Annotated in this window: 41 protein-coding genes and 5 pseudogenes (1 of these 46 cut by a window edge); 22 read left to right on the top strand and 24 right to left on the bottom strand. The window is 73.3% G+C overall.

Features of this window, described 5'->3' with window-relative positions; all coding sequences use genetic code 11:
- Positions 1–121 carry the final stretch of a glutamate decarboxylase gene (locus ACFVYI_RS21425; protein WP_387887868.1) on the top strand. It extends 1,244 nt beyond the left edge of the window, so the window shows 121 of its 1,365 coding nt (coding positions 1,245–1,365); its start codon lies off the left edge, out of view; the stop codon is at positions 119–121.
- Positions 122–457: 336 nt separating this feature from the next.
- Here the strand turns inward: ACFVYI_RS21425 and ACFVYI_RS21420 are convergent, their stop codons facing one another.
- Both ACFVYI_RS21420 and ACFVYI_RS21415 read right to left on the bottom strand, forming a co-directional pair.
- The gene (locus tag ACFVYI_RS21420) at positions 458–811 is read right to left on the bottom strand and encodes a DUF1275 family protein (protein ID WP_387887866.1); all 354 of its coding nucleotides are present in this window, start codon (positions 809–811) and stop codon (positions 458–460) included.
- Between the two features lie 34 nt (positions 812–845).
- Positions 846–1,163: pseudogene (locus ACFVYI_RS21415) on the bottom strand (DUF1275 family protein); the annotation flags it as partial.
- A 1,024-nt stretch (positions 1,164–2,187) separates the two neighbouring features.
- On the opposite strand from ACFVYI_RS21415, the gene ACFVYI_RS21410 reads away from it, so the two are divergent.
- Entirely contained in the window at positions 2,188–3,108 is a 921-nt protein-coding gene (locus tag ACFVYI_RS21410; RefSeq protein ID WP_387887863.1) for an aldose 1-epimerase family protein, read from the top strand.
- 45 nt (positions 3,109–3,153) lie between these two features.
- Positions 3,154–4,932, top strand: coding sequence for a cation:proton antiporter (locus tag ACFVYI_RS21405; protein ID WP_387887861.1), 1,779 nt, complete (start codon positions 3,154–3,156; stop codon positions 4,930–4,932).
- 183 nt (positions 4,933–5,115) lie between these two features.
- Here ACFVYI_RS21405 and ACFVYI_RS21400 read toward each other — a convergent pair whose 3' ends face one another.
- Both ACFVYI_RS21400 and ACFVYI_RS21395 read right to left on the bottom strand, forming a co-directional pair.
- Positions 5,116–6,147: a hypothetical protein gene (locus tag ACFVYI_RS21400; protein WP_387887858.1), complete on the bottom strand. Its 1,032-nt coding sequence runs from the start codon at positions 6,145–6,147 to the stop codon at positions 5,116–5,118.
- A 383-nt stretch (positions 6,148–6,530) separates the two neighbouring features.
- Positions 6,531–6,704 (bottom strand): annotated as a pseudogene (locus ACFVYI_RS21395) (glycoside hydrolase family 15 protein); the annotation flags it as partial.
- 289 nt (positions 6,705–6,993) lie between these two features.
- Here ACFVYI_RS21395 and ACFVYI_RS21390 point away from each other — a divergent pair.
- Positions 6,994–8,337, top strand: coding sequence for a chloride channel protein (locus tag ACFVYI_RS21390; RefSeq protein WP_387887855.1), 1,344 nt, complete (start codon positions 6,994–6,996; stop codon positions 8,335–8,337).
- Between the two features lie 257 nt (positions 8,338–8,594).
- Here the strand turns inward: ACFVYI_RS21390 and ACFVYI_RS21385 are convergent, their stop codons facing one another.
- Positions 8,595–9,557, bottom strand: coding sequence for a formylglycine-generating enzyme family protein (locus ACFVYI_RS21385; RefSeq protein WP_387887853.1), 963 nt, complete (start codon positions 9,555–9,557; stop codon positions 8,595–8,597).
- Between the two features lie 367 nt (positions 9,558–9,924).
- Between ACFVYI_RS21385 and ACFVYI_RS21380 the strand changes: the two genes are divergently transcribed.
- A complete protein-coding gene (locus ACFVYI_RS21380; RefSeq protein WP_387887850.1) occupies positions 9,925–12,285 on the top strand; it encodes an arylsulfatase in 2,361 nt (786 codons plus the stop codon).
- 305 nt (positions 12,286–12,590) lie between these two features.
- On the top strand, positions 12,591–14,111 hold the full coding sequence (locus ACFVYI_RS21375) for an MFS transporter (RefSeq protein ID WP_387887847.1): 1,521 nt from the start codon (positions 12,591–12,593) through the stop codon (positions 14,109–14,111).
- A 545-nt stretch (positions 14,112–14,656) separates the two neighbouring features.
- Here the strand turns inward: ACFVYI_RS21375 and ACFVYI_RS21370 are convergent.
- Positions 14,657–15,100, bottom strand: coding sequence for a DUF2690 domain-containing protein (locus tag ACFVYI_RS21370; protein WP_387887845.1), 444 nt, complete (start codon positions 15,098–15,100; stop codon positions 14,657–14,659).
- A 334-nt stretch (positions 15,101–15,434) separates the two neighbouring features.
- Between ACFVYI_RS21370 and ACFVYI_RS21365 the strand changes: the two are divergent.
- Positions 15,435–16,442, top strand: a pseudogene (locus ACFVYI_RS21365) (S8 family serine peptidase); the annotation flags it as partial.
- A gap of 134 nt (positions 16,443–16,576) precedes the next feature.
- Here ACFVYI_RS21365 and ACFVYI_RS21360 read toward each other — a convergent pair.
- Positions 16,577–16,999, bottom strand: coding sequence for an arsenate reductase ArsC (locus tag ACFVYI_RS21360; RefSeq protein ID WP_387887842.1), 423 nt, complete (start codon positions 16,997–16,999; stop codon positions 16,577–16,579).
- A gap of 209 nt (positions 17,000–17,208) precedes the next feature.
- On the opposite strand from ACFVYI_RS21360, the gene ACFVYI_RS21355 reads away from it, so the two are divergent.
- Together ACFVYI_RS21355 and ACFVYI_RS21350 are read left to right on the top strand one after the other, a co-directional pair.
- Positions 17,209–17,520 carry an ArsR/SmtB family transcription factor gene (locus ACFVYI_RS21355; RefSeq protein ID WP_387887839.1) on the top strand — a complete coding sequence of 104 codons (312 nt, stop codon included), beginning with the start codon at positions 17,209–17,211 and terminating at the stop codon, positions 17,518–17,520.
- 72 nt (positions 17,521–17,592) lie between these two features.
- The gene (locus ACFVYI_RS21350; RefSeq protein WP_387887945.1) at positions 17,593–18,369 is read left to right on the top strand and encodes an aquaporin; all 777 of its coding nucleotides are present in this window, start codon (positions 17,593–17,595) and stop codon (positions 18,367–18,369) included.
- Between the two features lie 69 nt (positions 18,370–18,438).
- Here the strand turns inward: ACFVYI_RS21350 and ACFVYI_RS21345 are convergent.
- Positions 18,439–18,913: pseudogene (locus tag ACFVYI_RS21345) on the bottom strand (GNAT family N-acetyltransferase).
- 53 nt (positions 18,914–18,966) lie between these two features.
- Positions 18,967–19,320 carry an ArsR/SmtB family transcription factor gene (locus tag ACFVYI_RS21340; RefSeq protein ID WP_387887836.1) on the bottom strand — a complete coding sequence of 118 codons (354 nt, stop codon included), beginning with the start codon at positions 19,318–19,320 and terminating at the stop codon, positions 18,967–18,969.
- 123 nt (positions 19,321–19,443) lie between these two features.
- On the opposite strand from ACFVYI_RS21340, the gene ACFVYI_RS21335 reads away from it, so the two are divergent.
- Both ACFVYI_RS21335 and ACFVYI_RS21330 read left to right on the top strand, forming a co-directional pair.
- Positions 19,444–20,826, top strand: a complete 1,383-nt coding sequence (locus ACFVYI_RS21335) for an FAD-dependent oxidoreductase (protein WP_387887833.1) — start codon at positions 19,444–19,446, stop codon at positions 20,824–20,826.
- Positions 20,827–21,032: 206 nt separating this feature from the next.
- On the top strand, positions 21,033–21,299 hold the full coding sequence (locus ACFVYI_RS21330) for a metal-sensitive transcriptional regulator (RefSeq protein WP_387887831.1): 267 nt from the start codon (positions 21,033–21,035) through the stop codon (positions 21,297–21,299).
- 20 nt (positions 21,300–21,319) lie between these two features.
- On the opposite strand, the gene ACFVYI_RS21325 is transcribed toward ACFVYI_RS21330, so the two are convergent.
- Positions 21,320–21,442, bottom strand: a complete 123-nt coding sequence (locus ACFVYI_RS21325; protein ID WP_387887828.1) for a hypothetical protein — start codon at positions 21,440–21,442, stop codon at positions 21,320–21,322.
- Between the two features lie 88 nt (positions 21,443–21,530).
- Between ACFVYI_RS21325 and ACFVYI_RS21320 the strand changes: the two genes are divergently transcribed.
- The 4 genes from ACFVYI_RS21320 to ACFVYI_RS21305 all read left to right on the top strand — a co-directional run bounded on the left by ACFVYI_RS21320 (position 21,531) and on the right by ACFVYI_RS21305 (position 24,080).
- The gene (locus tag ACFVYI_RS21320) at positions 21,531–21,920 is read left to right on the top strand and encodes a DUF302 domain-containing protein (RefSeq protein WP_387887942.1); all 390 of its coding nucleotides are present in this window, start codon (positions 21,531–21,533) and stop codon (positions 21,918–21,920) included.
- A 98-nt stretch (positions 21,921–22,018) separates the two neighbouring features.
- Complete coding sequence (locus tag ACFVYI_RS21315) at positions 22,019–22,384, top strand: hypothetical protein (protein WP_387887826.1); 366 nt, start codon at positions 22,019–22,021, stop codon at positions 22,382–22,384.
- Positions 22,385–22,782: 398 nt separating this feature from the next.
- On the top strand, positions 22,783–23,457 hold the full coding sequence (locus ACFVYI_RS21310) for a pyridoxamine 5'-phosphate oxidase family protein (RefSeq protein ID WP_387887823.1): 675 nt from the start codon (positions 22,783–22,785) through the stop codon (positions 23,455–23,457).
- A 116-nt stretch (positions 23,458–23,573) separates the two neighbouring features.
- Positions 23,574–24,080 (top strand): DinB family protein, encoded by a 507-nt coding sequence (locus tag ACFVYI_RS21305; protein ID WP_387887821.1) that lies wholly within the window; start codon positions 23,574–23,576, stop codon positions 24,078–24,080.
- Between the two features lie 23 nt (positions 24,081–24,103).
- Here the strand turns inward: ACFVYI_RS21305 and ACFVYI_RS21300 are convergent, their stop codons facing one another.
- On the bottom strand, positions 24,104–25,393 hold the full coding sequence (locus tag ACFVYI_RS21300; RefSeq protein ID WP_387887818.1) for an MFS transporter: 1,290 nt from the start codon (positions 25,391–25,393) through the stop codon (positions 24,104–24,106).
- A gap of 132 nt (positions 25,394–25,525) precedes the next feature.
- Here ACFVYI_RS21300 and ACFVYI_RS21295 point away from each other — a divergent pair, with 132 nt between their 5' ends.
- From ACFVYI_RS21295 to ACFVYI_RS21280, 4 genes are all read left to right on the top strand, one after another.
- Positions 25,526–26,221 (top strand): alpha/beta hydrolase, encoded by a 696-nt coding sequence (locus tag ACFVYI_RS21295; protein ID WP_387887815.1) that lies wholly within the window; start codon positions 25,526–25,528, stop codon positions 26,219–26,221.
- Positions 26,222–26,402: 181 nt separating this feature from the next.
- The gene (locus ACFVYI_RS21290; protein WP_387887813.1) at positions 26,403–26,741 is read left to right on the top strand and encodes a carboxymuconolactone decarboxylase; all 339 of its coding nucleotides are present in this window, start codon (positions 26,403–26,405) and stop codon (positions 26,739–26,741) included.
- A gap of 463 nt (positions 26,742–27,204) precedes the next feature.
- Positions 27,205–27,714 carry a DUF1269 domain-containing protein gene (locus tag ACFVYI_RS21285; RefSeq protein WP_387887811.1) on the top strand — a complete coding sequence of 170 codons (510 nt, stop codon included), beginning with the start codon at positions 27,205–27,207 and terminating at the stop codon, positions 27,712–27,714.
- A 153-nt stretch (positions 27,715–27,867) separates the two neighbouring features.
- Complete coding sequence (locus ACFVYI_RS21280; protein ID WP_387887808.1) at positions 27,868–28,566, top strand: hypothetical protein; 699 nt, start codon at positions 27,868–27,870, stop codon at positions 28,564–28,566.
- A gap of 18 nt (positions 28,567–28,584) precedes the next feature.
- On the opposite strand, the gene ACFVYI_RS21275 is transcribed toward ACFVYI_RS21280, so the two are convergent.
- Positions 28,585–29,142 (bottom strand): potassium channel family protein, encoded by a 558-nt coding sequence (locus ACFVYI_RS21275; protein WP_387887806.1) that lies wholly within the window; start codon positions 29,140–29,142, stop codon positions 28,585–28,587.
- Between the two features lie 185 nt (positions 29,143–29,327).
- The gene (locus ACFVYI_RS21270) at positions 29,328–30,380 is read right to left on the bottom strand and encodes a hypothetical protein (protein ID WP_387887803.1); all 1,053 of its coding nucleotides are present in this window, start codon (positions 30,378–30,380) and stop codon (positions 29,328–29,330) included.
- A 283-nt stretch (positions 30,381–30,663) separates the two neighbouring features.
- Here ACFVYI_RS21270 and ACFVYI_RS21265 point away from each other — a divergent pair, with 283 nt between their 5' ends.
- Positions 30,664–33,429: an AAA family ATPase gene (locus ACFVYI_RS21265; protein WP_387887800.1), complete on the top strand. Its 2,766-nt coding sequence runs from the start codon at positions 30,664–30,666 to the stop codon at positions 33,427–33,429.
- Here ACFVYI_RS21265 and ACFVYI_RS21260 read toward each other — a convergent pair.
- A complete protein-coding gene (locus tag ACFVYI_RS21260; protein ID WP_387887797.1) occupies positions 33,424–34,395 on the bottom strand; it encodes a GNAT family N-acetyltransferase in 972 nt (323 codons plus the stop codon). The genes ACFVYI_RS21265 and ACFVYI_RS21260 overlap by 6 nt on opposite strands.
- Positions 34,396–34,403: 8 nt before the next feature.
- Complete coding sequence (locus ACFVYI_RS21255; RefSeq protein ID WP_387887795.1) at positions 34,404–34,979, bottom strand: dihydrofolate reductase family protein; 576 nt, start codon at positions 34,977–34,979, stop codon at positions 34,404–34,406.
- Between the two features lie 300 nt (positions 34,980–35,279).
- On the opposite strand from ACFVYI_RS21255, the gene ACFVYI_RS21250 reads away from it, so the two are divergent.
- A complete protein-coding gene (locus ACFVYI_RS21250; RefSeq protein WP_387887792.1) occupies positions 35,280–36,242 on the top strand; it encodes a DUF4232 domain-containing protein in 963 nt (320 codons plus the stop codon).
- A 230-nt stretch (positions 36,243–36,472) separates the two neighbouring features.
- Here ACFVYI_RS21250 and ACFVYI_RS21245 read toward each other — a convergent pair whose 3' ends face one another.
- Positions 36,473–37,372 carry a hypothetical protein gene (locus ACFVYI_RS21245; protein ID WP_387887789.1) on the bottom strand — a complete coding sequence of 300 codons (900 nt, stop codon included), beginning with the start codon at positions 37,370–37,372 and terminating at the stop codon, positions 36,473–36,475.
- A gap of 229 nt (positions 37,373–37,601) precedes the next feature.
- Here ACFVYI_RS21245 and ACFVYI_RS21240 point away from each other — a divergent pair, with 229 nt between their 5' ends.
- Complete coding sequence (locus ACFVYI_RS21240; RefSeq protein WP_387887786.1) at positions 37,602–38,060, top strand: hypothetical protein; 459 nt, start codon at positions 37,602–37,604, stop codon at positions 38,058–38,060.
- Between the two features lie 131 nt (positions 38,061–38,191).
- Here the strand turns inward: ACFVYI_RS21240 and ACFVYI_RS21235 are convergent, their stop codons facing one another.
- From ACFVYI_RS21235 to ACFVYI_RS21200, 8 genes and pseudogenes are all read right to left on the bottom strand, one after another.
- A complete protein-coding gene (locus ACFVYI_RS21235) occupies positions 38,192–39,958 on the bottom strand; it encodes an FAD-dependent monooxygenase (protein ID WP_387887783.1) in 1,767 nt (588 codons plus the stop codon).
- Between the two features lie 2 nt (positions 39,959–39,960).
- Positions 39,961–40,734 (bottom strand): bifunctional 2-polyprenyl-6-hydroxyphenol methylase/3-demethylubiquinol 3-O-methyltransferase UbiG, encoded by a 774-nt coding sequence (gene ubiG / locus ACFVYI_RS21230; RefSeq protein ID WP_387887780.1) that lies wholly within the window; start codon positions 40,732–40,734, stop codon positions 39,961–39,963.
- 10 nt (positions 40,735–40,744) lie between these two features.
- Complete coding sequence (gene asnB / locus ACFVYI_RS21225) at positions 40,745–42,586, bottom strand: asparagine synthase (glutamine-hydrolyzing) (RefSeq protein WP_387887779.1); 1,842 nt, start codon at positions 42,584–42,586, stop codon at positions 40,745–40,747.
- 67 nt (positions 42,587–42,653) lie between these two features.
- Positions 42,654–43,166: an SRPBCC family protein gene (locus ACFVYI_RS21220; protein WP_387887776.1), complete on the bottom strand. Its 513-nt coding sequence runs from the start codon at positions 43,164–43,166 to the stop codon at positions 42,654–42,656.
- Positions 43,167–43,241: 75 nt separating this feature from the next.
- On the bottom strand, positions 43,242–43,928 hold the full coding sequence (locus tag ACFVYI_RS21215; RefSeq protein WP_387887774.1) for a class I SAM-dependent methyltransferase: 687 nt from the start codon (positions 43,926–43,928) through the stop codon (positions 43,242–43,244).
- A 106-nt stretch (positions 43,929–44,034) separates the two neighbouring features.
- Positions 44,035–51,078, bottom strand: a pseudogene (locus ACFVYI_RS21210) (type I polyketide synthase); the annotation flags it as partial.
- A gap of 95 nt (positions 51,079–51,173) precedes the next feature.
- On the bottom strand, positions 51,174–56,831 hold the full coding sequence (locus ACFVYI_RS21205) for an SDR family NAD(P)-dependent oxidoreductase (protein ID WP_387887771.1): 5,658 nt from the start codon (positions 56,829–56,831) through the stop codon (positions 51,174–51,176).
- A 26-nt stretch (positions 56,832–56,857) separates the two neighbouring features.
- Positions 56,858–57,367 (bottom strand): acyl carrier protein (locus ACFVYI_RS21200; protein ID WP_387887768.1); only part of this gene is annotated, 510 nt, incomplete at its 5' end.

Below are 57,367 nucleotides of genomic sequence, written 5' to 3'. Positions count from 1 at the left end.
GAGCCGTGAGCAGATCGACCGCCTCGGCCAGGACATCGCCGACGCGTGTCGCACTTTGGACACCAAGGGGGCGACCCACGAGACCGAGCGGGCCCAGATCAAGCGCGGCACCGGCTACTAACGTCCCGAGGACCTCGAACCGTGCACGCGGAAAGTGCCTTCCTGCTGCGGTGACAGAAGCCCTGGGCAAGCTTCATCATTCCCAGTTCAGGAGGCACTTTCGTGTTTCCGTTCAAGATCTGCACAAGGCGGCAAACGAAATGCGCACGCCAGTGGCGCGACGATCACTACCAGGGGCCGCAACACTACGGAGCAGTGTGTACCGGGCGTCACACGACGACCTGTGCCCCCGGACACCCGCCTGTGCCGGTACGACACGTCCAGACCGGCGCGGACGAGACGCGTCTCAGGAGCTACTGACAATGGCATGCGCACGGAGAATCGTGCCTGCGAGCGACTACTTGTGGGGTTGTTGCCAATCGGCTGTCCTCCTTGAAATCACTGCGGCCCCCACCGCGGCGATCGACAGCAGAGCGGCGGCAAGGAACAGCGGTGCTCGCAGGTCGCCGACCCGAAGGAGAAGGCCACCGCAAAACGCGCCGAACACCACGCTCAGTACCGAGGCCAACCCACTGCCCCCACCGAGCCCCTCACCACCAGCCAGTTTCGACTCGGCGGCGGTAGGCGTGAAGCTGAGCGTCGCCGCGATCGTCTTCATGCCCTTCAAGTTGACACGCCGGGTGAGAGCCGCTTGGAATCCCATCCCGCACGCCAGGACGGCGATCGCGGCCAAGCGACGGACCGACGGCACGGAACCCTCTTGCACCCCCCCACAGCAGGGCGACCGTGACAACGATCAATGCCGCCACGACTGTCGAGCTACCGCACAACAACAACCCTCGGTGGCGCGTCAGTGTTCGCACAGCCCTTCCACCCGTGAGACACCCCACGAGGAATGCCCCGATCGCTATAGCGGGCGGGGTGGCCGCCGGTCCCACTCCTGAGAGTCCGAAGCCGACGAAAATGAGATTACCGGCCATGTTAGCAACGAAGATCTTGCCGAGCGCGAGGTAGCTGACTGAATCCACCAGCCCCGTCGCAGTTGTCAACAACAAAAAGAGGGCCGGAAGGGGGCCTTCGGAGCCATGGAAGAAGTTCCGCATAGGGCCATTTCCATCAGGATCATCCCTGTTAACGCCTCCCATCAGCTACGCTCACCTATGAATACACAGCGTACGGTCACGGCCCGACATTACTGGCCACTTAGGGCGACCACATATCCGCGCCTTGTTTCTCACGGGCGTGAGACATGCGCAGGAACTCGCCGAAATGAAATCCGAGATCGTCCCTTATGAACGCCACCAGGATTATCGATGGGCTCCGCGAAGCCTGTCCCGGCGTCCGCAGCCAACCGACAGCCGTGGCGTCGGCGGCGGCAACAGACAAGGTGGCGACAGCTGTCGTGCCCATGGGGACACCGTCGCCCAGCACCCCATCTCATAGTGCGGACGCACCCAGCGCACCTCGGCGTAGACGAGGACGACGTACCAGCACACGGACAGCGCAAGCATGGCCAGCATGAGCGGACGCAGAACGTCATGCAGAACGGTGCCACGCCAGGCGGGCACGGCCAGCAACTTCGCCCCGGCGAGCGCAGAGATCGCCAGCGTCCCGCCTGCCACCCACTGGTCACCCGTGCCGGATCGCACCTGACCGAGGTCGAAGCGGCGGAAGGCGTCCGCGTAGAGCGCCAGCCCAAGCACGAAGCAGCCCAGCGTCGGCCAGGCTAGCCACCCGGCCGGAGGCACGCGGCTCCCTGGTCCAACTCCTGCTCAACATCGTGCTGCTGATCGTGGTGGGCGTGCTGATGCTCAGATTCCAACGGGCCGTCTGGCGGCGCATCGGCCGACGCAGCAGGCGCTCGGCCGCAGGTGAAGCCGCCATCCCGCCCGGGGGCCAGCACAAGCGCCCCGTGCGACCGGAGAGAGGCCGGCGAACGGGCGTTCCGACGGGCTGCTGCAGATCGCCCCAGTGGGCGAACGAGCCGGGCGATTCCGCCCGCAGGAACGTGTCGCGCTTGACCGGGCCAGTGCGGCACCGCACGCTCCAGACGAGAGGGCCGGCCGACACCGCAGGCCACCACGACGCCCGCGTCCGAGGATGCCGGCCGGGCTGAGGAGCTCAGGCGTGCAGAAGAGCCGCACCGGACGGCAAGTGACCCTCCGCCACGGCGCGCACAGTGCCGTCATCGTCGAACTGGGCGCCGCGCTGCGGTCGTACCGGGTCGGTGAACGCGCCGTGCTCGACGGATTCGCCGAGCAGGACCGGATCACCGGCGGGCGCGGCCAGATCCTGGTCCCGTGGCCCAACCGGATCCGCGATGGCCGGTACCCCTGGGACGGACAGGACCTGCAGCTGCCGCTCACCGAGCCGGCCGGCGGCAACGCCATCCACGGATTGCTCCGGTGGGCCGCGTGGCGGGTCGTGGAGGCGAGCGACCGCCGGGCCGTCCTGGACGTTCCGCTGTGGCCGCAGCCGGGTTACCCGTTCCACCTCCACGTCAGTGCCGAGTACGTCCTGGGCGAGGACGGGCTCGAGGTCGCCGTCACCGCGCGCAACCTCGACGTGAGCGCCGCACCCTACGGCTTCGGCCAGCATCCCTACGTCACCGCGGGCACCGCGGTCGTCGACCAAGCGGTGCTGACCGTCCCCGCACGGACATGGCTGCGCACCGACGAGCGTGGCCTGCCGGTGGCCGCCGAGCCGGTCGCCGGGACGCCGTACGACTTGCGAACACCACAGACTGTCGGAGCGCTCCAACTCGACACCCCGTTCGGCGACCTCGACCGTGACGCGGACGGGCGGGCGGTGGTCCGCCTGGCCCACCCGTCGGGTGCGTCCGGTACGGACGTGTGGCTCGGTGAAGGCGCCGACTACGTGCAGCTCTACACCGGCGACACTCTCCCGCCGGGGGAGCGCCGTCGCGCGGTCGCCATCGAGCCGATGACCTGCCCGCCGGACGCCTTCCGCAGCGGCACCGGCCTCGTCAGCCTCGGCCCCGGCGAGCGGCACACCGTCCGCTGGGGGATCACGCCGTGGGGAGAGTGACGGCGCCATCATGGCCCCCGACCTGATCCCCGGAACGGGCCATCCGTGACGACGAACCAGGTGCTCATCGGCGTGGGCCTGATCATGGTCCTCGCCGTCGGATCGCAGATCCTGGCGAGGCGCCTGCGCATCCCCGCCCTCATCGTCCTTCTCCCGGTCGGCTTCGCCGCCGGCGCGCTGATCGACGACGTCAACCCCGAGCAGCTGCTGGGGCCGGCGTTCTCACCGCTGGTGTCGCTGGCCGTCGCCGTGATCCTCTACGACGCGGGCCTCGGGCTGGACCTGGCGAGGCTGAAGGGGCACACCCGCCGTGTCGTCGTCCGGCTGATCTGGATCGGCGTCCTGATCACCTGGCTGCTCGGCACGCTCCTCGCCGTACCGCTGCTGGGCATGTCCCGGCAGGCGGCCGTCATGATCGGTGCGATCCTCGTGGTCTCCGGTCCGACGGTCGTCGGACCGCTGCTCGGCTTCGTACGGCCCAAGGACCGGCTCCAGCGCATCCTGACCTGGGAAGGCTCCCTCATCGACCCGGTCGGCGGCATCCTGGGAGCACTGGTCTTCCACTTCGTCGTGGCGACCACTGACCACCACTTCGGCAGCGCGGCGGCGGGCTTCCTGGCCAGTCTGGGTATCGGAGCGGCCGGAGGGGTGGTCGGGGCAGCTCTGCTGTGGGCGCTGTTCCGGGTGCTGCGGCTCGGCGAGGTCCTCGGCACCACGGCACAGCTCGCCGCAGTGATCGGTGTGGCGGCGCTCTGCGATGTCCTGCGCGACGACACGGGACTCATCGCCGCCGTGGTGATGGGCCTGGCCGTAGCAAACCTGCCCGGCTTCGACGTCCCGGCGCGTCGGCCGTTCTTCGAGACCTTGGTCAGCCTGATCATCGGCCTGCTCTTCATCTCGATCTCGGCTACCGTCACCCCGCAGTCGCTGCGCCATGTGGGGCTGCCCGCACTCGGGCTCGCCGCCATTCTGGTGCTTGCCGTCAGGCCGCTGGTCGCGGCGGCCTCCACCCTTGGCACCGACCTGACGCATGGCGAGCGGGGCTTCATCGGCTGGATGGCGCCGCGCGGCATCGTCGCGGCCGCTACCGCATCGACGTTCTCGGCCGGCCTGGTGGCCAAGGGGATCGGCGGCGCGTCGAAGATCCTCCCCGCCACTTTCGTGGTCATCGTCGCGACCGTGACGCTCTACGGCCTGACCGCCGCGCCCGTGGCCCGGCGCCTGGGCGTCGTGCGCCCGTCCCGCTCGCGTCCGCTGCTGGTCGGCGGCGACCCCTGGGTGGTCCACCTGGGTGTGGCCCTGCGGTCGGCGCGGCTGGAGGTGCTGATGTGGGCAGGGGAGAAGGAGCAGCGCGAACGCATCACGCAGGCCGGGATCGAGCTGGCGCCCGGTGAGCTGCTGGCCGCCGCTACCGGTGGTGGCGCCGAACTGGAGGGCATCACGGCGGTGTACTTCCTCACCGCCGAGGACGACTTCAACGTCCTGGCGGCGACGATTCTGCGCGGCAGTGTGGAAGGGACGGTCCACCGACTCAACGCACCGCCCGAGAGCCATGGCGTGGTGGCGCCGTTCATCGGGGGCGAGATCCTGTTCGGGGCGGATATGACCTGGCCGACCTTCTCCCGCAGGTACGAGCAAGGGGCGGCCGTCCTGGCGCAGCCGGCCGGTGATGCCCTGCCGCCCGGCTACCGTCAGCTGTTCCTGGTACGGCGGGACGGCCGCCTCGATCCGGTCACGGAAGGCAACACACCGCTGGCCCGGCCGGGGGACACGGTCGTCCTGCTGGCCCCGGGCGGGCGGCATACCGCGCGTCCATCGGAGTAGGCAGGCCCGACGTCTGAACCTGTCCGGACAGCCGGGCCAACGACGACTCACATGAACCGACTGGATCAACCAGCTGGAGCGCCGACTCGGCTTCCTCACCGACCAGATGTTCCGCCCCGGCCTCCGCCGACGAGCTCCTCGACTCCCTCGCCCGGTTCTGCCGACGGATCTCCGGCCAGGACACTACTGGCCCTGCGCCGTCACCTTGGCCACCTCGTGGGTCTGGGGGGTCCCGCCCTGGTCCTTGAGCTTCGCTGCCACGGCCTCGGTCTCGTCGTCCCAGGTGAGTACGCCCACCGCGGCGTGGCCCGCGTCGAGCTCGCGGCCGATGCGCGCCACGTCCTCGTCGGTCATCTTGAGGCCCTTGTGGAAGAACTCGCCGATGATCCCGCCGGCGGCCCCTCCTCCGAGGACACCTCCGAGCAGGGACACCCCGCCGGTGGGGATCGCCGCGATCAGGCCCAGGGCGACGCCGGCCCCCATGCCGCGCTTGCCGGCCTTCCTCCCCAGCTTGTGCTGCTTGACCTTGCCGTCCTTGTCCTTGACGAGCACGCCGATCGCATCGAGCTTCATGTACTCGGTGGCCTTCTCCCAGCCCTTGAGGGCCTTCGCGGCCTGGTCGGCGGCATCCTCACTGTCGAAGAACGCGAGGACGAGCTGCTGCTTGTCCCCCGCGGAGTCTTCTCTGTCCTCGCGCGGGGTCACGGCGTCCTGTCGCGAGATCCCGTGACGTTCGAGGTAGGCGAAGACCTTCGCGGCGCCGTCGGACTTCCCGTCCAGCTCGGAGCGCATCCAGTCGCGCATCGCGTTCTCATGCGCGAGCAGGTCCTCTCCGAGCGTCTTCAGCTCAGGGGTGCCGGCGCCCTTGCCGAGCTGCTTGAACAGCGGATCGACCTCTTTGGTCTCTTCGACCGTGGCCTTCGCGATCTTTTCGAACGTGCGGTAGTGCCGCGCCAACGCCGCCCCTTCCCGTCCGAGCTTCTCGGCCTCCTCCAGGGTGACGTGAATGCCGGCGTCGTGGGCGAAGGGCTCGCAGTAGTGGGTGTTGAACCACTCCATCGTCGCGCAGGCCGTCATCTCGTTGGCATGCTCGGGATACATCCTGGCGAGTTCTTCGAAGAGGCCCACGCCGAAGAACTCGCCCTCCCATGAGAGCTTCAGGATCGTCTTCTCCGTGTGGCTGCCAGCGAACCGGTGCTTCCCCATGAACGTCATGACATGCCTCCGCTGTGTGTAGCAATAGGTGCTGATGCCACTACCGAGCGTATGAGCGATGCTGAGGGACGCCCACTCAGAGCACCCGACCGTGAACGTCCTGGCCGCTGCTACGAGTGCCACCTGCAGCGTGAGCAGAAGCTCAAGAGCGAAGCTGCCGAGCGCAAGGGCCAGGCAGCCCTCCAGGCCACCGGCGCCAAGCCGCCCGCCGTGCTGGACGGGCCCCTGGGAGGCCGTGAGGGCTCCGCTAGGGAGCTGCGCGAGGACGCCCCGCCGGTCGGGGCGTCGAGTACCCCGACTGCGCCGCCGGGCGCCGCCGGTCGGGCCGGGGCCACCGGGACACCCGATCCATCCAAATCAACGACCCGCGAAGTACGGGACCAGCGCTCGGAGAGCGAGCCGTCGCGGACCCAGGTGTAGCGGTAGTCCCAGTTGCGCTCGCCGCCGACCTGCTCGGGCAGGCCCATGGTGGCCGCGCCCACCGGTGCGCCGGTGGGCGCGTAGGTGAGCAGCTTGAGGGTGATCGCGGAGCGGTTCACCATGCAGTGGCGGCGCCCGGTCGGACCTCGCCCGCGATGCCGGGCTTCGAACACCCCCGGCCGAGTTCCGGAGCGGTCCGCCACCGAAACGGCCGGTGCTGGGACGGTGCCCCAAAGCACCCGGCCGGTGAACGTGCGCCGGTAGGCCACTCCGCGCACAGCGCTGAGCCGGGGGAATGACCTTCGCCGGATCGTCGGGCAGTCGCGCAGCGGTGACGCCGTGCCTCCCGCTGTGCGTGATACCACGGTACGGAGCCCTGCGACCGACGTGTTCGGGATGGCTCCCGGTGTTGAGGAGACGATGAGCATGCCGGCCACACCCGTCGGACCGCCCGCCGCCGCACCGCCGGATCCCTTCGCGGTGATCCGCACCCGTGGGTACGCGGTCCTGCTGGTCATGACGGCGCTGCTCGGGATCCCGATCTCCGCAGCCGCGTTCGGCTTCCTCGCGCTCGTGTCCGAGCTCCAGTCGCTGACCTACACCGACCTCCCCAGGGGCCTGGGATTCGACGGAACGCCGTCCTGGTGGCCGATCCCGCTGCTCGCGCTGGCCGGGCTGCTGGTGGCGCTGACCATCCGCTACCTGCCTGGGTCGGGTGGACACAAACCGGCCGAGGGCCTGGTCGCCAAGGGAGCGCCGTCGGCGGCGGAGCTGCCCGGTATCGCGCTCGCCGCGGTGGCGTCACTGGGAGCAGGCGCGGTGATCGGGCCGGAGGCGCCGCTCATCGCGCTCGGCGGCGGCTTGGCGGTGTTCGCCGTCCGGGCGGCGAAGCGCGACCTTCAGCCGAACGCGAGTGCCGTGCTGGGGGCCGCGGGGAGCTTCGCGGCCGTCAGCACGCTGCTGGGCTCGCCGCTGCTCGGAGCGTTCCTCCTGATGGAGGCGGCCGGCATCGGAGGCGCCATGATGGGGATCATCCTGGCGCCGGGCCTCCTCGCGGCCGGCATCGGCGCACTGATCTTCACCGGCCTGGATTCGTGGACCGGCCTGGGCACGTACTCGCTGGTCCTCGGCCAGGTGCCGCAGGCCGACCGCCCCGACATCGCCGGCTTCGGCTGGGCCCTCGCCATCGGCGTCGCCTCGGCCGTCCTCGGCGCAGGGATCCACCGGTCAGCTCTGTTCCTGCAGGCCCGGGTCGACCGGCGACGGGTGGTGGTCACCGTCCTGACCGGCGCGCTCGTGGGAGTGACCGCCCTGGTGTACGCCACGTGGACGGGCAACGGGGCATCCGAAGTGTTGTACTCCGGCCAGGACGCGCTCGGCCCCCTGCTGGCCGGTCAGGCCGGGTACACGGCCGGCACCCTGGTGGTCCTCGTGGTCTGCAAGGCCGTCGCCTACAGCCTCTCGCTCAGCAGTTTCCGCGGCGGCCCGGTCTTTCCGTCGATGTTCGTGGGAGGTGCCGGCGGACTGGCCCTTGCCCATCTACCCGGACTGGACGTGACATCCGGCTTCGCGATGGGCGTCGGGGCGATGTGCGTGGCGATGCTGAAACTGCCGATGACCGCGGTCCTGCTGGCCACCCTGCTGCTGGGAACGCAGGGCCTCACCGTCATGCCGCTCGTCATCGTCGCGGTCGTGGTCTCCTACGTCCTCTCGCTCCGACTCGCCCCCGCCCCCGTGACGGCATCGGAACCGCCGCCGGCGTCCCCATGAGGAACCGTCCGCAGCGCTTGGATGCAGCTCTCCGGCGATGCCGAAGCGGTGGGGGCGCGGGGTGCACCGTGGCGGTGCCGCCGATGTCGGGGCGCTGTGGCACGAGGGATGTCGCTGGGGGTTCCACGGGGAGCCGGTCCGGTCACTCGTCGGGCGCGGCGGCCTGCTGCGCCGTCGGCACGACCGGGTTTGTCTGTCTGTGGTGGGCGGGGTGATGCCCCGCGGCTGCCCGGCGGTAGCTGGAGTGCGGTTCGGCGCTACGGCCCGTCCGGGTCGGCGCACCGGAAGCCGATGTTGCCGGTGGAGGAGTCGGGGGTGTTGCCCATGCGGGCGCTGACGCGGTAGCGGCGGCAGTAGGAGGCGTGGCAGAGGTAGGACCCGCCGCGCAGGGCGCGGGCGGTGCCGGTGGGCGGGCCGGTCGGGTCGGTTCGGGGTCCGGTGGTGTGCCAGGTGGGGTGGAACCGGTCAGCGGTCCACTCCCACACGTTCCCGGTCATGTTGTACAGGCCGTAGGCGTTGGGTTCGAAGGCGTCGACGGGACAGGTGCCCGGGTGGCCGTCCTCGCGGGTGTTGTGGTGGGGGAAGGTGCCGTTCCAGACGTTCATCCGGTGCCGGTCACCTGGGGTCAGGTCGTCACCCCAGGGGAAGGGCATCTGCTCCAGGCCGCCGCGTGCGGCGTACTCCCACTGGGCCTCGGTGGGGAGCCGGCGTCCGGCCCAGGCGCAGTACGCGGCCGCGTCGTGCCAGGAGACGTGGACCACCGGGTGGTTCTCACGGTCGGTCAGGTCGGAGTGGGGGCCCTCCGGGTGGCGCCAGTCGGCGCCGGGGACCTCGCGCCACCACGGGGCCGCCGCGACACCGCGGGTGGGCGGGAAGTCATCGGGGAGCAGCCCGCCGAACACGAACGAGACCCGGTGGCGTTCGGCCTCGGTGATGTGGCCGGTGGCCTCGACGAAGACCCGGAACCGGGCGTTGCTGACGCAATGGGGGTCGATGGCGAACGGGCTGACCCGGACTTGGCGGACCGGGCCTTCTCCGTCGCCGGGGTAGGCGAGGGCGTCGGTGCTGCCCATGCGGAAGATGCCACCCGGCAGGCGGACGGCCGTGCCGGGGAGGTGCACGGGCTCCGTTGCCGGGTTCCGGTGTGCCAGGACGTCCGGGGCGCAGGCCGTCCGGCCCGGTCGGCCGGGCGCGCAGCAGGCGGGTCGCTCGTCTGTCATGCCGGTGCTCGGCCTTCCTCGGTCGGTGCCCGTCGCCACGTCGGCCGTGCCGGGGAGGTGATCCGACCGCGGAGGTCCGAGGGATCGCCCGGGCGCGCTGCGGGGTCATTCTCCACCGGTGGGCACCGCATCCGGCGGCTCCTCCCGTCCGCCACGCCGGGGTGTGTCGTCGCCGGTTCCGGCGGCCCCGCCGGGTGGTCCGCGCTGCCCGTGTGACGGTGCTCTGCGAGTCGCCTTGCTGCGGGCCGCGGCGACGCGCACGGTAGGAAGCGCCACCTGGCATTCCGCGGGGATCCGTCGGCGTCACCGCACCCTCGGGGGCCGGACGGCCCGTCCGTACGACCGTCGCAGAGAGAAAGGGCCCCTGATGGCCGATGTGCAGCGCCAGATCCTTCCCGTTCCCGACCTGCCCCGGCCCGGGCCGGTCACCTACGATGCGAAGGACCCCGACACGGCGTTCCCGCCCATCGAGGTGCTGCTGCCGCCAGAGGGCGCGCCGAACGTTCTGGTGATCATGTTGGACGACGTCGGCTTCGGTGCTCCGAGCGCGTTCGGCGGGCCGTGCGAGACGCCGGTCTTCGACCGGCTGGCCGCCGGGGGCCTCAGGTTCACCCGCTTCCACACCACCGCACTGTGCTCACCCACGCGGCAGGCCCTGCTGACCGGGCGCAACCACCACTCGGTCGGCATGGGGGGCATCACGGAGATGGCCACCTCCGCTCCCGGGTACAGCTCCGTGCGGCCCAACACCAAGGCCCCGATCGCGGAGATCCTGCGCCTCAACGGCTATTCGACGGCGCAGTTCGGCAAGTGCCACGAGGTGCCGGTCTGGCAGACCGGCCCGGCCGGGCCGTTCGACGCGTGGCCCTCCGGCGGCGGCGGCTTCGAGCACTTCTACGGCTTCATCGGTGGCGAGACCAACCAGTACAGTCCCGCCCTGTTCGAGGGCACCACCCCGGTGGAGCCGGCGAAGACCCCGGAGGAGGGCTACCACCTCACCGAGGACCTCACCGATCGGGCCATCGCCTGGGTGCGCCAGCAGAAGAGCCTGATGTCCGACCGGCCGTTCTTCTGCTACTTCGCGCCCGGGGCGACCCACGCGCCGCACCACGTGCCGAAGGCGTGGGCCGACCGCTACCGCGGCCGCTTCGACCAGGGCTGGGACGCCGTCCGCGAGGAGACCCTGGCCCGCCAGCGGGACCTCGGGGTCGTCCCGCAGGACGCGGAACTGACGGTCCGGCACGAGGAGATCCCGGCCTGGGAGGAGGTCGCTCCCGAGCTGCGGCCCGTCCTCGCCCGCCAGATGGAGGTCTACGCCGGCTTCCTGACCCACACCGACCACCACGTCGGCCGCCTGGTCGACGCGATCGAGGAGCTCGGCATCCTCGACGACACGCTGGTGTACGTCATCACCGGCGACAACGGTGCCTCCGGTGAGGGCGGATTGCGCGGCACCTTCAACGAGATGCTCGCCTTCAACGCCCTGGCCGACGTCGAGACGCCGGAGTACCTGGCGGAGCGGATCGACAAGTTCGGCACCCCGGAGGCCTACAACCACTACGCTGTCGGCTGGGCACACGCCATGGACACCCCGTACCAGTGGACCAAGCAAGTGGCCTCGCACTGGGGTGGCACCCGCAACGGCACGATCGTGCACTGGCCGCGCGGCATCACCTCCGCCGGCGGGACGCGCCACCAGTTCTCCCACGTGATCGACGTCGCCCCCACGATCCTGGAGGCCACCGGCATCCCGGAACCGACCATGGTCAACGGTGTCCAGCAGTCGCTGATGGAGGGCACCTCGATGCTCTACACCTTCAACGACGCCGACGCCCCCGAGCGGCACGACCACCAGTACTTCGAGATGCTGGGCAACCGGGGCATCTACCACCGGGGCTGGTCCGCCGTCACCAAGCACCGCACCCCCTGGGTCCTGGGCCCGGGACAGAACCTGCTCTTCGACGACGACGTGTGGGAGCTCTACGACGGCTCCACCGACTGGACCCAGGCGCATGACCTGGCCGCACGGATGCCGGACAAGCTCCGCCACCTGCAGCGCCTGTGGCTCATCGAGGCCGCCCGCTACAACGTGCTCCCGATGGACGACCGGGTCGTCGAGCGGATGAACTCCGACCTCGCCGGACGTCCCGAACTGGTCACGGGCCGCTCCCAGGTCCTGTACCCCGGGATGGGCCGCCTCAGTGAGAACAGCCTGATCAACGTCAAGAACAAGTCCTTCTCCATCACCGCGAAGCTCACCTGCCCCGACGACCGGGCCGGCGGCGTCGTCCTCTGCCAGGGCGGCAGCTTCGGCGGCTGGAGCCTCTACACCAAGCAGGGCCGCGCCCGCTTCGCCTACAACCTCTGCGGGCTGGACCTCACCGTGGTGGAGGCGGACCGGCCGATCCCCGCCGGCGACCACCAGGTCCGGATGGACTTCGCCTACGACGGCGGCGGCCTCGGCAAGGGCGGCACCGTCACGCTGGCCTACGACGGCGAGCAGGTCGGCGAAGGCCGGGTCGAACGCACCCTCGCCTTCCTGTTCTCCGCCGACGAGACCGCCGACGTCGGCCAGGACGCCGGCACCCCCGTGGCACCGGACTACGACAGCCCGAACGGTGCCTTCACCGGCGACATCCACTGGGTCCAGATCGACACCGAACCCGGTGACCCCGGCCACCTGATCCAGCCCGAGGAACGGCTCCGCATCGCCATGGCACGCCAGTGACGCCGTAGCCCCGCCCGATGAGGTGGCCGTGCGCGTCCATCGATCGCCGCAACCGCGCCGCCCGGACCGTCGGATCATCATGATCGTCCGACACCTCGCGCAGCAGCCCCTGGGCGCAGCCGGCAGGCATTGCTTGCCAGGGGCGTCTTCGGGGCTGTCTGTTACGGTGGTTCGGTAGTGACGCGCGAAAACACGGTTCCCGGTATTGGTTAGTCCGGGCGGGGCTTGCGCTCTCAGCACACCGGCTTGCCGGTAGTGCCCGGTGCGTCTCTTTCTCTCGTGATCTTTCTGAGAAAGGGACCTCTGTGTCTGACTTTCCCGTGGACGGCGTCGCCGTCCGCACCCCGGTTCCCGCCGCTGGTCGGCCGGCCGAGCAGGCCTCCCGTGCACCGTACCGGTGGCGCTGGGTGGCGCTCTGGGTGCTGCTCGCCGCCGAGGCGATGGACATGCTGGACGCGTTGATCGCCAATGTCGCGGCACCTTCGATCCGGGCCGACCTGGGCGGCGGCGCTGCCACGATGCAGTGGCTGGGAGCCGCTTACGCGCTGGCGATGGCGGTGGGCCTGATCACCGGCGGACGTCTCGGTGACATCGTGGGCCGCAAGCGGATGTTCCTGGTCGGCGCGCTCGGCTTCACCGCTGCCTCGCTGCTCTGTGCGGTGTCCTGGTCGCCGGGGATGCTGGTCGGCGCGCGCGGACTGCAGGGCCTGTTCGGTGCGGTGATGATCCCTCAGGGCCTGGGCATCATCAAGGAGATGTTCGACGGGCCGGAGGTCGGGCGGGCGTTCGGGCTGTTCGGCCCGGTGATGGCCGTGTCGACGGTGGGCGGCCCGGTGCTGGCCGGCGCTCTGGTCGATGCCGACTTCTTCGGCTCCGGCTGGCGCATGATCTTCCTGGTCAACCTGCCGCTGGGCCTGCTCGCCCTGCTGGGCGGCTGGAAGTTCCTGCCGGAGTCCCGCTCCGCGCGGCGGCCCCGGCTCGACCTCGCGGGCGCCGCTCTGGCCTCATCGGCCGCGTTGTTGCTGGTGCTGCCGTTGGTTCAGGGCCGTGAACTCGGCTGGCCGGCTTGGACGTTCGTGTCGATGGCGGCCGGGATCGGGCTGTTCGCGGTCTTCGGCCGGTACGAGCTGCGGGTGGCCCGGGCGGGCGGCGATCCGCTCGTGGTGCCGGGCCTGTTCCGCAAGCGGGCCTTCTCCGCAGGGCTGGTGACCGGTGCGGTGTTCTTCGCATCGGTGGCCGGCTTCTCGCTGGTGCTCAGCCTGTTCCTGCAGTCCGGCCTCGGCCTCACGCCGCTGAAGGCCAGCCTGGCGAGCCTGCCCTGGTCGCTGGGGATGGTGCTCGGCTTCGCCGCGATCCAGGTCGCCGAGCGGTTCGGCATCCTTGAGCGGCTCGGGCGCCGGGTCATCCAGACCGGTCTCGTGGTCATGGCCCTGGGCCTGGCCACCCTCGCCGTCACCCTGAACACGGTCGGCATGGGTGTGACGCCGTGGCAGCTCGCCCCGGCACTGGTCCTCGCGGGCCTGGGCATGGGCCTGGTCATGGGACCGTTCTTCGACACCGTGCTCGGCGCCGTCGAACCGCACGAGAGCGGCTCGGCCTCCGGGACCATCACCGCCGTCCAGCAGCTCGGCAGCGCACTGGGCGTCGCGATCCTGGGCACCGCCTTCTTCGGCACGCTCGACGGCCGGATCGACGGTGCCGTCGACCAGGTCACCGGCTACAGCGCGACCCTCCAGACCACGCTGTGGGCCGGGACCGGCCTGCTCGCGGCAGCCCTCGCCGCCTCGTTCCTGCTGCCCCGCCCGGACCGCGCACCGGAACACTGAGCGCCGGGCAACGGGCAGCAGCGGCGGGGACACGGGGGGCCGGCCCCGTAGGCTCCGGTGCCCTCCACCCCCACCAGTACCAGGGTGTCGAATTGAACCGGTCAGGGCGGCAGCCACCGGTCCGGCGGGCGGACAGGACAGTGATGGGGCCTCTGGCCAGGCTCTTATGAAGTCACGCAGGCCGGGCCGGTGGATGCACACGAACGCCTCCCGGGCGGAGCTGACACATGCCGTTGAGGACCCTGGGTCAGTCAGAGAGTGGGTCAGACCCCGCCGGGGAGACGCTCATGAACATCCTCACTGTCAGACGGCGTTGCGGCGTTGCTCTGCTGTGCGGTGCTCTGCCCGTGCCACCACTGCCGATGCGCTCCAGTGGCCGATAAGGGCTGGCGATCAGCTGACTCTCGCCCACGCCCCCGGCGCGTCACTTCGTGGCTGCGCACTGTCGGCTCCGCCTGAGTCGTCCCACTGGTGCCGGCCGGACCCTCGGACGTTTCCGCATCAGGGTCGGCAGCTGCCGCTTCCGCTTCGGCTTTGGTAGGAGATCAGTACCATTTCGGCGTGCATGCCCAGCGATCGTGGGCGTCCATGTACTCCTTGACACAGGCACGATAGGACTTGCTGGTGCCCACCATCGGGGAGTAAGCGGGGTAGCTCGGCGACGCGTTGATCACGTACGGATCGTGGCCCTGGATGTCGAGCTTCGCCTTCCAATCGTCGGTTGCGGTGGTGCTGAAGCGGATCCACGCCGCACTGCACGTTCTCGAACGACGCAACTCCACGGTCGGTCCACCACTGGTTGCGCGGACCGTCGTCAGCGTTTCCGCATCTGTGTCACACCCCTCGACCTTGGGGTTCTTACCGGTGCAGGCGTCGCTGGTGCAGTGGCGGGCGACGACGGCCGAGGCAACGGGATCCATGGGGGTGACGAGGGTCGTTGCACCAAAGGTGAGCAGGCCTGCGATCAGAACGGCCGAGCGACGAGCCATAGGTGATCCTCCCAGTGGTAGACGGGTGGAACCTTGATAGCGCAAGGGCGGATTGTGCAGGAACCATGTGCACCGACAATCCCCCGATGGGGTGAAAACAGCGGGGCGGTTACCAATCGGGTCGCTCGCGGACGCGACCGGAGCTCCTGGTGGATGGACGTCGTTCGTCGGGTCAGGCACGAAGGAGCAGTCGTTCTCCGGAAGACCACGATCGCGACCTTGACCCGTAGGGCAGGGCGATCACCTTCGGGGCGGTTGAGGATTGAAGCGAGCGCTGTGTATCTGCTTGGCTGCGCCCGCAGGTCAGGTAGGGTGCCAGAGTGTTCCGCTGGCCTGGGCCGGCGACCACGGCTTCAAGGTGACCAACAACAGCTACTACACCGACCCGTGGCAGTTCAACTGCCCGGACAACGTCGACCAGGCGGCCATCATCGAGGGCGTCAAGCGCGCCCAGGAGTACGCCGAGAACAAGGGCTCGCTGCAGGTGGCGGCGGCCGGCAACTCGAACTACGACCTCGCCAACAAGACGACCGACAGCGAGAGCCCGAACGACTCGACCCCGGTCACCCGGACGATCACCAACGCCTGCCTGGACATCCCGACCGAGCTGCCGGGCGTGGTGACCGTCGCCGCGATGGGCAGCGGCAGCGTGAAGGCCTCGTACTCCAACTTCGGCAAGGGCGTCATCGACGTCGCCGCGCCCGGCGGCGACGGCTCCAACGGCGCGTACTCGACCCTGCCCGGCGGCAAGTACGGCACCAAGAGCGGCACTTCGATGGCCTCCCCGCACGTCACGGGCGTGGCCGCGCTGCTCGTGAGCGCCGGCCCGACGCTCACCCCGGCCGGCATCCGGGCCCGGCTGGCCACCCAGGCCGGCGACGTGGCCTGCCCCGCCTCGGACGCTCGCTGCACCGGCACCACCGCGAACAACGCGTTCTTCGGCGAGGGCCAGGTCGACGCGCTGAAGGCGGTCAACGGCACCACCACGCCGCCGGCCGGCAAGTACTTCGAGAACCTGACCGGCGCGGCGATCGCCGACAACGCCACGGTGGAGAGCCCGATCGCCGTCACCGGCGTCACCGGCAACGCCCCGGCGACGCTGAAGGTCGGCGTGGACATCAAGCACACCTACTGCGGTGACCTGGTGATCTCGCTGGTCGCCCCGGACGGCACGGTCTACCTTCTGGAGGACTTCGCCAACGGCGACAGCGCCGACAACGTCGCCAAGACGTACACCGTGAACGCCTCCGCGAGCGCGGCCAACGGCACCTGGAAGCTCCGGGTGAAGGACGGCGCCTCCGGCGACACCGGCACGATCGACGCCTGGAACCTCACCTTCTAGCCGTGCCGCACCGACGACCGGTGCTCCGCCGCCCACCGGGGGGCGGAGCACCGGTCGTCGCGGTGGCGGGGCCGGGAAACCGCTGCCCCGACGGCGCGTCGGCGCCGGTCCGGGCGGTGTCGGTCACGGGAGGGTCAGCTCTCCTGTGCGGGCTCGGCGTCGATCTCGGCGATCAGGCCCTCGATGAGGCCCTTGATCTCGTCGCGGATGGGGCGGACGGCCTCGACGCCCTGGCCGGCCGGGTCGTCCAGCTTCCAGTCGAGGTACGTCTTGCCGGGGAAGTACGGGCAGGCGTCGCCGCAGCCCATGGTGATGACGTAGTCGGACGCCTGGACGGCCTCGGTGGTGAGGATCTTCGGGGTCTGGTCGGAGATGTCGATGCCCAACTCGGCCATCGCCGCGGCGGCGGCGGGGTTGACCTGGTCGCCGGGGACGGATCCGGCGGAGCGGACCTCGACGCGGTCTCCCGCGAGGTGGCGCAGGAAGCCGGCGGCCATCTGCGAGCGGCCGGCGTTGTGGATGCAGACGAACAGCACGGAGGCGGCGGGAGCTGGCATCGTGTCGGGTTCCTTCGGTCGGTGCGGGCTCGGATCCGGCGCCGGCGGCGGGTGGTCGGTCATCCGGGCGTCCGGTCCTTCGGGGCTGGGGGCAGCTCCCGGCCGGAGGCCGGGGAGGGGCGCGGTGAAGAAGACGCGCAGGCGCCCTGGTGGCGGCCGGGAGGACGGGGGCTCGCTTCGCGGGCCCGGCACGGGTAACGTATCAGCCCATGGTGACATCAGTCGACAGTGATGTGTTGAAGGCTCTGGCCGACCCGCTCCGGATGCAGATCATCGCGCTCCTCGCCGAGGAGGCGCTGTGCACGACGCATCTGGTCGAGGAGACCGGTGCCCGGCAGACCAACCTGTCGAACCACCTGAAGATCCTGCGCGACGCCGGGTTGGTCGACACCGAGCCCTGTGGGCGCTTCACGTACTACAAAGTCCGCGCCGACGCCTTGGGGGCCGTCGCCGCGGAGTTCGCCGGGCTGGCCGCCACCGCCCGTGACGCCGCCGCGGAAGGCCGCAAGCGGTCCTGCTGAACCACCCCGATCCACCCCGATCCACCCCCCGGCGGCCGTCCCGCCCCGTACGAGGAGTACCCGTTGAGCGCCATGGTCGAGGCCGGATCCTACGCTGAGGCCGAGCCTCCCCCGGTCTCCGACCGGAGGTTCCCCCCTGCCGTCGAGCCGCCGGCGATCCCGCTGCTGAATCGGGTGGCGGCCGAGCTGGTGGGCACCGCGGCCCTGGTCGCGGTCGTCGTCGGCTCCGGCGTCCAGGCCACCGGGCTCAGCCGGGACGTCGGCGTGCAGCTGCTGGCCAACTCGCTGGCCACCGTCTTCGGCCTGGGCGTGCTGATCCTGCTGCTCGGCCCGGTCTCCGGCGCGCACTTCAACCCGGTGGTGACGCTGGCCGAGTGGTGGACCGGCCGCAAGGACCCGAAGGGCCTGGGTCCGCGCGAGGTCGCCGCCTACATCCCGGCGCAGATCGTCGGCGCGATCGGCGGGGCGATCCTGGCGGACGCGATGTTCGGCCGGGCATGGGTGAAGTGGTCGACGCACGACCGCTCGGCCGGGCACCTGTTGCTCGGTGAAGTCGTCGCCACCGCAGGCCTGGTGATGCTGATCTTCGGCCTCGCGAAGACCGGCCACCTGCGGTTCGCACCCGCCGCGGTCGCCTCCTACATCGGCGCCGCGTACTGGTTCACCTCCTCCACCTCCTTCGCCAACCCGGCGGTGACGATCGGACGGGCGTTCACCGACACGTTCGCCGGTATCGCCCCGAGCTCCGTTCCGGGCTTCATCGGCATGCAGCTGGTCGGCGGCGCGGTGGGCCTGCTGCTGGTCGCCCTGATCTTCGACCGGCGCCGCCGGGCCGCTGCGGCCACGTAGCCGCACCTCTGCCGCGGCGCGGCGGCCCCGCTCCGGAAGGGGTGGGGCCGTCGCCGTGCGGCGGGCGGATCAGGTGATGGCGGGGCTGCGGCGTTCGATCAGCAGGACGTCGCGCCAGGTGCCGTGATGGCGGGCGACACGCTCGCGGGTGCCGACCACCCGGAACCCGGCTCCGGCGTGGAGGGCGAGGCTGGCGGTGTTCTCCGGGAACACCCCGGACTGGATGGTCCAGATGCCGGCCGCTTCGGTGGAGGCGATCAGTGCCTCCAGCAGGGCGCCGGCGACACCGAAGCCGCGGAACCCGGGGTGAACGTAGACGGAGTGCTCGACCACCCCCGCGTACGCGGGCCGGGCGGAGACCGCGCTCACGGCGGCCCAGCCCAGCACCTCGCCGGCCGGGCCCAGCGCGACGTGCCGGTGCTCGGGCAGCCCGGGCCGCGTCGAAGACGTCCCACGCGGGAGCGGTGGTCTCGAAGGTGGCGTTGCCCTCCTCGATGCCCGCCCGGTAGATCGCGAGGACCTGCTCGGCGTGCTCGGGCCCCATCGGGGCGAGCGTGACGACGGCGTGCGGCACCGCGTGCTCCTTCGGCCGGCGGGTCAGCGGTTCAGGTCGAGGAGGGCGGCCATGCCGGCCACCACGGACGGTGCGACCTTGTAGTAGACCCAGGTGCCCCGGCGTTCGCTGGTCAGCAGCCCGGCCTCGCGGAGCTTCTTCAGGTGGTGGGAGACGGTCGGCTGGGAGACGCCGACGTCCTGGATGTCGCACACGCACGCCTCGCCGCCCGGATGCGAGGCGATCTTCGAGAAGAGCCGCAGCCGGACCGGGTCGGACAGCGCCTTGAACATCGCCGCCATCCGCACCGCGTCCTGTTCGGGCAGCTCGGCCGAGGTGATCGGCGGGCAGCACGGCACGGCTTCGGGCGTCAGGACCGCCGGCTCCGGATTCGACATGCGTCTACATTGACATCCATCGATCCAGGGTGCAAGGTCGGGAGCGTCATTACATCGACGTTTGTCGAATCAAGTGGGGTGGCGGTCACCGCCGACCCGCTCGTCGCGAAGGGGACCACCGCCATGTCCGAAGGCTCCGACCTGCCCGTCCTCGTCATCGGTGCCGGCCCGATCGGGCTCGCCGCCGCCGCCCACCTCACCGAACGCGGCCTGCCCGCCCTGGTCGTCGAAGCTGGTCCGGCGGCCGGCGCCGCGGTGCGCGAGTGGGGCCACGTGCGGCTGTTCTCCACCTGGGCCGAGCTCGTCGACCCCGCCGCGGAGAAGATCCTCGCCCGCACGGGCTGGACCCGCCCCGAGCCCACCTCCTACCCGTCGGGCGCCGACTGGGTGGAGCTGTACCTGCGGCCGCTCGCCGACGCCCTGGGCGACAAGGTCCGCTACGACACGACGGTGACCGGCGTCGCCCGGGCCGGACGCGACCGCGTCGTCGACTCCGGCCGCGAGGACCAGCCCTTCACCGTCCACGCCACCCGCGCCGACGGCACCGAGGAGCGGATCACCGCCGCCGCGGTCATCGACGCCTCCGGCGCCTGGTCCACCCCCGGCCCCCTCGGCGCCGACGGCCTGCCGGCCATCGGCGAGAAGGCCCACGCCGCCCGCGTCTCCTACCGCGTGCCCGATCTGAAGGACCCTGCGGTCCGTGCCCGGTACGCGGGCAAGCGCACCGCTGTCGTCGGCTCCGGCGCCTCCGCCTTCACCGCGCTGGCCGCACTCGCCGACCTCGCCGAGCAGGAGTCCGGCACCCACGCCGTGTGGGTTCTGCGCCGTGGCATCACCGGCTCGACCTTCGGCGGCGGCGGCGCCGACCAGCTCCCCGCCCGCGGCGCCCTCGGGCTCGCCGCGAAGGCGGCGGTCGACAACGGTCACGCAAGCGCCGTCACCGGCTTCCGCACCGCCGCCCTGGAGCAGGCCGCCGACGGCAGGCTCGCCCTCGTCGCCGAGGAGGGCCGCCGGGTCGAGGGCCTGGACGAGGTCATCGTCCTGACCGGCCTCCGCCCGGACCTGTCCTTCCTGGCCGAGCTGCGGCTCGGCCTGGACGAGCGCCTCCAGGCCCCGGCCGCGCTCGCACCGCTGATCGACCCCAATCAGCACTCCTGCGGCACCGTCTACCCGCACGGCGTCAACGAGCTGTCCCACCCCGAGCGGGGCGTCCACCTGGTCGGCATGAAGTCCTACGGCCGCGCCCCGACCTTCCTCGCCATGACCGGCTACGAGCAGGTCCGCTCCATCGCCGCTCACCTCGCCGGCGACCAGGAGGCCGCCGAGCGCGTCGAACTCACACTGCCCGAGACCGGGGTCTGCGGCGGCGCCGGCCTCTTCGACGACCCGGCCGCCGCACGGGACGCCGACGGGTGCTGCGGGGCTCCGGTCGCTGCCCCCGTCCCGGTGGCGATCGGCATCGGCGCCCCGATCGAGGAGGTCACGGCCTCCGGGGGCTGCTGCTGAACGGGAACCGCGAAGGGCCGCGACCGGTCGTCCGGTCGCGGCCCAGGTCCGGGCGTCGGTCGGGCGGCCGGGGCAGCCGTGCCGTGTCCCTGCCGGCGACTACGCCGACGTGGAGGCCGGGCGATCCTCGCGGATCAGGGCGTCGCGCCCCGGTATACCCCCTCGGGTATGCTCGTCAGTGAGGTTCCACTAGGGAGGTGGCTGGTATGCAGGTCGACGATGATGCGGTCGGCGCGGTTCTGAACCGGTTGCGCCGGGCGCAGGGGCAGCTCGCCGGGGTGATCGCGATGATCGAGGCGGGGCGCGAGTGCAAGGACGTGGTGACCCAGCTGGCCGCGGTCTCCCGGGCTCTGGATCGGGCCGGATTCAAGATCGTGGCCAGCGGAATGCGCCAGTGCATGGCGACCGCCGACGGCGACGCACCACCGATGACCGAAGCCGAACTCGAAAAGCTCTTCCTCGCTCTGGCCTGACCGTCCCCTGCCGGGGCGGGTCAGGTGTTGCTGATCTGCGTCTCGGGGGACCGGGCCCGGTCGCCGCCGAGATCCTCGGGCGCCACGGCTTCGACACCGTCTCGGTGGCGGGCGGCGCGGTCGGACGGGAACGCGCCGGCCACGCACCTGAGCGTGGCGCGCCCCGTCATCGACCGCACGACCCCGGGCGGCAGCACCCGTCCGCCCGTCCCTTCGACCATGGGAGACGACATGGACTACGGCATCACCATCACCCTCGACATCCCTTTTGCCGAGACGGTCGAGCGCGTACGCGCCGCCCTCGCCGAGCAGGGCTTCGGCATCCTGACCGAGATCGACGTGCAGGCCACCATGCGGGCCAAGCTCGGCGAGGAGACGGAGGACTACCTCATCCTCGGCGCCTGCAACCCGCCGCTGGCGCACCGCGCGCTCGGCGTGGACCGCCGGATCGGCCTGTTGCTGCCCTGCAACGTGGTGGTCCGCACCGCAGCGAACGGGACCGTGGTCGAGGCCATGGACCCGCAGCTCATGGTCCAGGTCACCGAGCGGCCCGAACTCGCCGCCGTGGCCGACGAGGCCGCCGATCGCCTGCGCAAGGCGCTGACGAGCCTGCAGGCCTGACGGCCACCGGCTCCGCCCAGCCGCCGAGCTGGGCTTCGCATGCCCTTTGCTATACCCCCCCAGGTATTTTCCGCTCGTTCGCACCACCAGGAGCTCCCGTGAATCGCCCCGCACCCGCCCTGACCGACAGCTCCGCCGCGCCGCCCGGCGAGCACGCCGCCCGCCCGGGCCTGCTCGGCCGCCTCGGCATCTGGTCGGTGCAGCACGTCAAGGCCGTCGTGATCGGCTGGCTGGTCGTCGTCGCCGGTCTGGGCGCGTTCGCCCCGCAGGTGACCTCCGCCCTGTCCGGGCCGCTGCCGCCCAAGGAGATGGGCATCGTCCTCGGCGTCGCCGTCCTGCTGGACGCCGCCCTCGTCCGCCTCGTCCTGCTCCCCGTCCTGCTGCGCCTGACCGGCCGCGCCGCCTGGCACACCCCCGCCTGGCTCGACCGCCTCCTCCCCAGGATCCCGTTCTCCCACGGGTGACATCCGGGTGCAACACCCGCCAGGCGGCGGGGCTCGCACCGAAGCCCCGCCGCCTCGACAGCCGGGTCGGGGCGGGACGGGAAGGCGGGCGCGGTGTCGGCGAAGACGCCCCCGGGCTCGCGTCCAGGCGGTGCTCGGCGCACGAGCGGTCGTGGGCCGGCCCCCGCCCGCCCACGACGTGACCCACCGCGAATCGGCCGGCCGAACCGGCCCTCCGGTGCGTGGCCGGGCCCGGACGAGCAGAATCGGTGGGGGGACGACGCCGACCACCAGGAGCAGGCGATGGACACGACCGAGCCCGCAGCCGGGCGGCCCGTGCCGACGCGGGCACCAACGGCGCACTCAAGGTCGCGCTCTTCCGCACGTGACCCGGACACAGGCGAGCGAAGGAGCACACGGTGAACCAGAACCACCACATCGACGCCGCCCGGCAGGCAGATCCTGCGGACGTGGCGCGCAGGATCACCGAGCGGCGATCCCAACTCGGCCTGAGCGAAGAGATGTTGGCGAATCAGGCGGCGATGGCGCCGCGCTACCTCCAGCACCTGCTGGCGGCCGGGCCCGCTTTCGACCCGGCCGGCTTCCTACGGATCGCCGCCGCCCTGCGACTCACCCGGCAGGAGTTGCTGGAGGGCCGTGCCGACGCTCCGCCGGGCCAGCCGGAGGCGGCTCGGCACCCGCTGCTCTTCCACCTCACGGCCGCGGAGTGCTGGGAGAGGATCGGCACCCGTGGCGTGGGCCGGATCGCCCTGCCCGTCGAACCCGGACCGGCGGTCTTCCCGGTCAACTACACCGTCGACGACGCGGCCGTCGTCTTCCGCACGGCCACCCGGAGCAGCGCGGCCCCGGACGACGGGGCCCCGGTGTCGTTCCAGGTCGACCGGATCGACGACCACCTGAGCCAGGGCTGGAGCGTTCTGATTCTCGGCGAGGCGCAGCACGTGACGGACGGCGACGAGGTGCGGCGGCTGTCGGGGCTGCCCGGGACCACCCCGTGGGCCGGTGGAGACCGCCCGCTCTGGGTACGGATCCGGGCCGACGAGATCACCGGGCGCAGGATCGGCGGTGGCTGAGCCGGCTCCGCGCTCCGAGGCGGTGGCCGTGGCAGCCCGGAAGGTGCGTGCGGCCCCGCGACGGGCGTCGACAAATGGTTCGACATCGGTCGCGGTGATCGGGGAGGCTGCGCGTGATGACAAGAATCGACGACACGCCGCCAGCGTGGGACGAGCGCACCCAGCTCACCACGTTTCTCGACTACGCACGTGACACCGCCCGCGCCAAGTGCGAGGGCGTCTCCGCGGAGAACGCTCGCAAGGCGCTCCTGCCGGGCTCACCGCTGATGACCATGAGCGGTCTGATCAACCACCTCCGCTGGGTCGAGTACTACTGGTTCCAGGTGGTCCTCCTCGGCGAGGAGGACCAGGGCCCCTGGACCGAGGAGGACCCCGACCGCGAGATGCGGATCGCCGTCGACTTCCCGCTCACCCAACTGCTCGACGAGTACGCGGAACAGAGCGCCCGCTACCGCGGACTGGTCGCCGGGAAGAGCCTGGACGACCGGGCCGAGCGAGCCGTCCGCGACGGCCTCCACGTCGACCTGCGCTGGATCCTCCTTCACCTCACGGAGGAGACGGCCCGTCACAACGGCCACCTGGACATCCTGCGCGAGCTGCTCGACGGCACGACCGGCGGCTAGGGAGAGAACCGCCGGAGACGGCGCTACGCGGTGTCGGGAAGCAGGGCCTCGTCGGGCCGAGCGGGCGTCGCGCCGGCCGTGTCGTGGCCGGGGCGGCGGGTGCGTTGCGCCCATGCGGCCACCGGCGGGCCCGCCGCGCCCAGCGCCGCGAAGAACGCGCCGAGCAGCAGCCAGCCGGTGTGTCCGAGTCCGAGGACCGCCGTCGTGAGGACCACCGGTGCCAGGGCCTGCCCGGCGCCGAAGCCGATGCCGAAGAAGCCCTGGTACTGCCCCTGGGCGTGGTCGGGGGCGAGGCCGAAGCCGAGCGCGAAGCCGGCCGAGGACTCCCATACCTCTCCGAGACTGTGCACGCAGACGGCGAGGACGGCGAGCCCCGGTGCGATCCAGGCCGGTACGTCCGCGGTCAGGGCCATCAAGGGGCAGCTGACCAGGAAGAGCAGCCCGGCGAGGCGGAACGCCCGGCCGCCCTGGCGCGGTGTCTCCACCCGGGAGCCGATCCTGCTCTGGAGCAGCACGCACACCCCGCTGTTGACCGCGTAGACCGCGGCCACCGTCCAGCGGGGCGCGTCGGTGTGGGCGGAGAGCCAGATCGGCAGGAGCAGGGAGACGGTCTGGTACTGCAGGCCCATGGCGCCGTAGAGCGCGGTGAAGGACACGAACGGCCGGTCGGACAGCACCGCCCAGCGGTGGTGCTCCTCGGGCCGGGGCAGGGGCTGGTAGTCGGGGAGGCCGATCAGGGCGATCAGGGCGGCGCAGGCGAAGCTGGCGGCGTTGGCGAGGATGAGCGCGGTGTAGGCCGAGCGGGTGTCGACCGTGACGGCGAAGGCGGCGCCGAGGGTGCCCAGGACCACACCGAGGTTGACGAAGGTGCGCAGTCTCGCCCTGAACGCGGCCGGGCGTTCACCGCCGGTACGGGCGATGAGCGCACCGCCTGCGGCGCCGCCCGCCGTTGCCGCCAGCCGGTCCAGGGTGGCGATGAGCGTGAACGTGACCCAGTCGTGGATGAGGACGAAGGCGGCCATCGTCGCGGCCTGCAGCACGAGGGCCGTCAGCCAGACCTTCCGCGGCCCGTACCGGTCGGCCAGGTTCCCGGCCGGGATCCCGGCCAGCAGCCCGACCAGCCCGGCGATCGTGAGGCCGACGCCGACCTGTGTGGCAGGCAGGTGCACCACCAGCGTGAAGTAGAGCACCGCGGCGGTGTTGAACAGTCCGTTGCCCACCCGGCTGACGAAGCTCGCGGCGATGAGGGCACGCTGAGGACCGCTTGGCGCCGCCGAGTTGGACATCCGCAGTCCGGCTCGCTTCCCGATCATGCGGAACAGGCTAACAGCGCCCTCGCGGGCACCCTCGGTGAGGCCCGGGCCCTCTCCTTCCACGGGCGTCCGGTACGGCGGTCACGTTCTACCGTTGACCGAAAGGCGGCCATGGCGGACGTGGAGGCAGCGATGAGGGTCGTGTTCGTGCACGGGGCGTGTGTGCGGGACGGGGCGTGGTGGTGGCACCGTACCGCCGAGCTGCTGGAGGAGCGCGGGGTGGCGGGCGTGGCCCCGGCGCTGCCGAGCTGCGGTGAGGCGGGCCTGCCCGGTGGCCTCGATGGGCCGGGGCTCACGGAGGACGTCGCGGCGGTGCGGCAGGTGCTGCTGGACAGCGACGAACCCACCGTGGTGGTCGCCCACAGCTACGGCGGCATCGTCACGGCGGAAGCCGCCGCGGGCGTCGGGGCGGTGCGCCACCTGGTGCTGGTCTCCAGTTACCTGCCCGAGGTCGGACAGAGCCTGTCGGACTTCGGGGACGGCAGCCCCGCCCCGTTCCTCGACGTCGACGCCGATGCCGGGACGTTCGGGGTCCGGCCCGAGCTGCTCGTGGACACGTTCCTGCAGGACTGTGACCCCGAGGTCCAGGCGCAGGCGGCGGACCACCTCGCCCGGCAGAGCGTGCGGGTGACCGGGCAGCCGGTCGCGGCGGCCGCATGGCGGCAGGTGCCCTCGACCTACCTCGTCTGCGTCCGGGACCGGGGCACCCCGCCACGCCTGCAGCGCGAGTTCGCCCGCCGGGCCGGCCGGGTCGTCGAACTCGACGCCGGCCACCACCCGTTCCTGTCCCGGCCCGCCGCGGTCCGGGACCTGCTGACGAGCCTGTGACGGCCGTGGCGGGAGCGACTCCCCACGGCCGCTCGCGCGGGCGCCGGGCCACCGCCGGCCCCGGTGCGGCGGGACCGCAGGGCTTCTACGGTTGTGGGAGGACGTCCGACGCTCGCGGGTACCCGATCCTTCCGCGCTGACTCCCCGCGCGTCGGCCCTTGTCACCAGGAGGTCATTCGCCATGTCGATCGCATCTGAAACCCCCGTCCTGGACACTCTCGCAGCCATGACCGTCGACTCGATCGAGCGGTGCGGGCTGGCCCCGGAGATGCTCATCATGACCCGGATCGCCGCGCTCGCCGCCTCGGACGCGCCCCCGATCTCCTACCTCGCCCACATCGACCCCGGCCTGCGGGCCGGCCTGACCGCCGACAAGCTGCAGGACGTCCTGGTGGCCATCGCCCCGATCGTCGGCACCGCCCGTGTCATGACGGCCGCCGGGAACATCGCCGCGGCGCTCGGCATCGCGATCGCGGTCGCCGAAGCCGAGCTCGAAGCCGACGCCGAGGCACAGGGCTGACCGTCCGACGGGAGGTACCGGTCCGACCATGCCACCCCGGCGTCATCGGCGCGGCGGCCCCGAGCCGCCCGTCGATGCGCCGTGACCGGACATCGCCGTGACTGCCGACCCTCCGGGGAGAGGCGACCGGGTGGTCGGACGGCCGATCGCCGTTCCGCCGGGGAGCGATTCTTCGCATCCTCCGGGTCGGAGGTGGGGGCCACGGGGTAACCGGCGGATGCGGAGATCCCGGGCGCCGCGCAGCATGGACGGAGACCCGGGTCGGTGGGCTGCGCTTCACGGACGGGGGTTCCGGACGCCGCCCGGGCGAAGGGACCCGCCGACTGACCCCCCGCGCGGCGGCCGGCCCCGCACAGGACCCCCGGGTCCCCACGCGTGGGCCGTACGTCATGGGGCGGACGGGCCCACGCGACCCACCCTGCCGGGTTCGTCCGAACCCGGAGATGCGAGTAGGAGAGACACCATGGCGAAGCCCGACTCTGTCTTCATCTTCATCGGCACCTACCCGAGCGAAGCCGCCGCGCGAGCCGACTACGGCATCGTCAAGGAACTCCACTCGGCCGGTGCCGTCGGCAGCTTTGACGCGTCCGTGGTCACCAAGGACAAGGACGGCAAGGTCCATGTCAACAAGGACGAGACGGCCACCCGGCACGGGGCCTGGGGCGGTGCCGCCGCGGGTGCGGTCGTCGGCCTGCTCTTCCCTCCGGCCATCATCGGCACCGCGGCCGTCGGTGCCGCCGTCGGCGGGGTGGGCGGCCACCTGTGGCGCGGAATGTCCCGGGCGGACGTCAAGGAGTTCGGAGAGATCATCGACGAGGGGCAGGCCGCGCTCGTCATCGTCGGCGCGAACACGTTGTCGCAGGCTCTGGACAAGGCCGAACTGCGAGCGGAGAAGCAGATCGCCAAGGAACTCGACGTGAGCACGGACGACATCGACAAGGCCGTCCGGCAGGCCGCCACCGAGGTCGGCTGACCTCCGCCGGGCCCCGGCCCCGGGGGGGCACCGTGCGGCAACCGAACACGCACCAGGCCGCTCACCGGCCCGTCGCCGGCCGGGCCGCACCCGTGGAGGGGGCGGCGCCCGGCAAGGCCGTCCCCGCGGTTGAAGACATCGGAGGATCAGGCGATGGGCCCTTCCGCGTCCGACCACGGGGCGAGCTCGCCGAACGGGTGGAACGCCCGCCTGTACTGGCTGTGGATCTCGTACAACACGATCGCCTTCGTGATCGTCCTGACCGTCGGCTTCGTCCTGGCCCTGGTCGGCGGCAACGTGCTTCACCTGACGCTCGCCAGTAGCCACGTGGTGGTGGCGCTGGTGATAGCGACCCTGGGGGCCGCCTTGTTCGGCGGTGTCCTGGGGTCGCTGCAGTGGCGCGTCGTCCGGGAGCGCGTGCCCGTCCCGCGCAAGGACTGGGTCACCGCGAACGTCGGTCCGGCGCTGCTGGCCTGGTTGCTGGTGATCATGCCGGCCGTGATCGATGCCCAGAACACCCACGAGAACGCGTCGACCGCCTACCTGCTGGCCGCCAGTCAGTCGCTGGCCCTGGGGCCGCTGCTCGGCCTGTCGCAGTCGGTGGTGCTCCGCAAGGTCACCCGCCGCTGGAAGTGGTGGATCGGGGCCAACCTCGCCTCCTGGCTGATCGTCGATGCCGCCGTCTACCTGCTGGCGGAACTCCTCGGCGGCTCCGGCACCCTCACCGCGAAGGGCTCGATCGCCGAGGTCTACCTCACCCTGATCGCCACGACGCCGTTGACCGGCCGGGCGCTGCTGTGGGTGCTCGCCCCCTCGGTCCTGATCCCGCCGGGGAAGCCGAGCACGCCGTGACAGGGCTGGTGCCCTCCGTCATGGGGTGCCGGACGGGCCGCCGCTCCCGGGGGCGGGCGTCGTCTGCTTCTGCCGCAGGCTCTCCTGGACCGCGCCGACCAGGTACCGGGCCACGACGCCGAGCAGCACGAGGTCGACCGCCATCTGCCCCGTGACCAGCAGCCTGGCCGGCTCGCTGTGCGGGCTGATGTCCCCGAAGCCGACCGTGCTGAACACGGTCATCGTGAAGTACAGGGCGTCCGTCCGGGAGATCGGTTCGCTGAAGCTCTCCGGCGTGCTGCGCTCCAGCAGGTAGTAGACCGCGGCGAACAGCAGCAGGAAGAACGGCAGCGCGGTCGCCACGGCCTCGACAGCCCGCAGCTGGGGCCGCGGCGACCGCATGATCACCCGGACCTGCCAGAACAGCAGCAGTGCCACTGCGGCGAGCCCCCCGACGAGCGCGATGACGGTGGCGGCCGAGAACGCCGAATCCAGCGGCAGCAGGTAGTAGGCGGTGATGAGTGCGCCGGTGGCCACCAGTGAACGGACGGTGGCGAGGACGGTTCCCCGCCGGCCCGTGCCGCGATTCCCGTCCACGGATTCCCCTCTCGGCCTTGCTCCCCGCCACCGCGGCAGCGCTGCTGCACCTTCGGCAGATGGTCACATTCGCGCGGGACCCGGCGGTCACGCGGCAGGCGCACCACGGGTGTCACCGGTCTGGCGGCACCTCATGACCCCTCGCGGACGATCGAGGAATCCTCCCGGCCCGGACCCCTCGCGGTTCACACCGTCTCCCGGTGGCGGATCCCGGGGTTCGCCGCGATGACGGACTCGGCGGTCGCCCACACCGTCGGCGCGAAGTCCAGCACCGCCTCGGCCCGCTCCCGGAGATCGGCGGAGGAGGTGATGCCCAGGTCGGCCAGCAGCTCGTCGAACGCGCTCCGATGGACGCGTTGCACCGAGCGGGGCGCGTCGGCGGCGAGGACGGCCTGGCAGCGCGCGAAGGTCGCGACGGTCCAGAAGACCGTCTCGCGCTGGAAGCCCCGCAGCGCCAGTTCGCGACCGGCGTCGATCGCGATGCGTCGAGCCGGCGGCGTGATGTCGGAGCTGAAGAAGAACGGGGTCCTGGCCACCGAGGCCGCCGTGTCGAAGGCCCGCTCCAGGTTGTCGAGATGGTGCCCGGCTCGTGCGGCCGTCAGCTCCTCGGATCCGAGCAGTCGCAGCAACTGGTCGTGGATCCCCGGATGCCCGTAGCGCTCCAGCACCTCGCGGGCCCGCAGGTAGCGCAGCCGCACCGTCGGATTGCGGAGCGCGGCGACGAGGAGCACGTGGGTGGTCACGCCCCCCGGGAAGAGCCAGGCGGTGACCTGGTCGTGCCAGGGCTCGGTGAAGTCGATGGAGCGCATGCCCTCCTCGACCCTGCGCTGGGCCTCCATGCACCTGCGCCGGACCCACCCCTCGTCCGCGAAGGACCGGGCCACCTCGACCTGCAGGGCGCGGAGGTCTCCGGTCGGGTCGTCGATGACCGTGTCGGTGCGGAAGCTGCCGGCCAGGTGGTAGGAGGCCAGCACCTCCGACGCGGACGCGAACCGGCTCCAGGGGAAGTCGGACACCTCCAGGAGGACGCCGCGATGCTCGAACTTCCCCACCTTCAGCGGTGGCGGCGTACCGGTGGACAGGACCACCACGTCGACGTCGGACCCGGCGTCCAGCTCCGCGTCGTCGGGCAGCCCGACCGTCGACCCGCTGAAGAACGCGCCGTGATAGCCGGGCCGGCGTGAGCCCTCGCGCCGCACCCAGTCCGCCGCGGCAGCCCGGGCAGTACCGATCTGCATCGTGTTCCGCCTGCTTTCGGAGAATCGTGTTCGAGAACCGGGGGAGCGGGTCACGTGTGACGGGCCCGCTCCTGCGGTGCGTACAGCTTGGCGTACCTCCCGCCGGCCGCCATGCCGTGAGTTCGGTGTGCGTCCGGACGGGTAGCGGGACCGGTGACGGTCGGTGCCCCTCACCCGGTCGGTAGTCGCGTGGGAAGATCATCGCGGCGGCCGCCGGCTGCCGCCGCGCGGTCTCGGCCGGCGCGGGCGGGGCGATCGGAACACGGGGACAGGGGCGCACATCGTGCGGGGGCGGAACGCGGAGCGGGACCGGATCGAGCAGCTGCTCGCGGACGCCCGGCAGGGGGTGAGCGGCGTCCTGCTGCTGCACGGCGAGGCCGGGATCGGCAAGACGGCACTGCTCGACCACGCCGCCGGGCGGGCGGAGGGCGGGCGCGTGCTGCGCGTCGAGGGCATCGAGTCGGAGATGGAACTGGCCTTCGGCGGCCTCCACCAACTGTTCCTGCCCGTCCTGGATCTCGTCGACGGCCTGCCGGAACCCCAGGCCGTGGCCATGCGGGCGGTCCTCGGCCTGAGCGGCGACGGTGTGCGGGACCGCTTCACCGTCGGCCTCGCGGTGCTCACGATGCTGTCGGAGGCCGCGGCCGGCGGCCCGCTGCTGTGCCTGGTCGACGACGCCCAGTGGCTCGACCAGCCGTCGGTGGACATGCTGACCTTCGCCGCGCGCCGGCTGCGGGCGGAGGGCGTCGTGATGCTCTTCGCGGTGCGCGACGGCGCCCCCGGCGCAGCCGTGAAGGGGCTGCCCCGGCTGCTCGTCGAGGGGCTCGACCGCGCGGCCGCCGCCGACCTGCTGCCGGGCCTGCCGCCGTACGTCGCGGACCGGGTCATCGAGGAGGCGCGCGGCAACCCGCTGGCGCTGATCGAGCTGTCGGCCGCCCTCACCCCGGCCCAGCGCGCCGGGCGGATGGGCCCGTTGGCCCTGCCCGAGACCGCCGCGGGGCTGCCGAGCCGCATGCAGGACGGCTTCCTGGAGCAGATCCGGCGGCTTCCCGAGGCCGCCCAGGCGGTGCTGCTGGTGGCCGCCGCCGACGACACCGGGGACCTCGCCCTGGTGTTGTGGGCCGCGGAGTCGCTCGGCGTGACGGTCGAGGACCTCGAACCCGCGGAACGCTCCGGGTTCGTGCTGCTGTCCGGCGCGGTGGTGCGGTTCCGGCACCCGCTGGTTCGCTACGCCGCCTACCAGGGTGCCCCGCTCGCCCGGCGGATCGCCGCGCACCGGGCGCTGGCGCAGGCCCTGGGCGCCACCGGCCAGGTGCACCGGCGGGCCTGGCACCTGGCCGCCGCCTCGACGGGCCCGGACGAGAGTGTCGCCGAGGAGCTGGAACGGGTCGCCGAGTGGGCCGGGAGCCGGCAGGCGATGGCGTCGGCGTCCGCCGCCTACGAGCGCGCCGCCCAGCTGACCGCCGATCCGCTCCTGCGGGCGCGCCGCCTGGTCCGGGCCGCGCAGCGGGCGGCCGACGGCGGGCAGGACGAGCGGTGCGCCGCGCTGGCCGACCAGGTGCCGCAGCCGCCGGCGGACCCGGAGGTGGCGGCGAGCCTCGCGCGTGCCCGGGCCGTGGTCGAGCTGGGCTACCGCAGCCCGGAGACGGCCGCCCGGCTGCTGCTCGCCGGCGCGGACCTGGCCGGCGCCGGCTCCCCGGACACGGTGGCGCCGCTGCTGGTCGACGCCGTCCACGCGGCGTACTCCGCGGGGAACGCCACGCTGATCGAGGAGATCGCCTCCCGCGCCCCGGACCTGCCGGTCCTGGCCGTACCGGCGCGGCTGTTCGGCGGGGACGTACCGGGCGCGCTCGACGCGCTCGACGCGCTCGGCGGGCTGCGCGCACGCGTCGAGCGCGTCGAGCGCGAGGGCAAGGGCGGCGGCGAGGGCAAGGGCGAGGGCAAGGGCGAGGGCAAGGGCGACGACGGCTCGGCGACCGGGGTGATGGACCGGCTGATGACCGGCATCTACCACCAGCTGACCGGCGACCACGCGGCCGCGCGGGAGGCGGCCGTGGAGGCGGTCGCGTACTGCCGCGACCAGGGCGTCGGCGGCTGGCTGCCCACCACGCTCCACCTGCTCGCCCGGACGGAACTGGCGCTCGGCCGCCATGACGAGGCGTCCGCCCACGCCGACGAGGGCCTCCGGCTGGCCGAGTCCTACGACCTGGACCACCGGGCGGCCCACCTGCGGGCCGTCCTGGCGACGCTGGCCGCCGTGCGGGGGCAGGAGGAGCAGGGCCGCGCCCTGGCCGGCGAAGCCCTGGAGTACACCCGACCGCGCGGGGTGGGGCGGGCCACCGCGGACGCCCAGTGGGCGCTGGGCCTGCTCGAACTCGGCCTCGGCCGGGCGGAGGCGGCACTGGAACTCCTGGAGTCGGCGCGGCGCGCGGCGGCCCACCCGCTGCTCTGCCTGCCGCTGCTGCCGGACCTCGTCGAGGCGGCGGCGCGCGCCGGCCGCCCGGAGCGGGCGGTGGAGCCGGCCCGGCTGCTCGGGGAGTGGGCCGCCGCCCTGGGGCAGCCCGCCCTCTCCGCGCCGGCCCACCGCTGCCGGGCGCTGACCGGCCCCGACAGCGCGGCCGAGGAGCACTTCGTCGCGGCGCTGGCCCTGCACGAGGGCGGCAGCGACTACGACCGGGCCCGTACCGCGCTCCTCTACGGGGAGTGGCTGCGCCGCCTGCGGCGCCTGATCGACGCCCGGGACCACCTGCGCGCCGCGCTGGAGACCTTCGAGCGGCTCGGCGCCGGACCCTGGGCCGGGCGCGCCCGGGCCGAGCTGGGCGCGGCGGGCGGGGAGACCGGGCTGACCGTCCGTCACGACGGTCCGATCAGCCTGCTGAGCCCGCAGGAACGGGAGATCGTCCGGCTGGCGGCGTCCGGGGCGAGCAACCGTGAGATCGCCACGCAGCTCTTCCTGAGCCCCCGTACGGTCGGGCACCACCTCTACCGCGCGTTCCCCAAGCTGGGCGTCAGCTCCCGCACCGAACTCGCGACCCTGCTGGCCTCATGAGGCCGGTGCCTGGGCCGCCGTGTCCGCGGCCTCCGGGACGGAGTAGATCATCCGGGTCCGGGCGGTCCGGTAGCCGGCCCGGGCGAAGGCGGCGGCCATCGGGGCGTTGTCGGTGTCCGTGGTGGCCGTGATCAGCTCGGCGCCCGCCTCCACCTGCACCCGGGTGATCTCGGCCAGGACGTCGTCGACGAACCCCCGGCCGCGCAGCTCGGGGACGACGCCCAGGTAGCCGACGTTGCGGTTGTACGGCGTCGCGGACGGCAGGGCCAGCCCGGCGACCTGTCCGTCCGGTGTGCGGGCCAGGCGCCACCACGAGCGCTCGCCCGGGCAGCCGAGGTAGAAGTCCACCTCCTCGCGGGCGGTCGCCTCGGCCCCCATGGCCGCCACGTTCCGGCGGGTCTCGGCGTCGAGGCTGCCCACCGCGATCCGTCGGAAGACGTCGAGGAACTCGTCGTCGGTGCCCTCGGTGAAGGTGAGGCGTCCGCTGGAGGCCGGCAGCCCGGCGTCGGGAGTCCACTCCAGGCGCAGCCGTTCCACCTGGTCGGTGAGCCCGGCCGCCAGCGCGGCGTCCTGCCGCCAGGTCAGGGCGTCGACGACGGCCGGGTCCTCGCGCCAGCCGTTCGGCAGCGTCACGTTGTACAGCGGGAGCTTGGTCGCGTCCTGCTCGGCGAAGGCCCGCAGGCCCGCGGTGAGCAGTTCGGCGGCGACCGCCGCGCGGTCGGCGACCGACGGGTCGACGTGCAGGCAGTCCAGCGCGATCGGGTGTTCGCTGGACGCCTGGCCCCACCACAGGGCGCGGGCCACGATCCGGCCGCCGTCCTCGGCGATCCAGGTCCACTCGGGCCGGTACATGCCCTCCTTCAGCTCTTCGAGGTAGCGGTCGGCGGGGATCCAGCCGATGGGTTCGTCGACCGTCACGGCGATCACGCGGTCGAGGTCGGCGTCGGTGGTGGAACGGAACAGCATGCGGGTGCTCACTTCTGCTGGGTTGCGTAGGTGGTGACGGTCGCGCCGGTGTTGAAGACGCGGGAGTCGGTGAGCGTGAACCTCGTCGGGAGGAACGGCGCGTCGAAGAGCGGGATGCCGGAGCCGATGACGACCGGGTAGCGCTTGATGATCAGTTCGTCGATCTCCGCCAGCAGCTGGCCCGCGAGGTTCGCGCCGCCGCAGAGCCAGATGCCGGCGCCGTCCTGCCGCTTGAGGTCGCGGACGAAGGCCACCGGGTCGGAGGGGACGATCTCCACCTCGGGGTCGAGCTGGGCGAGGCTGCGGGAGAAGACGTACTGACGCAGGTGCGGGTAGGGGCTGGTGACGCCGACCGCGAGACCGGGCTCGTAGGTGGCACGGCCCATCAGGACCGTGTCGAACCGCTTGTTGGCGACCCCGTCGAGGCCCAGCGGCCCGCGGCCGTGGGCCGGGATGGTCTCGGGGTACTCGGCCAGCAGCGCGGCGGCGAGGTCGCCCTCGAAGGGGAAGAAGTCGAACTGGCCCTCCGGGCCGGCGATGAAGCCGTCCAGCGTGGTGCCGACGTAGTACGTGAGCTGACGCACACGACCTGCTCTCGTGCAGTGGGGCGGGGTGACGTCACTGACACTAGGAGGGCGGCCGCACGACCGGCATCGGTCATCGCGACGTAATGTGACCCGTCAGCGGCCGGTCAGCGGCCGGTGGGCCCGGGTCGGCATGACGGGCGGCGGCGTGTGCGGGCGGGCGGGAGGGACGTCGGGAACCTGACCGGCGCGGCGGTCGCCGACCGGGCCGCGGTGGGAGCCGGGCAGCGTTGCAGGGCTGTTGCACGGGAAGTGGCCTGGCTCACAGCCGTCCCGGGTGGTTCGTGATCGCATCGCCTGATGCACGAGTTCGAGAAGACCGGCCCGCTGCCGAAGGCCCGGCGTCCGGCCGCCGCCGTGGCGGTCGTGGCCGTCGCCGCCACCCTGCTCGCGGGCTGCGGGTCCCGTCCGGCCGGTACGGCGCGCACGGCCGGCGCCGCGTCGGCGTCCGGGACCGCCGGGCCGTGCGGCATACCGCTGCCGTCGCCGTCCGCAGGGGCTCAGCCGCCGTCCGGGCTCGCCCGGGGCGGGGTGCGGATCACCGCCGCCAACGCGGTCTGCGCGGAGTACGAGGTGACCAACCCGGGCGGTGAGCAGTCCGACGTCACCGTGACGCTCAGCCGGCTCGACGCGTCCGGGGGCGCGCTGGACAACGTGACGCGCACGGTGACCGGGCTCGCCCCGGGGGCCACCGAGAAGGGGCGGGTCGACCTGGGCGGGCCGGGGTCGACCAGGTCGGGCGCGCAGGTGAGGATCCTCAAGGTCCGAAGCGTGCCCAGCGCCGAGGCCCCGCGGCCCGGTGGCCCGTGTCCGGCGTCCGGACTGCGGCTCCTCGCGGACGACGGTGACGCCGCGATGGGCCTGCGCGTGGTCGGCCTGAGCCTGCTCAACTGCGGGACGTCGGCGGTGACCGTCAACGGCTACCCGACCCTGGAACTGCTCGACCTGGAACACCGACCGATCGACGGGGTGAGCGTCCTGCCCGGCGGCGCCGGGATCGCCTCCGGCACCGGCGCGGACGACCCGCCGCGCAGGATCGTGCTGCAGCCGGGGGAGGGCGCCCGGGCCGCCCTGGTCTGGCGCAACACCACCGGGGCCGGCGAACCGGTCGACGCCCCCTACGTGCGGGTCCGCGCCACCCCGGACGCGGCTCCCGTGATGGTCACCCCGGAACTCGACCTGGGCACCACCGGACGCCTCGGCGTCGGCGCCTGGACGAGGGACGACCAGCGGCCGCCCACGCCCGGGCCGTCGGCGGGGTGACGACGGCGCCGGCTGTCGGAGCCCGGTGGGTGACGACGAGGCCGGGCGCGGACGTCAGGCCGGCGGGGCAGTGCCGTCACGGTCGCCCGGCCGGCTCCCGGGGGTGACTGTGATCAGGACCTTGCCGGGGGAGTCCTCCGTCCCGGCGGCGAGGGCCAGTGCTGCGTCGGGGGAGTCTCGTCGGCGACTCCCGTGGTGTGCATGGCGTCGCGGAGGCCTTCGGGCACGGCTCACTGGATCAAGTCGGTGTGCGGATGACCCGGGGATTCCGGGCAGACGTAGAGCTGCAGATGGTTGGTCCTGGAGACATGGACCTGGGGCGGGTTCGCCACCTGGGGGTCGCTCAGCGCGAGGGATCGATCCTCGTACGGGACCCAGCTGTGGCTGCTGCGGCCCCATTCGTTCGAGGCGATCGTCAGCAGCGGGCTCATTCCGGCGCCGCAGACGGTGCAGAACCGGGCGACGGGATCGGTGAGGCCCCAGGGGGGCCAGCCACCGACCTTCCAGCCGGGGGCGAGGGACAGCTCGTTCCAGTAGAACTCATCCGGGGCGAGGACGTAGCGGTTGTCCACCCCGGCCGCCTGCCAGCTGCTCCAGTCCGCCAGCTGCCGCTGCAGCTCCTTGCCCAGGTCCATGGGGTTGGGGTACTCGGTGATCTGCTCCGGCGCGACGACGCACGGCTCCGGCAGGTAACCGTCGTACTCCACCGCGGCCGGTTCGGGCGCGGCGGCGAGGATGTCGGTGACCTCGGCGGCGGTTCGCCAGAACAGCGCGGTCGGAGGCTTGTCGTCCGGCTCGTGCTCGAAGGGACACCACAGCACCTGGAGCACGTCGGCCTGTCCGGGCGGTCGCAGCAGCGGTGCGTCGCGCACGTACAGCTGGGCCACGGGCACCATGGCGATCGGACCCGAGCGCCACTCGTCGGCCACAGCCCCGTGCGACTCGTCGTCGCAGTACGGCCACGGCTCGTCGGCGGGCCACAGCAGCGGCCCGCCGACCGAACTGTCGTGCGGCGACGGGGCCCCGGGGCGGGGATGCAACCGGATCGCCGGGCGTGCCAGCGGAGCCAGCTGAGGAAAGAGGGCGGTGACGTCGACCGGTCGAGGCGGGGTGGTACGGATGTGGTTCACAGCGGCCATGCTGCCAGCGGCCGCTGACACCGGGTGCACCGATCCACGGACGACTCCCACCGTCACCCTCCCCGGGGCAGTGGCGGACGACCGCGGGCGACCGATGAACTCGATCGGTCGCCGCCCCCGTTGGTACCGGTGAGGGCCCGCCGAGCGGGCGCCGGGCGGGTTGCGGCCCGGGTGCCCCGGGTGGCCGACGAGGCCCGGCCCCGACCAGTCAGGAGCAGACATGAACAAGATCAAGGCCGTCGTCGTGGCCGCCGCCGTCCTCGCCGGAATCGGGCTGAGCGCGGCTCCCGCGTCGGCGGGTGACATCGGTGACCCCGCGCACTGCAGCAACAAGCAGTTCGGCGGCAGCTTCCTGTGCGGCGGCGACTTCGGTGACGGCGTGACCTACTTCCGCTTCCAGGACGGGAACACCGAGATCTTCGTGATCGGAACCGACCACGCCGTGTGGACGCGCTGGACGAGCGGCCGCTCCCACAAGCTCAGCAGCTGGACCTCCCTGGGCGGCTCCTTCACGAGCAAGGTCGCGATAGGCCGCCAGACCCTCGGCGGCGCCTTCACCATCACGTCACGCGGCAGCGACTACAACCACATGTGGTCCCGCGACCGCAGCCAGAACGGGAACTGGAGCGCCTGGTACGTCGACGGGCCGCCGATCGCCGGTGGCGGCGTCCAGGGCTGATCGTGCGGGGGAGCCCCGGAGCACCGGTCCATGACCGTTCCGGGGCTCCCCCGTGGTGGCCGGCGGCCGGCGGGCGCTGTCCGGGGGGCGACCGGGCGGCCCCCGCTCGGAGCGGGGGCCGCCCGGAGGGGTCAGACCGCCGGGTCGGCGGGGGACTGGAGGAGGGCCGCCAGCACCTTGGGCAGTTCGTCGGCGGAGGCGGCCGTCCGGGCGCGCCAGGCCACGTGCCCGTCCGGGCGGACCAGGACGCCGCCGTCCGCGTCGACCTCGCGCTGCCGCTCCCACGCCCCGTAAGGGTCGCGCAGGCCCTCGGCGGCGCCGATCGTACGGACGGTCACGGGCACCCCGGTGAGCCGGGCGGCCTCCCGGGCCGTGTCGTGCCAGCGGTCGCCGCCGCGACCGGTCAGCAGGACGAACCGGCCCCCGCCGACCACGTCCAGGGTGGAGCGGCGGCGCCCGCCGTCCTCCAGCCAGGCGTGCGGCAGGCGCGCGCCCGGCCAGGTGGTGGGCTCGTAGTACAGCTCCGGGTCGCGGTCGCCGACCGGCTCGGGGGTGCCGTCGTCCACCCGGGCGCCGCTGCGGTAGCGGTAGCCGATCTCGACGCCGTGGGCGTTGACCTGGTAGTTGATCCGGTCGGTGGCGGCGGCCAGCGCGGTGCGCCGGGCGGCCGCCTCCTCGGTGTCGTCGGCGAGGCCGCGCAGCAGCTCCCACTGCTCGGCCGGACCCTGCCCGGCGGTGAAGCCCAGCGCCGCCGGGATGCCGAGGAAGTCGAGCATGCTGCGCACCGCGCGGTCGACGATCTGCCCGCCGACCGGCAGCCGCTCGGCCTGGTAGGTGTCCAACAGGGCGGCGGAGGCCGTGCCGTCCAGGACGAGCTTCAGCTTCCAGGCCAGGTTGAAGGAGTCCGCGACCGCCGAGTTCAGCCCGAGGCCGTTGGTGGGCGGCATCTGGTGCACCGCGTCGCCGACGCAGAACACCCGGCCGTTCCCGTAGCGGGGCGCGACGACCGCGTTGACCTCCCACGGCGAGACCTTCTTGATCCGGACGTCGACGGACGGGTCGCCGATGCTCTCCCGGATGTGCGCGAGGATCTCCTCGTGGTCGTCCGGGTCGAACTCCCCGCCGTGGTCGAGGAAGCGCAGGTAGACCCACTCGGTCCAGGGGCGGATGCTGACGAACACCCGGCCGTCCTCCGGCGGGTTGCCGGGCACCGCGCCCATGTAGAGGATCGCCGGGCGGTCGGCGCAGTAGGCCGTGAGGTCCGCCTCGAACCAGACCGAGGCCACCTTGGCCAGCCCGGTGGCGCCCTCCACGGTGAGCCCGGCCTGCTCCATCACCCGGCTCTTGGCGCCGTCGGCGCCGATCACGTAGTCGGCCCGGACGGTGTACTCCAGACCGGACTGCCGGTCGGCGATCACCGCGGTGACCCCGTCCTCGTCCTGCTCCATGCTCAGGAACTCCTGGCCGAAGCGGAGTTCGCCGACGCCGGCCTGCCGGACCTGCTCGACCAGCAGCGGCTCCAGCCGGTGCTGCGCGAGGTTGCACATCGTGCTCGGGCTGGCCGCGAGGTAGTCGCCGATCCGGTCCGGGCCGTTGCCGTACGCGTCCAGCCGGCTCACCTCGGGGCCGGCGAAGGTCGACATGAAGACGTGGTTGGCCAGCAGCGGGCTCGGCGTGGCCTCGGCCAGCACCTCGCGCTCGACGCCGAGGTCGCGCAGGATCTCGCCGGTGCGCTGGTTCAGCAGGTGGGCGCGCGGGGTGTGCGCGGTGCCCGGGTACTTGCCGACCAGCAGGTGCGCCACGCCGTACCGGGAGAGCGCCAGTGAGGCGGTCAGGCCGGCGGGGCCGGCGCCGACGATCAGCACCGGCACCCGGACGTCGGGGGTGGGGGTCGCCATGGTCAGTTCCCTGCCTTCCGCGCGTAACCGGCGTAGATCACCGAGGTGTCCTTGTGGACGCCGAGCTGGAACTGCCGCCCCAGCTCGCCGTAGCTGATCTCGCCCCGGGCGCGCCGGCGCATCGCCTTGAACAGCTCCAACTGCGGGCGCTTGGAGGCGAATCCGACGAGGTCCTGGTTGGTCAGGCCGTGCTTGCGGAAGACGGCGTGCAGCTCGGCCGGCTTGATGAAGCTGGCCCAGTCGTGCAGGTCCTTGGGCGCGAAGCTGACGGACTTCCAGTCCTGCGCCATCTTGATCATCGCGAGCTTGGACCGGAAGGTCCGGTTGATCGTGTCGTACAGGTAGTGGCCACCGGGCTTGAGCACCCGGACCGCCTCGGCCACCGAGGTGTCCACCGAGGTGACGTGCTCCAGCGTGTCGCAGCAGTACACGATGTCGAACGTGGCGTCCGGGAAGGGGAGTTCCTCGGCGAAGCCCTGGTGGTACTCGATCTCCAGGCCGGACTGGCGGGCGTGCTCACCGGCGGCCTTCAGCGACGGGCCGGACGGGTCCATCCCGGTGACCCGGCAGCCGGTCCGGGCGAAGTGCTCGGCGAGCAGACCGCCGCCGCACCCCACGTCGAGCACCTTGAGGCCCTTCGGGTCCAGCCGCAGCCGGCTGGTCAGCACCTCGTGGAAGTACTCGAACCGGGCCGGGGTGAACGCCTCCAGGGTGGCGAACGGCTGGTTGTCGTCCCACCAGGAGTGGGTGTTGTAGACGTCGTTGTCGACGGGCATGGCGGGCTCCTCAGGAGGTCTTGACGGTCGGGCGGTAGAGGTCGAGCCAGACGGCCAGGTCGAGGACGCGCTCGAACGCCTCCCGCTCGTCCCGGTCGACGGCCCCGGGCTGTGCGCCGACGGCCGCGGCGAGCGCGGCACGGTCGAAGAGCGTCACCGCCTCGTGGTCCCCGGACAGCAGATCGCCGACCTGGCGCTGCAACGCGCCGACGTAGGCCAGCTGCTGGGTGTGCGGGTAGAGCGCCTTGCGTCGCTCCACCACCGAGTTCGGCAGGATGTCCCGCACCGCGGCGCGCAGCAGGCTCTTCTCCCGGCCGTCGAAGGTCTTCATCGCCCAGGGCGTGTTGTACACGTACTCGACCAGGCGGTGGTCGCAGAACGGCACCCGCACCTCCAGCCCGACCGCCATGCTCATCCGGTCCTTGCGGTCCAGCAGCAGGCCCAGCAGGCTGGTCAGGTGCACGTGGCAGAACTCGCGCATCCGCCGCTCGTGCGCGTCCTCGCCCGGCACGGCCGGGACCGCGGCCACCGACTCGGTCCAGCGCTGCGCCCAGTAGCCGGGGACGTCGAGCGTCTTCAGCAGCAGCTCGGGGTCGATCAGCTTGGTGGGGTGCTTGCGCGGGCCGAGGCCGGAGGCGGTCACCCACGGGAACATCGGGACCTCCTGCACGGCCGGCAGGTGGAACCACGGGTAGCCGCCGAAGATCTCGTCGGACGACTCGCCGGAGAGCGCGACCGTCGAGTGCTCGCGGATCGCCTTGAACAGCAGGTACAGCGAGTTGTCCGCCTCGCCGAACCCGAACGGAAGGTCCCGGGCGGTCACCGTCGCCCGGCGCACCTCCGGGTCGGCCAGGGCCTGGTGGTCGAGCCGGATGTCGTGGTGCAGCGTGCCGACGTGCTCGACCACCTCGCGGGCGAACGGGGCGTCCTGCGAACCGCGCAGGTCGTCCGGCCGGAACGCGTCCGGCTGCTCGAAGTCGACGGTGAAGGTGCGCACCTGCTCGCCCCCGGCGGCCAGCCGGCGGCCGGCCAGGGCGGTCAGGGCGCTGGAGTCGAGCCCGCCGGAGAGCAGCACGCACTGCGGCACGTCGGCCACCAGCTGCCGGGCGACGCTGTCCTCCAGCAGCTCGCGCACGTGCCGGACGGTGGTCTCGGTGTCGTCGCGGTGCTCGGTCGCCTCCAGGCGCCAGTACACGTGCTCGCGCAGCCCGGAGCGGTCGAAGGTCACCATGGTGCCCGGCTTCACCTCGTGCATGCCCGCCCAGACCGCGCGGCCGGGGGCCTTGACGAAGCCGAACATCTCGCGCAGGCCGTCGGCGTCCACCACCGGGTCCACCGACGGGTGGGCGAGCAGGGTCTTCGCCTCCGACCCGAACAGCACGCCGTCCGCGGTGAGGTGGTAGTAGAGCGGCTTGATGCCCAGGCGGTCGCGCAGCAGCACCAGCTTCTCCACGCGGCCGTCCCAAATGCCCAGCGCGTACATGCCGTTGAGCCGGTCAGCGACTCCCTGCCCCCATTCCAGGTAGCCGCGCAGCACCACCTCGGTGTCACTGGAGGTGCGGAACTCGTGCCCCCGGCGGCGGAGTTCGTCCCGCAGCTCGGTGAAGTTGTACGCCTCGCCGCTGTACGTCATCACGACCGGGCCGTCCGGCGTCTCGACCACCATCGGCTGCACGCCGCCCGCCAGGTCGATGATGGCGAGCCGGCGGTGGCCCAGCGCGGCGTGGCGGGACAGCCAGGTGCCGCCGGCGTCCGGACCGCGGCAGATCATGGTGTCGGTCATCGCGCTCAGGGCGGGGAGTTCACGTTCGAGGTCGAGCTGGAAGGAGATCCAGCCGGCGATCCCGCACATTCGGGTCTTCTTTCGTTCGGGGTTCGGGGTTCGGGGTTCGGGGGTTCCGGGGGCAGGGGTGGCGGGGTCAGTCGCGGGCGGAGCGGGGCAGCCCGGCCATGTAGGCGGGCAGGCCGTCGATGTGCGAGCGGCCGGTGGGGGCGAAGAAGAAGCGGTCCAGCGGGCCCTGGAGGAACGACCACGGACGGTTCAGCTCGGCCGCCCAGCGCCAGCTGAACCGGGCACCGGTCTCGGTGGGTTCGACGACGTAGTCCTCCACCAGGTGGCGGAAGATCGGGCGGGTCGCCCCGGTCGCGGTGAAGGTCTTGCGGGTGCCCTCCTCCCAGCGGTAGAAGCGCTCCCGCAGGACGAGGTCGCTCTCCATCTCGATCTCCCGGGTGGTGCCGACGCCGAACGGCCGCGGCGAGGTCCAGGTGAGCCGTCGCATCCCCTTGGTCCAGCTGGACACGCCGTCACCGGTCAGGGCCGCCCAGGTCTCCTCCGCGGAGTACGGCACCTCGACGGAACGGGCGTGGTACAGCGGGGCCTTGGCGAACAGCGAGTCGTCGGCCTCCTCGATCGGATACCAGCGTGCGGCCATGGCGGCGGGTCCTTTCCGGAACGGTTCTGGGCGGTTCTGGGTGGAGCGGGCGGGTCTGGGCGGAGCGGGTGGGCGTCAGGCCTTGCGGGCCCGGAAGAGCCCGACGGAGCCGCGGGTGACCAGGTCGAAGTCGTCGAAGTTCTGCTTGAGCTGGTCGCGCAGGTCCTCCAGGTCGTCCTGGGCGTTGTGGAAGACGCCCTTCTTGTTGAGGTCGTTCATCAGCCAGCGGCCGGCGCCGGTGACCGGGACGCCCAGCGAGAGGATCGTGCTGCCGAACACCGTGCCGCCGGGCTTGACCGCTGCCGCCGCGTGCCGGATGGCCACGCCCTTCTCGCGCAGGCTGCCGGGGATGCAGTGCAGCAGGAAGCTGAGGGCGGCCGAGTCCTGGCTCTCCGCGGCCACCGGCAGCGGCTCCAGGGCGTTGGCGACCACCTTGGTGGTCCGGAAGTGCGCGAGCCGCTCCGCGGTGAAGTCGAGCGTGGCGGGGTTGAGGTCGGCCAGCGTGATGTGCGGGTTCGAGACCGGGAACCTGGTGTGCGACACCAGGTAGCCGGTGCCGACGCCGATCTCCAGGTGCTTCGCGCCGACGCAGGTGTTGTACATCTGGAGGAAGTTCCTCGGCGAGCAGCGCCAGAACAGCGGCGCGCTGCCGCGGAACACCAGCAGGTCGTAGAAGTGCAGCGCACGGCGGTGGTAGGCGGCCTGGCCGTCCAGGACGGCCTGGTCCACGGAGCCGGGCTGGGGGCTGTGGTCGGTGCTCATGGTCTGCTCACCCTCGGTCGGGAACGGATTGGCGGTGCGGTGCTCTGCGGAACAGGTGGGACGGTCAGGCGGAAGGCCCGGCGAGGTGGTCGAGGACGGCCCGCATGGTGGCGGGTCCGTGCTCGCCGGTCATGGTGAAGTGGTCGCCCGGCACCTCGGCCTCGGTGTGCGGCACCGGCCAGCGGGCCTGCCAGCCGGCGGCCGGGAAGCCGGGCAGTGGCCGGTCCGCGCGGAGCTGGAGCGTCGGGGTGGCGAGCGGCTGCGGCTCCCAGGTCTCGAAGAGCCGGGCGTACCCACCCGTCGCGGTGAGGCAGGTGTCGTCCAGCAGCTGCTCCGGCGCGAGGCGCCCGTCCGCCAGCTGACGGGCGATCTCCGCCTGGATGCGGGGGAGCGTCGCACTGCCGGGCCGGTAGCTGTCCAGCAGGACGAGCGCCGCGGGGGAGGTGCCGAGCTTCTCCAGACGGGCCGCCACCGCGTGCGCGATCCAGCCGCCGGCGGAGTGGCCCAGGAGCGCGAACGGCTGCCCGGCGGCCAGCCGTTCGACGTCCTCGGCGTGCAGGCGCACCAGCGCGTCGAGGTCGGCGGGCAGCGGCTCGCCCGCGACGAAACCGGGGGCGGGCAGTGCCCACAGCTCGTGGCGGTCGCGGGCGGCGGCGGCGAGCCGGGCGTACTGGTGGGCGCCGGACCGGGTGGCGAAGGAGGGGAAGCAGAAGAACCGCGGGGCCGCCGGGCCGTGGGCGAGGCGGACGGGAGTCGGGCGGACGGCGGGGTCCGGCGGGGAGTCGAAGGTCTCCCTGAACCGGGAGGCGGCCACGAGGAGTTCGCCGAACTCGGCGAACCGGCCGAGCTCGGCGGCGCGCGGCGCGAGCGAGGCCAGCAGGCCGTCGGTCGGTGCGCCCGGTGCGCCCGGCGAGGTCGGGGCGGCGTCCAGCTCGGCCCGCAGCCGGGCGGTGAGCGCGTCGAGCGTGGGGTGCTCGAACACCGCGGTGGGGGGCAGGGCGAGACCGGTGGCAGCCAGCAGCGCGGTGCTCAGCTCGGTCGCGGCCAGCGAGTCGAACCCCAGCTCCGGCAGGCTCAGGTCGGTCTCCAGCTCGTCGGCGGAGGTGTGCCCGAGTGCGGCGGCGACCTGGCCGGCGACCAACTCCCGTAGTGCGGAGTCGCGTTCGTCCGGGCCGAGGGCGGCGAGCCGCTCGCGCAGCCGGGCGGGGGCGTCCGCGTCGGCCGGTCGGCCCGCCGCCGGTGCGAGGCTCGCCGCCGGTGCGAGGCCGGGCGCCGGTGCGAGGCCGGGCTCCTCCGGTCGGGGCACCGGCGAGGCGTCGGGCCAGAAGCGGCGGTGCTGGAACGCGTAGGTCGGCAGGGCGACCGGGCGCGCCCCGGAGTGGGGGAGCACGGCCTCCCAGTCGACCGGGATCCCGCGGACGTGGGCGTGGGCGAGCGCCGTCAGCGCGCTCTCGGACTCCGGTCGGCCGCGCCGCAGCAGCGGCACCGCCGCCGGGGCGGGCGCACGGTCGGCCAGTGCCTCCCGGGTCAGGGCGGACAGGACGCCGCCGGGGCCGAGTTCGAGGAAGGTGGTCACGCCGTCGGCCGCCATCCGGCGCACGCCGTCGTGGAACCGCACCGTCTCCCGGATGTGCCTCACCCAGTACTCCGGCGTGCCCACCTGTTCGGCGGTGGCCTGCTCGCCGGTCAGGTTCGACAGCAGCCGGATCCGCGGCGGCCGGTACGTCAGCTCGCCCGCCACCTCGTGGAAGCGCGCCAGCACACCGTCCATCAGCGGCGAGTGGAACGCCCGGGTGACCCGCAGCCGCCTGGTCCGGCGGCCGCGCGCGGCGAGCACGGCCGCGACCTCGTCGACGGCCTCGGCCAGGCCGGACAGCACGACGGCGCGCGGCCCGTTGACGGCGGCGACGCCGAGTTGCTCCTCCCGGCCCGCCAGCAGCTCCAGCACCTCGTCCTCGGCCGCCTCCACGGCCACCATCGCGCCGCCGGCCGGGGTGGCCTGCATCAGCCGGCCGCGGGCCGCGACCAGCCGGCAGGCGTCCTGCGGAGTCAGTACGCCGGCCGCGCAGGCCGCCGCCAGTTCGCCGATCGAGTGGCCACCGACGTAGTCGGGCGTCACGCCCCAGGATTCGAGGAGGCGGAACGCGGCCAGGCCGACGGCGAAGAGCCCGGCCTGGGTGAACACCGTCTCGTCGAGCAGGGCCGCCCCGGGGCTGCCCTGCGGGGCGAACAGGACGTCGCGCAGCGCGGGGCGCCCGGGCTCGGCGAGCTGGTGGTCCAGCAGCTCGCACAGCTCGTCCAGGGCCCGCGCGAAGACGGGGTGCGCCGCGTGGAGGCCGCGCCCCATGCCGGGCGACTGGCTGCCCTGGCCGGGGAAGAGGAAACCGACCCGGCCGGCCGCCGCGGTGCCCCGGACCAGGCCGGGCGCGGCCGTTCCGGCCGCCAGGGCGGCCAGGCCGGCGTCCAGCTCGCCGAGGTCGTGGCCGACCAGGACGGCCCGCTGCGGAAGCGCGGACCGGGTGAGCGCCAGCGAGCGTCCGACGGCGGCGGGCGCGAGACCGGGCACGTCGTCCAGGTGTGCGCGCAGGCGCTCCGCCTGGCCGCGCAGGGCGGCCTCGCCGCGGGCCGAGACCGGCCAGAGGAGGAGCGGCCGGTGTTCGGCCGCCGGGGCGTCGGCCGGGGTGCCGGGCTCCGTCCGGGCGGCCGGTGCGGTGTCGTCGGGGGCCGCCGGGAGGGGCGGGGCCGCGGATTCCGCCGGGGCCTGTTCTGCGGGGCCCGCCGGGGCCTGTTCGAGGACGACGTGGGCGTTGGTGCCGCTGATGCCGAAGGCGGAGACGCCGGCGCGGCGGGGGTGGCCGTGCTCCGGCCAGGCCACCGGCTCCGTGAGCAGGGCGATCGTGCCCGAGCCCCAGTCCACGTGCGGGGTGGGGGCGTCGGTGTGCAGCGTGGGCGGCAGGACGCCGTGCTCCATCGCCATCACCATCTTGATCACGCCGGCCATTCCGGCGGCGGCCGCGGTGTGGCCGATGTTCGACTTCACCGAACCGAGCCGGAGCGGCCGTTCGGCCGGCCGGTCCCGCCCGTACGTCGCGAGCAGTGCCTCGGCCTCGATCGGGTCCCCGAGCGGTGTTCCCGTCCCGTGCGCCTCGACCGCGTCCACCTCGTGGGCGGTCAGCCGGGCGTTGGCCAGCGCCTGCCGGATGACCCGCTGCTGGGCGGGGCCGTTCGGCGCGGCCAGGCCGTTGCTGGCGCCGTCCTGGTTGGTGGCCGAGCCGCGGACCACGGCGAGCACCGGGTGTCCGTTGCGGCGGGCGTCGGACAGCCGCTCCAGCAGCAGCACGCCCGCCCCCTCGCCCCAGGCGGTGCCGTCGGCCGCGGCGGCGAAGGGCTTGCAGCGGCCGTCCGGGGCCAGGCCCCGCTGCCGGCTGAAGCCGATGAACGCCTGCGGCGTGGACAGCACGGTGACGGCGCCCGCGAGGGCGAGCGTGCTCTCGCCCGAGCGAAGCGACTGGCAGGCCAGGTGGATGGCGACCAGGGAGGACGAGCAGGCGGTGTCCACCGTGACGGCCGGGCCCTCCAGCCCGTACGTGTAGGCGAGCCGGCCGGAGAGGACGCTGGCCGCGTTGCCGGTCAGCAGGTAACCCTCCAGACCGTCCGCCGATCCCTGCGCCAGCAGGTGGTAGTCCTGGCCGCTGCTGCCGGCGAACACGCCGGTGCTGCTGCCGCGGACCGAGGCCGGGTCGATGCCGGCCCGTTCGAAGACCTCCCAGGACGTCTCCAGCAGCAGCCGCTGCTGCGGGTCCATGGCGAGGGCCTCGCGCGGGCCGATCCCGAAGAACGCGGCGTCGAAGCCGTCGGCGTCGTGCAGGAAGCCGCCCTCGCGGGCGTACGTACGGCCGGGGCGGTCCGGGTCGGGGTCGTAGAGGTTGTCGAGGTCCCAGCCCCGGTTCGCGGGGAACGGCGTGATCGCGTCCCGGCCGTCCGCGACCAGCCTCCAGAGCTGTTCGGGGCTGCGGACCTCGCCCGGGTACCGGCAGGCCATGGCGACGATCGCGATCGGCTCGTCGTCGCCGACGGCCGAGGCCGGTACGGGTGCCGCGTCGGCGGGCTCGGCCGCGGCGTCGAGGAGCCGGCCGTGCAGGTGGCGGCTCAGGGCCTCGGGCGTCGGGTGGTCGAAGGCGACGGCGGCCGGGAGCCGCAGGCCGGTGGCGGCGTTCAGCCGGTTGCGCAGCTCCACGGCGGTGAGCGAGACGAAGCCCAGCTCGTGGAAGGAGCGCCCGGGTGCGATCGGATCGTCGAGGCCCAGGACGGCCGTCGCGTGGGACCGCACCAGGTCGAACAGCAGCTGCTCGCGGTCGGGTTCGGACAGTCCGTCGAGCCGCCGCCGCAGTTCGGCCCCCGCGGACGCCGCGGCGCGGTCGTCGGGCTCGGTGACCGGGGTGCCGGTGCCCGTGGTGTCCACCCAGTAGCGGCGCCGCCGGAAGGGGTAGGTGGGGAGGTCGGCGTGGCGGCCGGGGCGGACGAGCGGGGTCCAGTCGACCCGGGTGCCGCAGGTGTGGAGGTGGGCGGCGGAGGTGAGCAGCCGGGTCCAGCCGCCTTCGTCGCGGCGCAGGGTGCCGGTGACGACCACCGGGTGGTCGGTGGTGTCGAGGGTGTCCTCGACGGCGGGGGTGAGGACGGGGTGGGGGCTGGTCTCGATGAAGGTGCTGTGGCCGTTCTCGGCGAGGGCGCGGACGGCCTGTTCGAAGAGGACGGGTCGGCGGAGGTTGGTGTACCAGTAGTCGGCGTCGAGGGTGGTGGTGTCGGTGAGTTCGGCGGTGACGGCTGACATGAAGGGGATGGTGGCGGCCGCGGGCTTGATGTCGGCGAGGTCGGCGAGGAGTTGGTCGCGGAGGGTCTCGACCTGGGGGGAGTGGGAGGCGTAGTCGACGGGGATGGTGCGGGCGCGTGCCCCGTCGTTCTTGGCCTGGTCGACGACGGCGTGGACGGCGGTGCCGGTGCCGGCGATGACGGTGTGGCCGGGGCCGTTGATCGCGGCGATGCTCACCTGACCGGCGTGCGGCGCGAGCAGGGCTTCGACCCGTGGCGCGGGCAGGGCGATGCTGGCCATGGTGCCGTGTCCGCTGATGGCGAGGATGGCCTTGGCGCGGAGGGCGACGATGCGGGCGGCGTCGTCGAGGGTGAGGGCGCCGGCGATGTGGGCGGCGGCTATTTCGCCCTGGGAGTGGCCGAGGACGGCGTCGGGGTGGACGCCGAGGGACTGCCAGAGGCGGGCGAGGGAGACCATGACGGCGAAGAGGGCGGGTTGGACGACGTCGACGCGGGTGAGGTCGTCGTTGCCGCGCAGGGTGTCGGTGAGGGACCAGTCGACGTGGGGGGCCAGTGCGGCCTCGCACTGGGCTATCGACTCGGCGAACACGGTTGAGGTGTCGAGGAGTTCGGCGCCCATGCCGATCCACTGGGAGCCCTGGCCGGGGAAGACGAAGACGGTGCGCCCGGAGTCCTCGGTGCTGCCGGTGGTGGTGGTGCCCTCGTCGGCCAGGGCGGTGAGCTGGGCGAGGAGTTCGGCGTGGGTGCGGCCGAGGGCGACGGTGCGGTGGTCGAGGGTGGCGCGTCCGGTGAGCAGGGTGTGTCCGACGGTGTGCAGGTCGGTGTCGGGGTGGTCGCGGAGGAAGTCGGCGAGTTGTGCGGCGTGTGCGCGCAGGCCCGGTTCGTCGCGGGCGGAGAGCACCCACGGGACCACGGGCGAGGGCGAGTCGGCGATACCGGCCTCGTCCTCGGCCGGCGGGGCCTCCTCCAGGATGACGTGCGCGTTCGTCCCGCTCGCTCCGAACGCCGACACCCCGGCGCGTCGGGCGCGCTCGCCGGCCGGCCAGGCCCGGTTCTCGGTGAGCAGTTCGACCGCGCCGGCGGTCCAGTCCACGTGCGGCGTCGGCTCGGCCGCGTGCAGCGTCCGCGGCAGCACGCCGTTCCGCAGCGCCATCACCATCTTGATCACGCCGGCCACGCCCGCCGCCGCCTGGGTGTGGCCGATGTTGGACTTCACCGAGCCGAGCCAGAGGGGCTGTTCGGTGCCCCGCTCCTGGCCGTAGGTGGCCAGCAGGGCCTGCGCCTCGATCGGGTCGCCCAGCGTGGTGCCCGTCCCGTGAGCCTCCACCGCGTCGATGTCCGCGGCCGAGAGCCGGGCGTTGTCGAGCGCCGTGCGGATGACGCGCTGCTGCGACGGCCCGTTGGGAGCCGTGAGCCCGTTGGAGGCGCCGTCCTGGTTGACGGCCGAGCCGCGGATCACGGCCAGCACCCGGTGCCCGCTCCGCCGCGCGTCGGAGAGCCGCTCCAGCAGCAGGACGCCGGCGCCCTCGCCCCAGCCGGTGCCGTCCGCGGCGGCGCCGAAGGCCTTGCAGCGCCCGTCCGGGGCCAGGCCGCGCTGGCGGCTGAACTCGACGAACATGCCCGGCGAGGCCATCACCGCGGCCCCGCCCGCGAGCGCCGTCGTGCACTCCCCGCGGCGCAGTGACTGGCAGGCCAGGTGCAGGGCGACCAGTGAGGACGAGCACGCGGTGTCCACCGTGATCGCGGGGCCTTCCAGCCCGAACACGTAGGAGAGCCGGCCCGAGATGACGCTCGCCGCGCCGCCGGAGAGCAGGTAGCCCTCCAGGTTGTCGGTGGCCCGCTGGGCGAGTGCGGCGTAGTCGACCTGCCCGGCGCCCATGAAGACGCCGGTGCTGCTCCCGCGCAGCGTGGCCGGGTCGATGCCGGCCCGTTCGAAGGCCTCCCACGAGGTCTCCAGCAGCAGCCGTTGCTGCGGGTCCATCGCCAGTGCCTCGCGCGGCCCGATGCCGAAGAACCCGGCGTCGAACCGGTCCGCGCCCGCCACGAAGCCGCCCTCGCGGGCATAGGTGTGGCCGGTGCGGTCCGGGTCGGGGTCGTACAGCGCCTCGACGTCCCAGCCGCGGTCGGCGGGGAACGGCGTGACGGCGTCCCGCCCGTCCGCGACCAGCTGCCACAGCCGCTCCGCCGAGTCGGCGCCGCCGGGGAAACGGCAGGCCATGCCGACGACTGCGATCGGCTCGCCCGTGACGGACTCCATCTCCTGGAGCCGCCGGCGGGTCTCGTGCAGGTCGGCGGTCACCCGCTTGAGGAAGTGGCGGAGCTTGTCCTCGGTCTCGCTGGCCACAGTGGCGCAACCCCTTCGGATCGGACAGGAACAGGACGGACGGTCGGCCGGCACGGCCGCCGGCGGGCGGGTCAGGAGATGCCGAGCTCGTTGGTGATGAAGTCGAAGACCTCGTCGTCGCCGGCCGAGTCCAACTCCAGCTCGGCAGTGGGTGATTCGCCATCGGTCGAGCCGTGCTGGTCGCTCCACCGGGCGGCCAGCACACGCAGCCGGCCGGCGATCCTCGCCCGGTCCGGGTGGTCGGCGCCGACCCCGCCGAGGACGGCTTCGAGGCGGGTCAGCTCCGCCAGCACCGGCGCGGCCGACGGCGCTCCCTCGCGCGGGAGCTCCGCGTCGAGGTACCGGGCCAGCTCCGCCGCCGTCGGGTAGTCGAACACCAACGTCGACGGCAGACGCAGACCGGTGGCGGTGGTCAGGCGGTTGCGCAGCTCCACCGCGGTGAGCGAGTCGAAGCCGAGGTCGCCGAAGGCCCGGTCCGCGCCCACCGGGGCGGCGTCCGAGTGGCCGAGGACGACCGCCACCTGACCGCGCACCAGGTCGAGCAGGGCGCGTGCGCGGTCGTCCCCGGACAGCCCGGCCAGCCGCCGCTTCAGGCCCTCCGCCGCTCCGGCGTCCGGCCGGTTGCCGGGCCCGGCGGCCGGGCCGGCCAGCCCGCGCAGCAGCGGGGGGAGGTCGGCGCCGGCCCGGCGCAGCGCGGCGACGTCCAGCCGGACCGGCAGCACCGTCGGGTCGGCCCCGGCGATCGCCGTGTCGAACAGGGCCAGGCCGTCCTGCGGGGTGAGTGACCGGACGCCCGAACGCCGCATCCGGCCGAGCGTGGCCTCGTCGAGCGCGCCCGCCATGCCGGCCTCCTGCTCCCACAGGCCCCAGGCCAGCGACCGGGCGGGCAGGCCCTGCGCGGCGCGGTGCTGGGCGAGCGCGTCGAGGAAGGCGTTGGCGGCCGTGTAGCCGCCCTGGCCGGCGCCGCCGAGGGTGGCCGTCGCGGAGGAGAACAGCACGAACGCGGCGAGCCCGGCGTCACGGGTGAGCTCGTGCAGGTGCCAGGCGGCGTCCGCCTTCGGGCGGAGCGCGGCGTCGAACCGCTCCTCGCCGAGCGAGGCCAGCGCGCCGTCCACGGCCACGCCGGCGGCGTGGACGACGGCGGTGAGCGGGTGGTCGGCCGGGATGCCGGCGAGGGCCTTCGCGAGGTCGTCGCGGTCGGCGGTGTCGCAGGCGGTGACCGTCACCCGGGCGCCCAGGGCGGTGAGTTCGGCGGTCAGCTCGGCGGCGCCCGGGGCCTCGGGGCCGCGCCGGCCGAGCAGCAGCAGGTGCTTCGCGCCGTGCTCGGTGACCAGGTGCCGGGCCACCAGCGCGCCGAGCGCGCCGGTGCCGCCGGTGATCAGCACCGTGCCGTCGGGCTCCGGTGTGAAGGCCGGTGCCGGCGTCCCGGGGCGGGCCCGGACCAGGCGGGGGGCCAGTACGGTGCCCGCGCGCAGGGCGAGCTGCGGCTCGCCGCCCGAGGCCGCCAGGGCGAACGCCGCGGCGGTGTCCGCGCCGTCGTCGTCGAGGTCGAGCAGGACGAAGCGGCCCGGGTGCTCGGCCTGGGCGGCCCGGGTGAGGCCCCAGAGCGGTGCCTGGGCGAGGTTCGGCACGTCCTCCTCGCGTCCGGCGGCCACCGCGCCGCGGGTCACCAGGACCAGGCGGGAGCCGGCGAAGCGGTCGTCCGCGGCCCAGGCCGTCAGCGCCGACCACGCCCGGTGCACGGCCGTGCGGACGGCTGCCGGGAGGTCGCCCGGGGTGTCCGGGAGGGTCAGGAAGACCGCGTCCGGCACCGGCAGGCCGGCGGTGACGGCCGTGCCGAGCGCCGCGAGGTCCGGGTACCGGTCGAGGCCCGGGCCCTCCGGGCCGTCGCCGAGGACGGCCCACCGTCCGTCGGTCGGCCCGGTCGGCCCGGTCGGCCCGGTCGGCCCGGTCGGCCCGGTCGGTCCGGCCGGTTCGACGGCCGGGGCGGGCGACCACTCGACGCGGAACAGCGCGTCGGCGGGACCGGTCCGGGCCGCCGCCCGCAGCTGCTCGACCGAGACCGGCCGGGCCCGCAGCGAGGCGACCGAGGCCACCGGTGCGCCGCTGCCGTCGGCCACCTGCAGGGACATCGCCTGCGGGCCGGCCGGGGCCAGCCGCAGCCGCAGGACGGCCGCACCGGGGCGGTGCAGGCGCACGCCGTTCCAGGCGAAGGGCAACAGCACCTCGCCCCCGGTGTTCCCGACCAGGCCCGCGTGCAGCGCGGCGTCGAGCAGGGCCGGGTGCACGCCGTACCCGCCGGCCTGCGCCCGTTCCGGCTCCGGCAGGGCGACCTCGCCGTACACCTCCGTGCCCGCGCGCCACATCGCCCGCAGGCCGCGGAACGAGGGGCCGTAGACGAACCCGTCGTGGGCGACGGACGGGTAGAAGCCGTCGAGGTCCACCGGCTCGGCGCCCTCGGGCGGCCAGACCCCGGCCGGGTCCCAGCCGGCGGTGCCATCCGCGGTGTCCGCGGTGTCCGTGCTGCTCCCGGTGGAGAGCGTGCCGCCGGCATGCCTGGTCCAGGCCTCGTCGCCGTCCGGCCGCGAGTGGACGCCGATCGACCGCCGGCCCGTCGCGTCGGCCTCGCCGACCACCAGCTGCACCTGCACCGCGCCGTCCTCGGGGAGGATCAGCGGCGCCTCCTGGTCCAGCTCCTCGATCGTCGTGCAACCCGTCAGCCGCGCCGCGTGCAGCGCCAGCTCCAGGTACGCGGTGCCGGGCACCACCACGGAGCCCAGCACGACGTGGTCGGCGAGCCAGCGGTGCGAGCGGGTCGACAGCCGCCCGGTGAGGATCAGCCCGCCGCCCTCGGCCGGGGTGACGGCGGCGCCGAGCAGCGGGTGCCCGGCCGGGGCCACGCCCAGGCCGGCCGCCCCGGCGGGCGTGCCCGCGGGCGCGGCGACGGAGTCCAGCCAGTACCGCTCGCCCTGGAACGCGTACGTCGGCAGGTCCACCCGGCGCGCGGCCGGCCCGGTGAGGGCGGTGAGGCAGGCCGGCCAGTCGACCGGGACGCCCCGCACGTGCGCCCGGGCGACGGCGGCGAGCACGGTGTCCGGCTCCGGGCGGCCCCGGCGCAGCAGCGGCACCGCCGTGATGTCCGCCGCGCGGTCGCCCGCGCTCTGCTGGGTCATGGCGGACAGCACGCCGTCCGGGCCCAGCTCCAGGAAGGCCGTCACGCCCTGCCCGAGCAGGTGCTGGACGCCGTCGTGGAAGCGCACGGCCTCGCGCACGTGCCGCACCCAGTACTCGGCCGTGCCGAGCTGCCCGGCGGCGACCGGCCGGCCGGTCAGGTTGGAGACGACGGGGATCGTGGGCTCGTGCAGCGTCACCCCGTCGAGCACCTCGCGGAACCGGTCGAGCATCCCCTCCATGCGCGGGGAGTGGAAGGCGTGGCTGACGGCGAGCCGCTTCGTGCGGCGGCCCTCGGCGCTCAGCCGCTCGGCGATCTCCGCCACCGCCTCCTCGTCGCCGGAGACGACCACGGACCGGGGACCGTTGACGGCGGCGAGGCCCACCGGGCGGGCACTGTCCGCGAGCAGTCCGGTGACCTCCTCCTCCGTCGCCTCGACCGCCACCATCGCGCCGCCGGGCGGGAGTTGCTGCATCAGACGGCCCCGGGCGGCGACCACCGTCACCGCGTCCTCCAGCGAGAACACCCCGGCCGCGTGGGCCGCCGCCAGCTCGCCGATCGAGTGTCCGAGCAGGAAGTCCGGCCGCAGGCCCCAGGATTCGGCCAGCCGGAACAGCGCCACCTCCAGCGCGAAGAGGGCGGCCTGGGCGAAGGCCGTCCCGTCCAGCCGGGACGCCTCGGGCGAGTCCTCCTCGGCGAGCAGGACCTCGCGGACCGGCAGACCGCTCCGCTCGGTCAGCAGGGCGCAAACGCGGTCCAGCTCGGCGGCGAACACCGGGAAGCGGCGGTGCAGTTCGCGTCCGGCGCCGGCCCGCTGCGCACCCTGGCCGGTGAACAGCAGGGCCAGCTTGCCGGTGCGGGCGGTGGCCGGCCCCCGGACGACCTGCGGCGCGTCGTCGGCGCGGCGCAGCGCGTCGAGGCCGGCGAGCAGGGCGGCGCGGTCGGTGCCGAGCACCACCGCGCGGTGGTCGAGGCCGGCCCGGGCGGTGGCCAGCGGCCAGGCGACGTCCGCCGGCTCCCACCCGGGGTTGGCGGCGACGGCGTCGGCGAGCCGCCCGGCCTGGGCGCGCAGTGCCTCCGGATCGCGGGCGGAGAGCAGCCACGGGGTGGCGGCGGGCGCCTCGCGGGGCGCGTCGGCGGGCGCGGGAGCGGCCGTCTCCTCGACGTGCTGCTCCAGGATCACGTGGGCGTTGGTGCCGCTGATGCCGAAGGAGGAGACGGCGGCCCGCCGGGGCCGGCCGGTCGCGGGCCAGTCACGCCGCTCGGTGAGCAGCTCGACCGCGCCCCGGGACCAGTCGACCTGCGGCGTCGGTTCGTCGACGTGCAGGGTGGCCGGCAGGACGCCGTGCCGCATCGCCAGGACCGTCTTGATGATGCCGGCGACCCCCGCGGCGAGCTGGGTGTGGCCGATGTTGGACTTCACCGAGCCGAGCCAGAGCGGCTGTTCGGCGCTCCGTTGCTGCCCGTAGGTGGCCAGCAGGGCCTGCGCCTCGATCGGGTCGCCGAGCCGGGTGCCCGTCCCGTGCGCCTCCACCGCGTCGACGTCTGCGGCCGAGAGCCGGGCGTCGGCCAGCGCGGCCCGGATGACCCGCTGCTGGGCCGGCCCGCTCGGCGCGGTCAGGCCGTTGGAGGCGCCGTCCTGGTTGACGGCCGAGCCGCGCACCACGGCGAGCACCGGGTGACCGAGGCGCCGGGCGTCGGAGAGCCGCTCGACCAGCAGCACGCCGACGCCCTCGCCCCAGGCGGTGCCGTCGGCGGCGCCGGCGAACGCCTTGCAGCGTCCGTCCGGGGCCAGGCCCCGCTGGCGGCTGAACTCGATGAACATGTGCGGCGCCGCCATCACCGCCGCCCCGCCGACCAGCGCCATCGAGCACTCGCCGTCGCGCAGGGCCCGGCTCGCCAGGTGCAGGGCGACCAGGGAGGAGGAGCAGGCGGTGTCGACCGTGACGGCCGGGCCCTCCAGCCCGAAGGTGTAGGACAGCCGGCCGGAGGCCACGCTGACGGTGGTGCCGGTCAGCAGGTAGCCCTCGGAGCCCTCGGCGCTGCGCGGATCGGCGGCGTAACCGAGCGGGGACGCGCCGACGAACACGCCGGTGCTGCTGCCGCGGACCGAGGCCGGGTCGATGCCGGCCCGCTCGAAGGCCTCCCAGGAGGTCTCCAGCAGCAGCCGCTGCTGCGGGTCCATGGCGAGGGCCTCGCGGGGGCTGATCCCGAAGAACGCGGCGTCGAACCGCTCCGCGTCCTTGACGAAGCAGCCCTGGCGGACGTAGCTGCGGCCGGGCCGCTCCGGGTCCGGGTCGTACAACTCCTCGGTGTCCCAGCCGCGTTCGGCAGGGAAGTCGGAGCGGGCGTCGCGTCCGTCGGCGACCAGGCGCCACAGGTCCTCGGGGCTGCGGACGTCGCCGGGGAACCGGCAGGCCATGCCGACGATCGCGACCGGCTCGTGCCGGGCCTCGGTCAGCCGGTGGTTCTGCTGCTGGAGCCGCTTGGTCTCCTTGAGCGAGATCCGGAGCGCTTCCAGCACCTTGTCCGGTGATGCAGCCTGTGATGCAGCCATCGTTGTTCTCCGCAGTCCGATCGCGATCAGAGGTCAGTGGTGCCGAAAGCCAGGCCGACCAGGTCGTCGGCATCCATGGCGTCGATCTCGTCCAGCTCGCCGTCCAGTTCGTCGTCCGTGCCGGCCGGCGGCGCCTGCGGGACGGTGCCGGCCAGGGCCAGCACCGCGTCGAGCAGCCCGGCGGCACGCAGCCGGGCCGGCGTGACGGTGGCCAGGAGGCGGCTCACCTCGTCGTCGGGGACCGGTGGGCCGGCCGGCTCCGCCGGGGCCAGCTCGGTGTGCAGCCAGGCGGCCAGGGCGTCCGGCGTCGGGTGGTCGAAGACCAGCGTCGCCGGCAGCTTGAGCCCGGTCGCGGCATTGAGCCGGTTGCGCAACTCGACGGCGGTCAGCGAGTCGAAGCCGAGCTGTTTGAAGGCCCGGTCCGGCCGGATCGCCTCGTCCGTGGCGTGGCCGAGCACGACGGCCGCGTTGGCGCGCACCAACTCCAGGAGCGCCCGGGCGCGTTCGGCCTCGGGCAGCGCGGCCAGCCGGCGGGC

The organism is Kitasatospora sp. NPDC058218, from assembly GCF_042882445.1.
Classification (GTDB): Bacteria; Actinomycetota; Actinomycetes; order Streptomycetales; family Streptomycetaceae; genus Kitasatospora.
This window is presented reverse-complemented; position numbering and strand designations above follow the sequence as displayed.

Excerpts from the sequence above, each read along its gene's own strand:
- ACFVYI_RS21280 (WP_387887808.1), top strand. The coding sequence starts at position 27,868 with ATGGGCCCTTCCGCGTCCGACCACGGGGCGAGCTCGCCGAACGGGTGG.
- ACFVYI_RS21295 (WP_387887815.1), top strand. The coding sequence starts at position 25,526 with ATGAGGGTCGTGTTCGTGCACGGGGCGTGTGTGCGGGACGGGGCGTGG.
- ACFVYI_RS21320 (WP_387887942.1), top strand. The coding sequence starts at position 21,531 with ATGGACTACGGCATCACCATCACCCTCGACATCCCTTTTGCCGAGACG.
- ACFVYI_RS21385 (WP_387887853.1), bottom strand. The coding sequence starts at position 9,557 with ATGACAGACGAGCGACCCGCCTGCTGCGCGCCCGGCCGACCGGGCCGG.
- ACFVYI_RS21360 (WP_387887842.1), bottom strand. The coding sequence starts at position 16,999 with ATGCCAGCTCCCGCCGCCTCCGTGCTGTTCGTCTGCATCCACAACGCC.
- ACFVYI_RS21270 (WP_387887803.1), bottom strand. The coding sequence starts at position 30,380 with ATGCAGATCGGTACTGCCCGGGCTGCCGCGGCGGACTGGGTGCGGCGC.
- ACFVYI_RS21400 (WP_387887858.1), bottom strand. The coding sequence starts at position 6,147 with ATGACGTTCATGGGGAAGCACCGGTTCGCTGGCAGCCACACGGAGAAG.
- ACFVYI_RS21305 (WP_387887821.1), top strand. The coding sequence starts at position 23,574 with ATGACAAGAATCGACGACACGCCGCCAGCGTGGGACGAGCGCACCCAG.
- ACFVYI_RS21240 (WP_387887786.1), top strand. The coding sequence starts at position 37,602 with ATGAACAAGATCAAGGCCGTCGTCGTGGCCGCCGCCGTCCTCGCCGGA.
- ACFVYI_RS21330 (WP_387887831.1), top strand. The coding sequence starts at position 21,033 with ATGCAGGTCGACGATGATGCGGTCGGCGCGGTTCTGAACCGGTTGCGC.
- ACFVYI_RS21335 (WP_387887833.1), top strand. The coding sequence starts at position 19,444 with ATGTCCGAAGGCTCCGACCTGCCCGTCCTCGTCATCGGTGCCGGCCCG.
- asnB (WP_387887779.1), bottom strand. The coding sequence starts at position 42,586 with ATGTGCGGGATCGCCGGCTGGATCTCCTTCCAGCTCGACCTCGAACGT.
- ACFVYI_RS21235 (WP_387887783.1), bottom strand. The coding sequence starts at position 39,958 with ATGGCGACCCCCACCCCCGACGTCCGGGTGCCGGTGCTGATCGTCGGC.
- ACFVYI_RS21220 (WP_387887776.1), bottom strand. The coding sequence starts at position 43,166 with ATGGCCGCACGCTGGTATCCGATCGAGGAGGCCGACGACTCGCTGTTC.
- ACFVYI_RS21260 (WP_387887797.1), bottom strand. The coding sequence starts at position 34,395 with ATGCTGTTCCGTTCCACCACCGACGCCGACCTCGACCGCGTGATCGCC.
- ACFVYI_RS21380 (WP_387887850.1), top strand. The coding sequence starts at position 9,925 with ATGGCCGATGTGCAGCGCCAGATCCTTCCCGTTCCCGACCTGCCCCGG.
- ACFVYI_RS21355 (WP_387887839.1), top strand. The coding sequence starts at position 17,209 with ATGGTGACATCAGTCGACAGTGATGTGTTGAAGGCTCTGGCCGACCCG.
- ACFVYI_RS21300 (WP_387887818.1), bottom strand. The coding sequence starts at position 25,393 with ATGATCGGGAAGCGAGCCGGACTGCGGATGTCCAACTCGGCGGCGCCA.
- ACFVYI_RS21290 (WP_387887813.1), top strand. The coding sequence starts at position 26,403 with ATGTCGATCGCATCTGAAACCCCCGTCCTGGACACTCTCGCAGCCATG.
- ACFVYI_RS21250 (WP_387887792.1), top strand. The coding sequence starts at position 35,280 with ATGCACGAGTTCGAGAAGACCGGCCCGCTGCCGAAGGCCCGGCGTCCG.
- ACFVYI_RS21340 (WP_387887836.1), bottom strand. The coding sequence starts at position 19,320 with ATGTCGAATCCGGAGCCGGCGGTCCTGACGCCCGAAGCCGTGCCGTGC.
- ACFVYI_RS21390 (WP_387887855.1), top strand. The coding sequence starts at position 6,994 with ATGCCGGCCACACCCGTCGGACCGCCCGCCGCCGCACCGCCGGATCCC.
- ACFVYI_RS21370 (WP_387887845.1), bottom strand. The coding sequence starts at position 15,100 with ATGGCTCGTCGCTCGGCCGTTCTGATCGCAGGCCTGCTCACCTTTGGT.
- ubiG (WP_387887780.1), bottom strand. The coding sequence starts at position 40,734 with ATGCCCGTCGACAACGACGTCTACAACACCCACTCCTGGTGGGACGAC.
- ACFVYI_RS21285 (WP_387887811.1), top strand. The coding sequence starts at position 27,205 with ATGGCGAAGCCCGACTCTGTCTTCATCTTCATCGGCACCTACCCGAGC.
- ACFVYI_RS21350 (WP_387887945.1), top strand. The coding sequence starts at position 17,593 with ATGGTCGAGGCCGGATCCTACGCTGAGGCCGAGCCTCCCCCGGTCTCC.
- ACFVYI_RS21205 (WP_387887771.1), bottom strand. The coding sequence starts at position 56,831 with ATGGCTGCATCACAGGCTGCATCACCGGACAAGGTGCTGGAAGCGCTC.
- ACFVYI_RS21215 (WP_387887774.1), bottom strand. The coding sequence starts at position 43,928 with ATGAGCACCGACCACAGCCCCCAGCCCGGCTCCGTGGACCAGGCCGTC.